This window comes from Pseudomonas sp. PI1 (genome assembly GCF_000812405.1).
Classification (GTDB): domain Bacteria; phylum Pseudomonadota; class Gammaproteobacteria; order Pseudomonadales; family Pseudomonadaceae; genus Pseudomonas; species Pseudomonas citronellolis.
Genome location: NZ_JWMC01000035.1, coordinates 1 through 54851, shown reverse-complemented (window position 1 = coordinate 54851; position 54851 = coordinate 1). Strand labels below are relative to the sequence as shown.

Annotated in this window: 53 protein-coding genes (1 of these 53 running past the window's edge); 25 read left to right on the top strand and 28 right to left on the bottom strand. The window is 70.1% G+C overall.

What is annotated here, in order from left to right:
- The 10 genes from RN02_RS12345 to RN02_RS12300 all read right to left on the bottom strand — a co-directional run.
- Positions 1-793 carry the 5' portion of an NAD(P)/FAD-dependent oxidoreductase gene (locus RN02_RS12345; protein ID WP_009621664.1) on the bottom strand. Its footprint begins 506 nt before the window's first position, so 793 of the gene's 1299 nt are visible here — the first part of the coding sequence; its start codon is at positions 791-793; its stop codon lies beyond the left edge, outside the window.
- Between the two features lie 130 nt (positions 794-923).
- Positions 924-1364 carry a GlcG/HbpS family heme-binding protein gene (locus RN02_RS12340; RefSeq protein ID WP_043314767.1) on the bottom strand — a complete coding sequence of 147 codons (441 nt, stop codon included), beginning with the start codon at positions 1362-1364 and terminating at the stop codon, positions 924-926.
- Positions 1365-1505: 141 nt separating this feature from the next.
- Positions 1506-2312: a 4-hydroxy-2-oxoheptanedioate aldolase gene (hpaI, locus tag RN02_RS12335; RefSeq protein WP_043314766.1), complete on the bottom strand. Its 807-nt coding sequence runs from the start codon at positions 2310-2312 to the stop codon at positions 1506-1508.
- A gap of 132 nt (positions 2313-2444) precedes the next feature.
- Positions 2445-3248 (bottom strand): 2-oxo-hept-4-ene-1,7-dioate hydratase, encoded by an 804-nt coding sequence (gene hpaH, locus RN02_RS12330; RefSeq protein ID WP_043314765.1) that lies wholly within the window; start codon positions 3246-3248, stop codon positions 2445-2447.
- A 12-nt stretch (positions 3249-3260) separates the two neighbouring features.
- Positions 3261-4580 carry an MFS transporter gene (locus RN02_RS12325; RefSeq protein ID WP_043314764.1) on the bottom strand — a complete coding sequence of 440 codons (1320 nt, stop codon included), beginning with the start codon at positions 4578-4580 and terminating at the stop codon, positions 3261-3263.
- Positions 4581-4623: 43 nt separating this feature from the next.
- Positions 4624-5016: a 5-carboxymethyl-2-hydroxymuconate Delta-isomerase gene (locus tag RN02_RS12320; RefSeq protein WP_043270789.1), complete on the bottom strand. Its 393-nt coding sequence runs from the start codon at positions 5014-5016 to the stop codon at positions 4624-4626.
- Between the two features lie 10 nt (positions 5017-5026).
- Positions 5027-5950, bottom strand: a complete 924-nt coding sequence (gene hpaD / locus RN02_RS12315; protein WP_043314763.1) for a 3,4-dihydroxyphenylacetate 2,3-dioxygenase — start codon at positions 5948-5950, stop codon at positions 5027-5029.
- Between the two features lie 112 nt (positions 5951-6062).
- Entirely contained in the window at positions 6063-7523 is a 1461-nt protein-coding gene (gene hpaE, locus RN02_RS12310) for a 5-carboxymethyl-2-hydroxymuconate semialdehyde dehydrogenase (RefSeq protein WP_009621678.1), read from the bottom strand.
- Between the two features lie 19 nt (positions 7524-7542).
- Positions 7543-8313 carry a fumarylacetoacetate hydrolase family protein gene (locus RN02_RS12305; protein ID WP_043314762.1) on the bottom strand — a complete coding sequence of 257 codons (771 nt, stop codon included), beginning with the start codon at positions 8311-8313 and terminating at the stop codon, positions 7543-7545.
- 1 nt (position 8314) lies between these two features.
- Positions 8315-8980, bottom strand: a complete 666-nt coding sequence (locus tag RN02_RS12300; RefSeq protein ID WP_043314761.1) for a fumarylacetoacetate hydrolase family protein — start codon at positions 8978-8980, stop codon at positions 8315-8317.
- A 275-nt stretch (positions 8981-9255) separates the two neighbouring features.
- Between RN02_RS12300 and hpaR the strand changes: the two genes are divergently transcribed.
- From hpaR to RN02_RS12285, 3 genes are all read left to right on the top strand, one after another.
- Complete coding sequence (hpaR, locus tag RN02_RS12295) at positions 9256-9678, top strand: homoprotocatechuate degradation operon regulator HpaR (protein ID WP_043270783.1); 423 nt, start codon at positions 9256-9258, stop codon at positions 9676-9678.
- 36 nt (positions 9679-9714) lie between these two features.
- Positions 9715-10629 (top strand): 4-hydroxyphenylacetate catabolism regulatory protein HpaA, encoded by a 915-nt coding sequence (gene hpaA, locus RN02_RS12290; RefSeq protein ID WP_009621686.1) that lies wholly within the window; start codon positions 9715-9717, stop codon positions 10627-10629.
- Between the two features lie 401 nt (positions 10630-11030).
- Positions 11031-12236: a Bcr/CflA family multidrug efflux MFS transporter gene (locus tag RN02_RS12285; RefSeq protein WP_043314760.1), complete on the top strand. Its 1206-nt coding sequence runs from the start codon at positions 11031-11033 to the stop codon at positions 12234-12236.
- 1 nt (position 12237) lies between these two features.
- Here RN02_RS12285 and RN02_RS12280 read toward each other — a convergent pair whose 3' ends face one another.
- Positions 12238-13467: an MFS transporter gene (locus RN02_RS12280; protein ID WP_043314759.1), complete on the bottom strand. Its 1230-nt coding sequence runs from the start codon at positions 13465-13467 to the stop codon at positions 12238-12240.
- A 301-nt stretch (positions 13468-13768) separates the two neighbouring features.
- Here RN02_RS12280 and RN02_RS12275 point away from each other — a divergent pair, with 301 nt between their 5' ends.
- Positions 13769-14938, top strand: coding sequence for a p-hydroxyphenylacetate 3-hydroxylase oxygenase component (locus RN02_RS12275; protein ID WP_009621689.1), 1170 nt, complete (start codon positions 13769-13771; stop codon positions 14936-14938).
- A 165-nt stretch (positions 14939-15103) separates the two neighbouring features.
- A complete protein-coding gene (locus RN02_RS12270; RefSeq protein ID WP_043314758.1) occupies positions 15104-16039 on the top strand; it encodes a p-hydroxyphenylacetate 3-hydroxylase reductase component in 936 nt (311 codons plus the stop codon).
- Between the two features lie 6 nt (positions 16040-16045).
- On the opposite strand, the gene RN02_RS12265 is transcribed toward RN02_RS12270, so the two are convergent.
- The 3 genes from RN02_RS12265 to RN02_RS12255 all read right to left on the bottom strand — a co-directional run bounded on the left by RN02_RS12265 (position 16046) and on the right by RN02_RS12255 (position 18303).
- Entirely contained in the window at positions 16046-16756 is a 711-nt protein-coding gene (locus tag RN02_RS12265) for an rRNA pseudouridine synthase (RefSeq protein WP_043314756.1), read from the bottom strand.
- A 52-nt stretch (positions 16757-16808) separates the two neighbouring features.
- A complete protein-coding gene (locus RN02_RS12260; RefSeq protein WP_009621695.1) occupies positions 16809-17906 on the bottom strand; it encodes an AI-2E family transporter in 1098 nt (365 codons plus the stop codon).
- A gap of 205 nt (positions 17907-18111) precedes the next feature.
- Entirely contained in the window at positions 18112-18303 is a 192-nt protein-coding gene (locus RN02_RS12255) for a hypothetical protein (RefSeq protein ID WP_009621696.1), read from the bottom strand.
- A gap of 157 nt (positions 18304-18460) precedes the next feature.
- On the opposite strand from RN02_RS12255, the gene RN02_RS12250 reads away from it, so the two are divergent.
- Complete coding sequence (locus RN02_RS12250; protein WP_043314755.1) at positions 18461-20230, top strand: ABC transporter transmembrane domain-containing protein; 1770 nt, start codon at positions 18461-18463, stop codon at positions 20228-20230.
- A 30-nt stretch (positions 20231-20260) separates the two neighbouring features.
- Positions 20261-21097 carry a CvfB family protein gene (locus tag RN02_RS12245; RefSeq protein ID WP_009621700.1) on the top strand — a complete coding sequence of 279 codons (837 nt, stop codon included), beginning with the start codon at positions 20261-20263 and terminating at the stop codon, positions 21095-21097.
- Positions 21098-21181: 84 nt separating this feature from the next.
- On the opposite strand, the gene RN02_RS12240 is transcribed toward RN02_RS12245, so the two are convergent.
- Positions 21182-21736, bottom strand: a complete 555-nt coding sequence (locus RN02_RS12240) for a hypothetical protein (RefSeq protein WP_009621708.1) — start codon at positions 21734-21736, stop codon at positions 21182-21184.
- A 214-nt stretch (positions 21737-21950) separates the two neighbouring features.
- Between RN02_RS12240 and def the strand changes: the two genes are divergently transcribed.
- Entirely contained in the window at positions 21951-22490 is a 540-nt protein-coding gene (def, locus tag RN02_RS12235) for a peptide deformylase (RefSeq protein ID WP_043314754.1), read from the top strand.
- Between the two features lie 374 nt (positions 22491-22864).
- On the opposite strand, the gene RN02_RS34460 is transcribed toward def, so the two are convergent.
- From RN02_RS34460 to RN02_RS12225, 3 genes are all read right to left on the bottom strand, one after another.
- Positions 22865-22996 carry a hypothetical protein gene (locus RN02_RS34460; protein ID WP_009621712.1) on the bottom strand — a complete coding sequence of 44 codons (132 nt, stop codon included), beginning with the start codon at positions 22994-22996 and terminating at the stop codon, positions 22865-22867.
- 105 nt (positions 22997-23101) lie between these two features.
- Positions 23102-23293, bottom strand: coding sequence for a hypothetical protein (locus RN02_RS12230; RefSeq protein ID WP_043270763.1), 192 nt, complete (start codon positions 23291-23293; stop codon positions 23102-23104).
- Positions 23290-23748: a hypothetical protein gene (locus tag RN02_RS12225; protein WP_043314753.1), complete on the bottom strand. Its 459-nt coding sequence runs from the start codon at positions 23746-23748 to the stop codon at positions 23290-23292. The genes RN02_RS12230 and RN02_RS12225 overlap by 4 nt, the downstream gene beginning before the upstream one ends.
- A gap of 194 nt (positions 23749-23942) precedes the next feature.
- Between RN02_RS12225 and RN02_RS12220 the strand changes: the two genes are divergently transcribed.
- Positions 23943-24851 carry a YihY/virulence factor BrkB family protein gene (locus RN02_RS12220; protein ID WP_009621718.1) on the top strand — a complete coding sequence of 303 codons (909 nt, stop codon included), beginning with the start codon at positions 23943-23945 and terminating at the stop codon, positions 24849-24851.
- 3 nt (positions 24852-24854) lie between these two features.
- Here the strand turns inward: RN02_RS12220 and RN02_RS12215 are convergent, their stop codons facing one another.
- Both RN02_RS12215 and RN02_RS12210 read right to left on the bottom strand, forming a co-directional pair.
- The gene (locus RN02_RS12215; RefSeq protein WP_009621720.1) at positions 24855-25349 is read right to left on the bottom strand and encodes a hypothetical protein; all 495 of its coding nucleotides are present in this window, start codon (positions 25347-25349) and stop codon (positions 24855-24857) included.
- A 1097-nt stretch (positions 25350-26446) separates the two neighbouring features.
- Complete coding sequence (locus RN02_RS12210) at positions 26447-27571, bottom strand: PilT/PilU family type 4a pilus ATPase (RefSeq protein WP_009621730.1); 1125 nt, start codon at positions 27569-27571, stop codon at positions 26447-26449.
- 594 nt (positions 27572-28165) lie between these two features.
- On the opposite strand from RN02_RS12210, the gene RN02_RS12205 reads away from it, so the two are divergent.
- The 5 genes from RN02_RS12205 to RN02_RS33730 all read left to right on the top strand — a co-directional run bounded on the left by RN02_RS12205 (position 28166) and on the right by RN02_RS33730 (position 36172).
- The gene (locus RN02_RS12205) at positions 28166-30808 is read left to right on the top strand and encodes a LuxR C-terminal-related transcriptional regulator (protein WP_160326819.1); all 2643 of its coding nucleotides are present in this window, start codon (positions 28166-28168) and stop codon (positions 30806-30808) included.
- A 381-nt stretch (positions 30809-31189) separates the two neighbouring features.
- Positions 31190-32134, top strand: coding sequence for a SphA family protein (locus RN02_RS12200; protein ID WP_043270753.1), 945 nt, complete (start codon positions 31190-31192; stop codon positions 32132-32134).
- Positions 32135-32145: 11 nt separating this feature from the next.
- Complete coding sequence (locus RN02_RS12195) at positions 32146-33732, top strand: hydantoinase/oxoprolinase N-terminal domain-containing protein (protein WP_043314751.1); 1587 nt, start codon at positions 32146-32148, stop codon at positions 33730-33732.
- A gap of 23 nt (positions 33733-33755) precedes the next feature.
- Complete coding sequence (locus RN02_RS12190; protein ID WP_043314750.1) at positions 33756-34868, top strand: DUF917 domain-containing protein; 1113 nt, start codon at positions 33756-33758, stop codon at positions 34866-34868.
- Positions 34865-36172, top strand: coding sequence for a hypothetical protein (locus RN02_RS33730; protein WP_043314749.1), 1308 nt, complete (start codon positions 34865-34867; stop codon positions 36170-36172). The genes RN02_RS12190 and RN02_RS33730 overlap by 4 nt, the downstream gene beginning before the upstream one ends.
- A gap of 21 nt (positions 36173-36193) precedes the next feature.
- Here the strand turns inward: RN02_RS33730 and RN02_RS12180 are convergent, their stop codons facing one another.
- Together RN02_RS12180 and RN02_RS12175 are read right to left on the bottom strand one after the other, a co-directional pair.
- Positions 36194-36475: a peptidylprolyl isomerase gene (locus RN02_RS12180; RefSeq protein ID WP_009621739.1), complete on the bottom strand. Its 282-nt coding sequence runs from the start codon at positions 36473-36475 to the stop codon at positions 36194-36196.
- Positions 36476-36916: 441 nt separating this feature from the next.
- Positions 36917-37504: an NAD(P)H-dependent oxidoreductase gene (locus RN02_RS12175; RefSeq protein ID WP_043314748.1), complete on the bottom strand. Its 588-nt coding sequence runs from the start codon at positions 37502-37504 to the stop codon at positions 36917-36919.
- Positions 37505-37742: 238 nt separating this feature from the next.
- Here RN02_RS12175 and RN02_RS12170 point away from each other — a divergent pair, with 238 nt between their 5' ends.
- Positions 37743-38588, top strand: coding sequence for a CAP domain-containing protein (locus tag RN02_RS12170; protein WP_043314747.1), 846 nt, complete (start codon positions 37743-37745; stop codon positions 38586-38588).
- Positions 38589-38595: 7 nt separating this feature from the next.
- On the opposite strand, the gene RN02_RS12165 is transcribed toward RN02_RS12170, so the two are convergent.
- The 5 genes from RN02_RS12165 to RN02_RS12145 all read right to left on the bottom strand — a co-directional run bounded on the left by RN02_RS12165 (position 38596) and on the right by RN02_RS12145 (position 44742).
- On the bottom strand, positions 38596-39366 hold the full coding sequence (locus RN02_RS12165) for an IclR family transcriptional regulator (RefSeq protein WP_043314746.1): 771 nt from the start codon (positions 39364-39366) through the stop codon (positions 38596-38598).
- Between the two features lie 76 nt (positions 39367-39442).
- The gene (locus RN02_RS12160; RefSeq protein WP_043314791.1) at positions 39443-40909 is read right to left on the bottom strand and encodes an amidase; all 1467 of its coding nucleotides are present in this window, start codon (positions 40907-40909) and stop codon (positions 39443-39445) included.
- A gap of 9 nt (positions 40910-40918) precedes the next feature.
- Positions 40919-42241: a citrate-proton symporter gene (locus RN02_RS12155; RefSeq protein WP_043314745.1), complete on the bottom strand. Its 1323-nt coding sequence runs from the start codon at positions 42239-42241 to the stop codon at positions 40919-40921.
- A 43-nt stretch (positions 42242-42284) separates the two neighbouring features.
- Positions 42285-43451 carry a M20 aminoacylase family protein gene (locus RN02_RS12150; RefSeq protein WP_043314744.1) on the bottom strand — a complete coding sequence of 389 codons (1167 nt, stop codon included), beginning with the start codon at positions 43449-43451 and terminating at the stop codon, positions 42285-42287.
- Positions 43452-43599: 148 nt separating this feature from the next.
- Positions 43600-44742 (bottom strand): porin, encoded by a 1143-nt coding sequence (locus RN02_RS12145; protein WP_082033773.1) that lies wholly within the window; start codon positions 44740-44742, stop codon positions 43600-43602.
- Positions 44743-44988: 246 nt separating this feature from the next.
- Between RN02_RS12145 and mdcA the strand changes: the two genes are divergently transcribed.
- The 9 genes from mdcA to madM are packed head-to-tail and all read left to right on the top strand — an operon-like array spanning position 44989 to position 52332.
- A complete protein-coding gene (mdcA, locus tag RN02_RS12140) occupies positions 44989-46650 on the top strand; it encodes a malonate decarboxylase subunit alpha (RefSeq protein WP_043314743.1) in 1662 nt (553 codons plus the stop codon).
- On the top strand, positions 46650-47525 hold the full coding sequence (locus RN02_RS12135) for a triphosphoribosyl-dephospho-CoA synthase (RefSeq protein WP_043314742.1): 876 nt from the start codon (positions 46650-46652) through the stop codon (positions 47523-47525). Before mdcA ends, RN02_RS12135 begins: the two co-directional genes overlap by 1 nt.
- 2 nt (positions 47526-47527) lie before the next feature.
- Positions 47528-47827, top strand: coding sequence for a malonate decarboxylase subunit delta (locus RN02_RS12130; protein WP_043314741.1), 300 nt, complete (start codon positions 47528-47530; stop codon positions 47825-47827).
- Positions 47820-48683 carry a biotin-independent malonate decarboxylase subunit beta gene (locus tag RN02_RS12125; protein WP_043314740.1) on the top strand — a complete coding sequence of 288 codons (864 nt, stop codon included), beginning with the start codon at positions 47820-47822 and terminating at the stop codon, positions 48681-48683. Before RN02_RS12130 ends, RN02_RS12125 begins: the two co-directional genes overlap by 8 nt.
- The gene (gene mdcE / locus RN02_RS12120; RefSeq protein WP_043314739.1) at positions 48680-49486 is read left to right on the top strand and encodes a biotin-independent malonate decarboxylase subunit gamma; all 807 of its coding nucleotides are present in this window, start codon (positions 48680-48682) and stop codon (positions 49484-49486) included. The genes RN02_RS12125 and mdcE overlap by 4 nt, the downstream gene beginning before the upstream one ends.
- Positions 49487-49503: 17 nt before the next feature.
- Positions 49504-50172, top strand: a complete 669-nt coding sequence (locus RN02_RS12115) for a malonate decarboxylase holo-ACP synthase (RefSeq protein ID WP_043314738.1) — start codon at positions 49504-49506, stop codon at positions 50170-50172.
- Positions 50169-51101 (top strand): malonate decarboxylase subunit epsilon, encoded by a 933-nt coding sequence (gene mdcH / locus RN02_RS12110; RefSeq protein ID WP_043314737.1) that lies wholly within the window; start codon positions 50169-50171, stop codon positions 51099-51101. The genes RN02_RS12115 and mdcH overlap by 4 nt, the downstream gene beginning before the upstream one ends.
- 48 nt (positions 51102-51149) lie before the next feature.
- Positions 51150-51566 carry a malonate transporter subunit MadL gene (gene madL, locus RN02_RS12105; protein WP_043314736.1) on the top strand — a complete coding sequence of 139 codons (417 nt, stop codon included), beginning with the start codon at positions 51150-51152 and terminating at the stop codon, positions 51564-51566.
- Between the two features lies 1 nt (position 51567).
- A complete protein-coding gene (gene madM, locus RN02_RS12100; RefSeq protein ID WP_043314735.1) occupies positions 51568-52332 on the top strand; it encodes a malonate transporter subunit MadM in 765 nt (254 codons plus the stop codon).
- Between the two features lie 35 nt (positions 52333-52367).
- On the opposite strand, the gene RN02_RS12095 is transcribed toward madM, so the two are convergent.
- Positions 52368-53339 (bottom strand): LysR family transcriptional regulator, encoded by a 972-nt coding sequence (locus RN02_RS12095; RefSeq protein WP_052267717.1) that lies wholly within the window; start codon positions 53337-53339, stop codon positions 52368-52370.
- A 535-nt stretch (positions 53340-53874) separates the two neighbouring features.
- Between RN02_RS12095 and RN02_RS12090 the strand changes: the two genes are divergently transcribed.
- On the top strand, positions 53875-54851 hold a 977-nt coding region (locus RN02_RS12090), incomplete at its 3' end, for a carbohydrate porin (RefSeq protein ID WP_043314734.1).

Below are 54851 nucleotides of genomic sequence, written 5' to 3'. Positions count from 1 at the left end.
GCGGCTCGGTCATCATCTGGAAGGCGTAGGTGTTGATGGTGCTCTTGTGCAGCTCCGGCTCCAGCTTGTTGAGGAAGCTGTCGCAGGCCCAGAGCAGCTTGCCGGCCTTCACCGAGCCCTTGGCGGTGCGCACGGTGATGCGCTCGCCGTAGGTCACGTCCAGCGCCGGGCTGTATTCGAAGATCTTCACCCCGTGGCTGGCCAGGGCCTTGGCCTCGCCGAGCAGCAGGTTGAGCGAGTGCACGTGGCCGCCGCCCATGTGCAGCAGGGCGCTGGAGTAGGCGTCGGAGCCGATGATCTGGCGCACCTCGGAGCCGTCCAGGTAGCGGATCTCATGGGTGGAGTTCAGCGACTTGAACTCCTTCTCCCAGGCCCGCAGGGTCTTCGCCTGGCGGGCGTTGAAGCCCATGTAGCCGTAGCCGTGGCAGAAGTCGGCGTCGATGCCGTACTTCTGGATGCGGCCCTTGATGATGTCGGCGCCCAGGTCGCTGATCTCGAAGATCTGCCGCAGGCCGTCCTCGCCGACGTCCTTCCTGATCTTCTCCAGGTCGTGGCCGATGCCGGCCATGATCTGCCCGCCGTTGCGCCCGGTGCCGCCGAAGCCGAGGTAGCGCGCCTCCAGCACGACGATGTTGGCGATGCCCTTCTCGGCCAGCTCCAGGGCGGTGTTGATGCCGGAGAAGCCGCCGCCGATCACGACGACGTCGGCCTCCAGGTCCGCCTCCAGGGAGGGGAAGGACAGGTCGTATTTCTTGGTCGCGGTGTAGTAGGTGGGGGTCTCGATGTTGATCATGACTGCAGCCTGGAACCGAGGGAAAAGGGCGCGGCCGCTGCCGCGCGGATGGCCCTATTAGGGGCCGCGGCGCCCATTCCTGTCTTGACCCTGGCTGCCCGGCCACTTGTCCGGGACTGACAGCGGCGGCTCAGCCGGCCAGCAGTTGCTCCACGCGCTCGACGGCGGCGCGGGCGCAGAGCATGTCCTGCGCCTCGGAGGCGCCGGAGACGCCGACCGCGCCTATGACCACCTCGCCCAGGCGCAGCGGCTCGCCGCCGCCGAACAGCACCAGCCCGGTCTGCAGCGGCAGGCCCTGGCGCACGGTGGGCGCGCTCTGTTCCAGGTAGGCCTGCCAGTCGCCGGTGGGTTTGTCGAAGGCGGCGGCGGTGCCGGCTTTCTTCAGGGCGATTTCGCGGCACGGCTGCGCGGCGCCATCCATGTGCGCGGTGAGCACCGGCAGGCCGCTGGCGTCGACCAGCGCGATGCTGAGCCGCAGGCCCAGTTCCTCGGCGCGCGCGAGCGCGGCCTGCAGCGCCTGCTGGGCGAGGTTCAGGGTGAGGTGTGCCTGCTGGCGGACGAGTGCGGTCATCGAGGGGACTCCGAGTGGGAAGGTGGCGGGGCGGATCATGACCGAAAGGGGGCGGGGCTTTGCAAGGGCCAGGAAAATCCTTGCCTGGGCGCCGCCCGCCAGCCGCGCCTTCCCGCGCGGGCCTGGCGGGCGGCGGGGGCTTCAGTACACCGAGGGGGCGGACGGGGCCTGGGGCTGGGCGCCGCCCTTGAACTTGCCGGCCAGCTCGCGCAGCGAGCGCATCAGCAGGCTGGTGTCCACGCCCACGGCGACGAACTTCGCGCCCAGCTCCAGGTAGCGCCGCGCCAGCTTCTCGTCGGCGCTGAGGATGCCGGCGGCCTTGCCGGCGCGCTGGATGCGGGCGATGGCGTCTTCGATGGCGGCCTGCACTTCCGGGTGCCCGGGGTTGCCGCGCTGGCCCATGGCCGCGCTGAGGTCGGCCGGGCCGATGAACACGCCGTCGACGCCGTCCACCGCGGCGATGGCGTCGAGGTTGGCCAGGCCTTCGAGGTTTTCCACCTGCACCAGCAGGCACATCTGCGCGTCGGCTTCGTCGAGGTAGCCGGGGATGCTGTTCCAGCGCGAGGCGCGGGCCAGGGCGCTGCCCACGCCGCGCACGCCGAACGGCGGGTAGCGCATGGCGCGCACCAGCTCACGGGCCTGCTCGGCGGAATCCACCATGGGCACCAGCAGCGTCTGCGCGCCTATGTCGAGCAGTTGCTTGATCAGCGCCGTCTCGCCGACCACCGGGCGGATGATCGGCTGCGCCGGGTAGGGCGCCACCGCCTGCAGCTGGCCGAGCAGGCTGCGCAGATCGTTGGGCGCGTGCTCGCCGTCGATCAGCAGCCAGTCGAAGCCGGCGTTGGCCGCCAGCTCGGCGCAGTAGGGATCGGCCAGGCCGAGCCAGAGGCCGATCTGGGCTTCGCCGGATTGCAGGCGTTGTTTGAAGGTATTGAAGGGGGGGGGCATGGGAGGTCCTTGGTGGAAGGCTGAAGCTGGAAGCTAGAAGCTAGAAGCTAGAAGCTAGAAGCTAGAAGCTAGAAGCTAGAAGCCGGAGCCGCTCTGACTTCCAGCTTCCAGCTTCCAACTTCCAGCTCAAACTCATCCAAACCGGCAAGAGATGCTGCCGAGCTGATCGTAATCGACGTGGAAGGTATCGCCGGGCGCCGCCGCCACCGGGCGGGTGAAGGAGCCGCCGAGGATCACCTGGCCGGGTTCCAGGGTGACGTCGTAGGGGGCCAGCTTGTTGGCCAGCCAGGCCACGCCCTTGGCCGGGTGGTTGAGCACCGCGGCGGAAACGCCGGATTCCTCGATCACGCCGTTGCGGTAGAGGATCGCCGGCACGCGGCGCAGGTCGATCTCGGTCGGGCGCACCGCGCGGCCGCCCATGACCACGCCGGCGTTGGCGGCGTTGTCGGAGATGGTGTCGAAGACCTTGCGCGTGACCTTGGTCTGCGGGTCCACCTGCTGGATGCGCGCGTCGATGATCTCCAGCGCCGGGATCACCCACTCGGTGGCCTCCAGCACGTCGAACAGGGTGACGTTCGGGCCCTTCAGCGGCTTGCCGAGGATGAACGCCAGCTCCACTTCCACCCGCGGCACGATGAAGCGCTCGAAGGGGATGTCGCTGCCTTCGTCGAAGAACATGTCGTCGAGCAGGGCGCCGTAGTCCGGCTCGGTGATGTTCGACGAGACCTGCATGGCGCGGGAGGTCAGGCCGATCTTGTGGCCTTTCAGCACGCGGCCATCGGCGATCTTTTTCTGCACCCAGGCGCGCTGGATGGCGTAGGCGTCCTCGATGGCGATGTCCGGGTAGTCGAGGGAGAACTGCCGCACCTGCTGGCGCGAACGCTCGGCGGCGTCGAGGCGGGCGGCGGCTTCCTGGATGAGGCTGGAGTCGAGCATGGCGATATCTCTTTAGCGGGGGTTGACCACGGCGGCCGGGGTGCGCAGGACCAGGGCGGCGCCGAGGGCGATGAGGATGGCCAGCAGGTACAGGGCCAGGCTGGAGCTGTGGGTGGTGTCGCGCATCCAGCCGATGAAGTAGGGCGCGGCGAAGGCGGCGATGCTGCCGAAGGAGCTGATCAGGGCGATGCCGGCGGCCTGGGCGCGGTCGGCGAGGAAGGCCGGCGGCAGTTGCCAGAACATCGGCAGCGCGGCGCTGGCGCCCATGCCGGCGAGCACCAGCCCGGCCAGCACCAGCCAGGCGCTGCTCGGCGCGAGGCCGGTCAGGGCCAGGCCGGCGGCGGCCAGCAGCAGCGGCACGGCGAGGTGCCAGCGGCGTTCGCGGCGGCGGTCGGAGGAGCGCCCCAGGGCGATCATGAACACGCAGCCGGCGAGGTACGGCAGGGCGCTGAGCAGGCCGATGCGGCCGTCGGAGCCGATGCCGGCGCCGTGGATCAGGCTGGGCATCCAGAACGCCAGGGTGTTCACCGCCAGCATCACCGCGAAGTAGATGGCCACCAGCAGCCAGACCTGGCGATCGTGGAAGATGCCGGCGAGGGAGGTGATCTGCTTGCGTCGTTCCTCGCCCTGCATCTCCGCGCGCAGGCCGGCCTTCTGCTCGTCGCTGAGCCAGGCAACGCGTTCGAAGCTCTCCGGCAGGCGGCGCCAGACCAGCAGGCCGAGCAGCACCACCGGCAGGCCCTCGGCGAGGAACATCCACTGCCAGCCGCGCAGCCCGAGGAAGTCGTGGAAGCCCTCGAGGATGCCGCCGGACAGCGGCCCGCCGATCACCCCGGCCATGGGCACGGCGATGGCGAACAGCGCGGTGACGCCGGCGCGGCGGCGCGCCGGGAACCAGCGGTTGATGTACACCAGTATGCCGGGGAAGAAGCCGGCCTCGGCCACCCCCAGCAGCAGGCGCAGGCTGTAGAAGCCGGCCGCGCTCTGCACCAGCAGCATGGCGGTGGACAGCAGGCCCCAGGTGACCATCAGGAAGGCGATCCAGCGGCGCGGGCCGACGCGCTCCAGCATCAGGTTGCTGGGTACGCCGAACAGCGCGTAGGCGACGAAGAACAGCCCGGCGCCCAGGCCGTAGACGGTGTCGCTGAAGTGCAGGTCGGCGCTCATCTGCAGCTTGGCGAAGCCGATGTTGATGCGGTCCAGGTGGGCGAAGACGTAGCAGATCAGCAGCAGCGGCATCAGGCGCCAGACCACGCGGGCGTGGGTGGCGTCGCTGCCTGCTGGCAGGGCGGCGGAGGGCTGTGCGGCGGAGGGCAGGGTGGCGGTGCTCATGGTCTTGTCTTTGTTCTGCGAGTGGCCGGGGGCGCGGCGGGCTTCAGCCCGCCTGGCCGTTGAGGAAGGCGTGGACGTTGTTCTGCTTGTAGTTGAGCTCGGCGTTCAGCTCGCTCATCTCGAAGGACAACGCCAGCAGCCGGCGCGCCTGGAGGTCGGCGAAGTGCGCCTTGATCACCTCGAACAGCGCGTCGGCGACCTGCCTGCGGGTGGCCAGGTCGCGCCCGGCGCCCACCTTCAGGCTCATGTGGACGAAGGCGTAGTCGTGCGCGCCGTCGGCCATGCGCCAGGTGTCCAGGCGCACGGCGCGGCTGCGGATGCCGCCGAGCGGGAACACCCCGCTCGCGCCGAGGCAGGCGTGGACCTTCTCGAAGAGGCCGGGCAGGTCGGCCTCGGCTTCGATGTTGTGCGTGTACTCGGCGATGAAGTGCGGCATGGCGGGCTCCTCAGAGGCGGCTGGCGGACGGGTTGCCGGCGGGGTTGGAGGCCTGGGCGGCGGGGATCGCCGAACCGTCCTGCGGGGTGATCGGGAACAGGGCGTTGATCTGCCCGGTGCCGGAGGAGCCGAAGTAGGGCGTGACCACCTCGGCCTTGCCGTCGTAGTCCGACCAGCCCAGGGCGCCGAGGAGCATGGCGGTGTCGTGCATGAAGCCTTCGCCGTGGCCCTTGGCCGCGTACTCCGGGAGCATGCCGCAGAAGGCCTGCCAGTCGCCGCGCTGCCACATCCGCACCACCTCGTGGTCGAGGGTTTCCAGGAACGGGCTCCAGACCTTGTCGGCGAATTCCGGGGCCTGGCCGTTCTGGGCGAAGCGGTGGGTCAGCGAGCCGCTGGCGAGGAAGGCCACGGTGCCGTCGTAGTGCTCTTCCACTGCCTTGCGCATGGCCCAGCCCAGGCGCGCGCTGTCGTTGAGGTAGTGCACGGTGCACAGCGCCGAGACCGAGACCACCTTGAAATGCCGGTCGGCGTTCATGTAGCGCATCGGCACCAGGGTGCCGTACTCCGGGCCGAGGGTGGTGGCGTCGTGGGCCAGCACGTCCACGCCCATGGCGTTGCAGCCCTCGGCGAGGATGCGGCCCAGCTCGGGGTTGCCGGGGAACTCGTACTCCATGTTGGCGATGAAGTGCGGCAGCTCGTTGCTGGTGTATAGCCCCTGGAAGTGCGGCGCGCAGTTGATGTGGTAGCCGGCGTTGACCAGCCAGTGGGTGTCGAACACCACGATGGTGTCCACCCCCAGCTCACGGCAGCGGCGGCCGATCTCCTCGTGGCCGTCGATCGCCGCCTGGCGGCAACCCTGGCGCGGGCCGGGCAGTTCGGAGAGGTACAGCGAGGGAACGTGGGTGATCTTGGCAGCCAGAGCGAGTTTGCCCATGGTGATTCTCCTGGTGCGGGGCGCCTGCGCTGGGGCGCCCGGATTCTTGTGATTGTGGCTGCACGCCGGCGATGCAGGCGGCCTGGGCGGCCGCTCTCATCGGGCCGCCTTTTTACACGCCCCAGCGGGGGATGTGGTGGCTGCCCATGGAAATGCACACGTTCTTGATCTCGGCGAAGACCTCGAAGCTGTACTCGCCGCCCTCGCGGCCGGTGCCCGAGCCCTTCACCCCGCCGAACGGCTGGCGCAGGTCGCGCACGTTCTGGCTGTTGATGAATACCATGCCGGCCTCGATGCCGCGCGCCAGGCGGTGGGCCTTGCCGATGTCCTGGGTCCAGATGTAGGAGGCCAGGCCGTATTCGGTGTCGTTGGCCAGGCGCAGGGCCTCGGCCTCGTCCTTGAACTTCAGCAGGCAGACCACCGGGCCGAAGATTTCTTCCTGGGCGATGCGCATGCGGTTGTCCACGTCGGCGAACACCGTGGGCTGCACGAACTGCCCGCGGGCCAGGTGCGCCGGCAGGTTGGCCGGGCGTTCCAGACCGCCGGCGACCAGGCGCGCGCCTTCTTCCATGCCGATGCGGATGTAGCCGGTAACCTTGTCGTAGTGCTGCTGGGTGATCATCGAGCCGACCTGGGTCTTCGCATCCTGCGGGTCGCCGACGATCAGACGCTTGGCGCGGGCGGCGAATTCCTCGACGAAGCGCTCGTACACGCTCTCCTGGATGAAGATACGGCTGCCGGCGGTGCAGCGCTCGCCGTTCAGCGAGAAGATGGTGAAGAGCGCGGCGTCCAGGGCGCGGTCGAGGTCGGCGTCGTCGAAGATCAGCACCGGCGACTTGCCGCCCAGCTCCATGGAGTATTTCTTCAGGCCGGCGGTCTGCATGATCTTGCGCCCGGTGGCGGTGCCGCCGGTGAAGGAGATGGCGCGCACGTCGGGGTGGCGCACCAGGGCGTCGCCGGCAGTGGCGCCGTAGCCCTGTACCACGTTGAGCACGCCCGGCGGGATGCCGGCTTCCAGGGCCAGGCGGCCCAGCTCGTTGGCGGTCAAGGGCGACAGTTCGCTCATCTTCAGCACCGCGGTGTTGCCCAGGGCCAGGCAGGGCGCGGTCTTCCAGGTGGCGGTCATGAACGGCACGTTCCACGGCGAGACCAGGCCGCACACCCCCACCGGCTGGTACAGGGTGTAGTTGAGCATCTGGTCGTCCACCGGGTAGCTGTGGCCGTCCATGCGCGTGCAGACCTCGGCGAAGAACTCGAAGTTGTGCGAGGCGCGCGGGATCAGCACGTTGCGCGTCTGGTGGATCGGCAGGCCGGTGTCGAGGGTTTCCAGCTCGGCGAGGTTGGGCACGTTCGCATCGATCAGCTCGCCCAGCTTGCGCATCAGCTTGGCGCGTTCCCTGGCCGGGGTGTTGGCCCATTTCGGGAAGGCTTCCTTGGCCGCGGCCACGGCCATGGCGATTTCTTCGGCGCCGCCGCTGGCGACTTCGGCTATCACTTCGGTGGTGGCCGGGTTGATGGTCTGGAAGACCTCTTTGCTCTCGACCTCGCGGCCGTTGATCCAGTGCTTGATCATGCTTGTATCTCTGTCTCGGTTAGGTGCGGGCGCGGTTCGCGAAGAACTCGGCCTCGCTGACGATGCGGTTGACCAGGCGGCCGACGCCTTCCACTTCCACCACCACTTCATCGCCCGGCACCACGTCGGCCAGGCCTTCCGGCGTGCCGGTGGCGATCATGTCGCCCGGCTCCAGGGTCATGAAGCTGGAGAAGTATTCGATCAGGTAGGGGATGTCGAAGATCATGTCCGCGGTGGTGCCTTCTTGCTTCAGCTCGCCGTTGACCCAGGTGCGCAGCTTCAGCTTCGACGGGTCGGCCACGTCGGCGGCGTCGACTATCCAGGGGCCGACCGGGGTGGTGGCGTCGCGGTTCTTCACCCGCAGGTTGGGGCGGTAGTAGTTCTCCAGGTAGTCGCGGATGGCGTAGTCGTTGCACACGGTGTAGCCGGCCAGGTAGGCGAGGGCGTCCTCGCGCCTGACGTTGCGCGCCGGCTTGCCGATCACCGCCACCAGCTCGCACTCGTAGTGCATGTAGGCGACGTTGTCCGGGCGCCAGGTGACCTGGTTGTGGCCGGTGTAGGTGCCTTTGGACTTGATGAACGCCAGCGGCTCGGTGGGCGCCTTGAAGGCCAGTTCGGCGGCGTGGTCGGCATAGTTCAGGCCGAGGGCGAACATGCTCCCTTCGGCCGGCGGCAGCCACTGCACCTCGTGCTCGCCGAGCAGGCGGCCATCGGCCAGGCGCACGGCGTTGTCGGCTTCCACGGTCACTGCGTGGACTTCGCCCCGGTAGCGGATGCGTGCGTGTTTCATCTCAGGCTTCCTCCGCCACGACGTGATTGACCAGGCGGCCGAGACCTTCGATCTCCACCACCACCTCGTCGCCCGGCTGCACGTCGACGCGGCCCTCGGGGGTGCCGGTGATGAGCACGTCGCCGGCGTGCAGGGTCATGAACTCGCTGATCTCGGCGATCAGCCTGGGAATGCTGCGCACCAGGTTGGCGGTGCTGTTCTGCTGGCGCACTTCGCCGTTGACCAGCAGGCGCAGCGGCAGGGCGTGCGGGTCGGCGATCTCGTCGCGGCCGACCACTTCGCTGCCCAGCGGGCAGAAGCCGTCGCGGCACTTGGCCTTGACCGCCGGGCGGTAGTAGCTGTCTTCCGGCAGGCTGAATTCATTGACGATGACGTAGCCGGCCACGTAGGCCATGGCTTCGTCCTCGCTGACGCGGCTAGCGTCGCGGCCGAGCACCACGCCCAGGGCCGGGCCCGGCTGCAGGCGCTCGACGCCGGCGGGGAAGACCACCGCCTGGCCGTCGCCGTTGCGGGTGTTCGGCGTCTTGATGAACAGCACCGGCTTGACCGGCGGCTTCTGGTAGGGCGGCTGCTGGAATTCCTCCAGCCGGCTGTGCAACAGGCCCTGGTAGTTCAGCGCGACGCCGAACAGGGTGCCCGTTGCGGCTTCGCTGATAGCGCGACGCATGGCTTCGTTCTCCTGCTTCACCCGGGCCGTGGATACCCAGGTATCGTTAACATCTTAGCGTTATAGTTAATATGTTAACTATGGTCAAGCCTCGTCCATCGGGGCCTGGTTTCGCTACGGGCATTGGAGCAGGCGTGCCGGCGTGGGGATTGTCCGGCGCTGCCATGGCCTTGACCGACGCTGCCAGGGCGCCGCGCGGGTCGTCGCAGGGTTTGCCTATGCAGGGGCTATGCTGGTTAAAATCTTTCCTATTTTCAGTCGAGTAGCCCATCTACATGTCCACGCCGCGTCCGTCCCTGACCCTCACCCTGCTGCAGGCCCGCGAGGCCGCCATGGCCTTCTTCCGCCCCTCGCTCAACCAGCACGACCTGACCGAGCAGCAATGGCGCATCGTGCGCATCCTCCGCCAGCAGGGCGAGATGGAGATCTACCAGTTGGCGCAGCAGGCCTGCATCCTCAAGCCGAGCATGACCGGCGTGCTGGCGCGCATGGAGCGCGACGGCCTGGTGCGCCGCTGGAAGTCCGAGCACGACCAGCGCCGCGTGCTGGTGTGCCTGAGCGAGAAGGGCCAGCAGTGCTTCGTGGCCATGAGCGGCGACATGGAGAACAACTACCGGCGTATCCTCGAACAGTTCGGCGAGGACAAGCTGCAGCAATTGCTGGGGCTGCTGGATGAGTTGAAGAAGATCAAGCCCTGATTCCGCGCTCCTGCCGGCATACAGGTAGGTAACGCCATGGCCCGCGCACCCATCCCCAATATCGACATCGGCCAGGTCTACGACCTGCGCTACAGCGATTCCGAGGTGCACTACGAGGAACTGGGCAAGCTGGCCGACTTCTTCGGCCGCAACATGCCGGTGCACCGCCACGACCGCTTCTTCCAGGTGCACTACGTCAAAAGTGGCTCGGTGCGCGTCTACCTCGACGAGCAGCTCTACCACCGCCAGGGCCCGCTGTTCTTCCTCACCCCGCCGACCATCCCCCACGCCTTCGTCACCGAGAACGACGCCGACGGCCACGTGCTGACCGTGCGCCAGCAACTGCTCTGGCCGCTGCTGGCGCCGGAGCAGGGCCTGGCCGCCGGGCCGGACATCGGCCCGGTGTGCGTGGCCTTCGACCAACTGGACGAGACCTTCGCCGGCGAGGTGGCGCGGGTGGACGGCCTGTTCGAGCTGCTGCGCGAGGAGTTCCGCGGCGAACGCCCCGGCCGCGAGCTGGCCCTGGCCGACCTGGTGCGGCTGATCTTCGTCAGCCTGCTGCGCCTGTCGGCCCGTTCGCTCAAGGCGCAGCCCATGCGCCGCGAGGACCTGCGCCTGTTCCAGCGCTTCAACCAGCTGATCGAGCAGCACTACCCCGAGCACTGGCCGCTGACGGCCTACGCCGAGCGCATCGGCGTGACCGAGGCGCGGCTGAACGACATCTGCCGGCGCGTCGCCGGGCTGCCGTCCAAGCGCCTGGTCCACGAACGGCTGATGCAGGAGGCACGGCGCCTGCTGCTGTTCAGCGGCAGCTCGGTGAACGAGATCTGCTACCAGTTGGGGTTCAAGGACCCGGCCTACTTCAGCCGCTTCTTCGCCCGCAATGCCGGGATGGCGCCGGGGGAGTACCGGCAGCGCAGGGCGGGTGACAAGGAAGAAGCCTGGCGGTAGGTGGGTGCTGCTGGCTTTTCGTAGGAGCGAGCTTGCTCGCGAACGGGGTTCGTCGGTGACTATGGGGGCTGGGTTTGAGAGCGCCCTCTCCCTAACCCTCTCCCTGAAGGGAGAGGGGACCGTTGGGCAGAGTTGGATGTCATGGTGTTAGCCGGCAACCTCGGCGATATCAGGCTGAAACCATCACTTATCTCGGCACGGACTGCCCCCTCTCCCTTCAGGGAGAGGGCTGGGGAGAGGGTTACGGACTTCTATCCCGCTCCGTTGCTGAACCTGGCACCGCTGTTCGCGAGCAAGCTCGCTCCTACGAAAAGCATCCCGTTGCCCCGACAGAAACCCGTGGCTTCCGGTCTTTTGGTTAACTTGTTAACTTTATGCTCCGCCCCCACCCGGACCCGCCCATGCCCACCCCTGCCCACCCCCAGCGCCTGATCCTGCCCCTGGCCGCGCTGGTCGCCTTCGCGCCCCTGTCCATCGACACCTACCTCCCCAGCCTGCCGCTGATCGCCAGTGACCTGGCCGCCAGCGCCGCCGAGGTACAGTTGACCATCAGCCTGTTCCTCGCCGGCCTGTGCCTGGGCATGCTGTTCTACGGGCCGCTGTCGGACCGCTTCGGCCGTCGGCGCCTGCTGCTGGGCGGCATCTGTCTTTATCTGCTGGCCACCCTCGGCTGCCTGTTCGCCGGCACGGCCTCGGCGCTGATCGCCTGGCGTTTCTTCCAGGCCCTGGGCGGGGCAGCGGCCTCGGTGCTGGCGCGGGCCATAGTGCGCGACCTGTTCCCCCTGCAGCAGTCGGCGCGGGTGCTTTCGCTGATGCACCTGGTGACCATGCTCGCCACCCTGGTGGCGCCGCTGCTGGGCAGCCTGCTGGCCCAGGCCGCCGGCTGGCGCGCGGTGTTCGCCGTGCTCTTCGCCTTTGCCGCGCTGTGCCTGTTCACGGTGCTGTGGCGGATTCCCGAGAGCCTGCCGGCGGCGCAGCGCGGGCAGTCGGTGGCGCAGGTGTTCCACGCCTACGGGCGCATCCTCCTGCAGCCCAGGGCGCTGGGCTACATGCTGTGCATGGGCCTTTCGTTCGGCGGCATGTTCGCCTTCATCACCGCCTCGCCCTTCGTCTACATCGAGCATTTCGGCGTGTCCTCGCAGGCCTATGCCTGGCTGTTCAGCCTGAACATCGCCGGCATCATCCTGGCCACCAGCCTCAATGCGCGCCTGGTGGGGCGGTTCGGGCCGCAGCGGATGCTCGCCTGCGGCGCTGCCGTGGCTGCGCTGGCGGGGCTGCTGCTGTTGGTCTGCGGCTTCACCGGCTGGGGCGGGTTGCCGGCGCTGGTGCTGGGCGTGCTGCTCTACGTCAGCGTCACCGGCCTGCTCGGCGCCAACTGCGTGGCCAGCCTGCTGGCGCTGTTCCCGCGCGAGGCCGGGGCCGCCGCCGGGCTGGCGGTGACCGGGCAGTTCGCCCTGGGCACGGCGTGCAGCGCGCTGGTCGGCGCGCTTTCCGATGGCGGCCCATGGCCGATGTGCCTGGTGGTCGGCGGCGCCGGCATCGGCTGCCTGCTGGCCTTCCTCCTGGCCCGCCGGCACGCCCCGCAACCCCTGGCGGAAGCGGCCTGAGCTAGGCCGGCTGCTGCTCCCTTCGCGCCGTACGGCGCAGGCCCTGCCAGGCGCAGTAGGCCAGCAGCAGGGCGCCGGCCGCGGCCATCGCCCAGGGCCCGCCGTAGCGCGCCGCCAGCAGCCCGGCGAGCAGGCCGCCGATGGCGTCGAAGCCGAAGCGGGTGGCGGTGTAGATCGACACCACGCGGCCGCGCAGCGCTTCCGGCGCGCTGCTCTGGATGACGATGTTGGTGCCGACGTTGTTCACCGTGACGCCGAAACCCAGCACCGCCATGGCCGCCAGCGACAGCGGCAGATTGCGGCTGAGGGCGAACGCCAGCAGCGCGCCGGCGCTGGCCAGGGCGGAGAGCAGGATGATCCGCGGCAGCCGCGCCGGGTCCTGGTGCTGCGCCAGGAACAGGCTCGACAGCAGCGAACCGAAGCCGGCGGCGCCCCACAGCCAGCCGAGGGTGCGCGCATCGCCGGCGAAGACGTCGCGGGCGAACACCGGCAGCAGCGCCGCGTAGCTGGAGGCGGTGAGGTTGACCAGCAACACGCCGAGCATCAGCCGGCGCACGCTCGGGGTGCGCAGGGCGTAGTCCAGGCCCTCGCGGAACACGCTGCCCATGCTGCCGCTGGCGCGCACCCCCGGCGCCAGGCGCACCCGCAGCAGGCCGGCCACCAGCGCCAGGTAGGACAAGGCGTTGAGGGCGAAGCACAGGCTCTCGCTGGTCAGCCCCAGCAGCAGCCCGGCCAGCGGCGGGCCGACGAAGCGCGAGCAGGTGAACAGCGAGGCGTTCAGCGCCAGGGCGTTGGGCAGGTCAGCACGGTCGTCGACGAAGCGGCTGAGCAGCGACTGCCGCAGCGGCGTGTCGAAGGCGCTGAGCACGCCGAGCAGCGCCGACATGCCGACGATCAGCGCCGGGGTGATCAGCCCGCTGGCGGTCAGCCCGGCCAGGGCCGCGGCCTGCAGGGCCATCAGGCTCTGGCTGGCGAGCAGCAGGCGGCGCTTGTCGTGGCGGTCGATCCAGGCCCCGGCCAGGGGGCCGATGAACAGCTGCGGCAGCAGCGCCACGCAACTGGTGATGCCCAGCAGCGCCGCCGAGCCGGTCAGCCGGTAGACCAGCCAGGCCAGCGCCACCTGCTGGACCCAGGTGCCGAGGGTGGAGACCGCATGGCCGGCGAAGTACAGGCGGAAGTTGCGGTGGCGCAGCGCGCGCAGGCTGTTCGGCCAGGAACGGGAAGCGGACATCGGCGGCTCGCTCGGGCGGAGGGCGGATGAGGGAAGGGCGTCATGATAACGGAAAAATTCCGTCAGAACGTTCAGATGTTAACGAAATCCGCGCGGCGCCTGGCCCGGCGCCGGTTTCGCCGCTTCCAGGGGCCGGGAAATCCCATGAAAAGTGCAATCGAGTCCGCGGAAGTTGCATTCAAGGCCCCGCCGGGCGGCTCCCATAATCGGCCCTGCCACTCTCGCCACGAGAGCCCTGCCGCCCGTCGCCAAGCACTTCGCGACGGCGGCGCGCCTCCAATAACAATCAAGGGCCGCCAAGATGAAAAAGCCAAACCCCCTGCTCGAAGACCTGAAATCCGTCCTGCCCGCCATTGCCGCCAACGCCGCCAAGGCCGAACAGGCGCGCACCGCGCCCGCCGAGAACATCGCCCTGCTCAAGGGCATCGGCATGCACCGCGCCTTCCAGCCCAAATGCTACGGCGGCATGGAAATCTCCCTGCCCGAGTTCGCCGACTGCGTGGTCGCCCTGGCCGGCGCCTGCGCCAGCACCGCCTGGGCCTTCAGCCTGCTGTGCACCCACAGCCACCAGCTGGCGATGTTCTCCAAGCAACTGCAGGACGAGGTCTGGGGCGAGAACCCCGATGCCACCGCCAGCAGCAGCATCGCGCCGTTCGGGCGCATCCAGGAGGTCGAGGGCGGCATCCTGTTCAACGGCGAGATGGGCTGGAGCAGCGGCAGCGACCACGCCGAATGGGCCATCCTCGGCTGCCGCCGGCAGAACGCCGAGGGCGAGCAGGTGTACTGCTTCGCCGTGCTGCCGCGCAGCGACTACGAGATCCGCGACGACTGGTACGCCGCCGGCATGAAGGGCAGCGGCACCAAGACCCTGGTGGTGAAGGACGCTTTCGTGCCCAACCACCGCATCCAGGCGGCCAAGGACATGATGGAAGGCCGCTCCGCCGGCTTCGGCCTGTACCCCTACAGCAAGATCTTCTACACCCCGTACCGCCCGTACTTCGCCAGCGGCTTCGCCTCCATCGGCCTGGGCATCGCCGAGCGCATGCTGGAAGCCTTCAAGGAGAAGACGCGCAACCGCGTGCGCGCCTACACCGGCGCCAGCGTCGGCACCGCCACCCCGGCGCTGATGCGCCTGGCCGAGTCCACCCACCAGGTGGCCGCCGCCCGCGCCTTCCTCGAGAAGACCTGGCAGGACCACGCCGAGCACGGCGAGCGCCACGAATACCCCAGCCGCGAGACCCTGGCCTTCTGGCGCACCAACCAGGCCTACGCGGTGAAGATGTGCATCCAGGCCGTGGACCGCCTGTTCGAGGCCGCCGGCGGCACCGCCTGGTTCGAGAGCAACGAGATGCAGCGGCTGTTCCGCGACTCGCACATGACCGGCGCCCACGCCTACACCGACTACGACGTCTGCGCGCAGATCCTCGGCCGCGAGCTGATGGGCCTGGAGCCGGACCCGAGCATGGTCTGAGCCACCACGCCCAGCCTGCTCTTCGTAGGAGCGAGCTTGCTCGCGAACCGACCCCGCTGCGGAATCCGTTCGCGAGCAAGAACCAGGCGTCCCCCTCGCTCCTGCAAGGTATCGCAACGACTTTCTTCAATCCCGCCGGCCCCGCGCCGGCGCGGAGGAACCGCCATGAACCAGAACGATGAAGCGGGCCTGGACCCGCGTGCCTTCCGCCGTGCCCTGGGCAACTTCGCCACCGGCGTCACCGTGATGACCGCGGCCGCCGACGGCGAGCGCGTCGGCATGACCGCCAACAGCTTCAACTCGGTATCCCTCGACCCGCCGCTGGTGCTCTGGAGCATCGACAAGCGCGCCACCAGCCTGGCGGTGTTCGACAAGGCCAGCCACTACGCGGTGAACGTGCTGGCCGCCGACCAGATCGACCTGTCCAACCAGTTCGCCCGGCCCAGCGCCGACAAGTTCGCCGGCGTGGCCTGCGAGCAGGGCGCCGGCGGCGCGCCGCTGCTGCCGGACTGCGCGGCGCGCTTCCAGTGCGAGCTGCAGCAGAAGCTCGACGGCGGCGACCACTGGATCCTCATCGGCCGCGTGCTGGCCTTCGACGACCTGGGCCGCGCGCCGCTGCTCTACCACCAGGGCGTGTACTCCAGCGTGCTGCCGCACCCGCGCCTGCGCGAGGCCCAGGCCGGGGTGCCGCGCACCGCCTTCCAGGGCCGCCTGAACCACAACCTCTACTACCTGATGACCCAGGCGCTGCGCTGCTACCAGGCCGACTACCAGCCGCGGCAGCTGGCCAGCGGCCTGCGCACCAGCGAGGCGCGCATGCTGATGGTGATGGAGAAGGACGCCGCCCTGGACACCACGGCGCTGCAGCAATTGGTGGCGATGCCGCTGCGGGAGATCGAGGAGGCCCGCGCCAACCTCGAACGCAAGGGCCTGCTGCAGGTGGGCGAGGGCGGCTGCGCGCTGACCGCCGCTGGCATCGACCAGGCCGAGACGCTGTGGAGCATCGCCGAGGAACAGCAGGCCAAGGTCTTCTCGCGCTTCAGCAGCGAGCAGGTAGAGACCTTCAAGACGGTGCTGCGGGGCCTGGCCCAGCCGCTGTAGAAGCTGTCAGAAGCGCTCGCCGGGCAGCAGGTAGCGCCACTGCCCCGGTTCCATCTTGCCCATGGACACGCCGCCCAGGCGCAGGCGGCGGATGCCCACGACCTTCAGGCCGACCTGGCGGCACATGTCGGCGATCTGCCCGGGGCGGAAGCCCTTGCCGGCGAAGCGCAGGCGCGTCTCGTTCTGCCAGCTGACCTTCAGCGCCGGCAGCGGCCGGCCCTGGTACAGCAGGCCGTGGCGCAGGCGCGCCAGGCCGGCGTCGTCGAGGCTGCCGGCGACTTCCACCAGGTACTCGTGCTCGATGGTCGCCGCGTCGTCCTGCAGGCGGTGCAGCACGCCGTAGTTCTGGGTGAATACCAGCAGCCCGCTGGCCTGGTCGTCCAGCGGCGTGGTGCTCTGCTGGCGGGCGAAGTGCTTGCTCAGCGGGCGTTGCCCGGCGCTGTCGGCTTCCCAGCGATTGGCCGCCACCAGCAGGCCCAGGGCCTGCTCGGCGGAGTGGCCGGCCGGCTTGTACAGCAGCAGGGTGGCCGGCGGGATCGGCGCCGGGATGGCCCCGGGCAGCAGCTCGACGCGCTGCTCGGCGACGCGGAAATGCGGCTCGTCGACGGGTTGGCCATCCACCGTGACCCAGCCTCCCTCGATGTACAGCTCGGCCTCGCGGCGGGAGCAGGGCAGCAGTTCGGCGAGGCGCTTGGACAGGCGGGTGGTTTCGGTCATGGCAGGGAGTCGGCGGCGGGAAAGACCGCCATTGTACTCCCCGGCCGGGCGTTCAGGGCGAGACGTCCTCGGCTTCCGGCGGCCGGGCGCCCTCGCGCACCCAGGTCATGAACAGCTGGAAGCCCAGGGCCAGCACCACCGGGCCGATGAACAGGCCGATGATGCCGCCGGTGAGCATCCCGCCCAGGGCGCCGAGGAGGATCACCGGCATCGGCACGGCGACGCCGCGGCCGAGCATCAGCGGCTTGAGCACGTTGTCGGAAAGCCCGGCCAGCACCGTCCAGACGGTGAACACCACTGCGCTGACGGTGCCGTAGTCGCCGCTCCAGAACACGTAGACGATGGCCGGCAGCGAGATCACCGCCACCGGCAACTGGACGATGCCCAGCAGCAGCACGCCGAGGGACAGCAGGCCGGCGGCGGGGATGCCCATGACGATGAAGCCCAGGCCCAGCAGCAGGGTCTGGATGAAGGCCACGCCGACCACGCCCTGGGCCACCGCGCGGATGGTCGCGGTGCTCAGCCGCGCCAGTTCCGGGCCGCGCTCGGGGCCGGAGATGCGCACCGCGATGTCCTCGGCGGTGCGCGCGCCCAGCGGGCCGTAGGCCATGATCACGCAGGCCACCAGGAAGGCGCCGAGGAACTGCAGCAGCTCCATGCCCACGCCGGCGGCCTTGGCCAGCACCGTGCGGGCCACGCCCTGCAGGTGCGGCGCGGCCTGCTGGGCGGCGCCGAGGAAGTCCTCGGCCAGCCGCTGCCAGGCGTTGTAGATGTAGGGCCCCACCAGCGGCCAGCCCGCCACCGCCTCGGGCGGCGCCGGGATGCGCAGCCCGCCGGCCTGGAAGCGGTGCGCAAGGTCGGCCACCGAGTCGGCGATGGAGAAGCCGATCAGCACCACCGGCACCAGCAGCAGGGCCAGGCCCACCAGCGCCAGCAGCGTCGCCGCCAGGGCCGGCCGCTGGCCCAGGGCGCGCTGCAACATGCCCTGCAGCGGGTAGAGGGTGACGGCGAGGATCAGCGCCCAGAGCATCAGGTCGAGAAAGGGGTGGAAAATGCGGAAGCAGAACACCGCCAGGAACAGGATGAGCCCGGCGCGTATCAACACGTCCAGCAGGTTGCGCGACAGCACCCGGTCCGCCGATGGCAGCATGGCATCTCTCCTTGGAAAGCCTCGTGGGGTTCCTCAGAGCATTGGCCGTGCGCGGCGGAATGCAAGTCGGGCGGGGGAAATCGCCGGATGTCGAGCGAAAGTAGGAGTAGCGGGGGAGGGTGCGCAGGGCTCTTGCTCGCGAACGCCCGGGCCGGAAACGGCGGGGTCCGCGAGCAAGCTCGCGCCTACGGGAGGAGCGGGGGGATTACTTCTTGCCGAGGCTGATGTGGCGGCTGGCGGCGCCGTTGGGCTGGCCGGTCACGCCCTTGGCGACTTGCTGAATCTCGCCGCCGGACTTGAGGAAGGCGGCCACCTGGGCTTCCAGGGCCTCGCGGCTGGTCACGGCCGCAGCGGGTTTCGGGGCGGACTTCTGGCGGGAGATGGTTTTGCTGGACATGCTTGCCATTACCTGTTCATTCGCGAAATGGCCGCCCATTGTACAGGAAATGACCGTCCTTCGGGGTGAAAATCGACCGAAGGGCCATTGCAGCGCCATCGCCGGGCCCGCGGTGGGGTGTTAACCTCGGTCGATTCCCGGTCGCTGCGAGCCCTCCATGCCTCTGCTGTCGTCCCGCCAGCGCAATGCCCTGCGCCTGGCCCGGGCCTTCCTCGGCCCCTACCGCTGGCGCGCCCTTGGCGCCCTGCTGGCGCTGCTGTTCACCGCGGCCATCACCCTGTCCCTGGGGCAGGGCATCCGCCTGCTGGTGGACCAGGGCTTCGTCACCCAGTCCGAGCACCTGCTCAACCGCTCCATCGGCATCTTCTTCCTGCTGGTGCTGGGCCTGGCGCTGGGCACCTTCGTGCGCTTCTACCTGGTGTCGTGGATCGGCGAGCGCTTCGTCGCCGACATCCGCCAGCGCGTCTTCGACCACCTGATCGAGCTGCACCCGGGCTTCTACGAGAGCAACCGCGCGCTGGAAATCCAGTCGCGGCTGACCGCCGACACCACGCTGCTGCAGACGGTGATCGGCTCCTCGCTGTCCATGGCCCTGCGCAACGCCCTGACCCTGGCCGGCGGGGTGATCCTGATGTTCGTCACCAACGCCAAGCTGACCAGCATAGTGGTGGCCTCGCTGCCGCTGGTGATCGCGCCCATCCTCCTGTTCGGCCGCCGCGTGCGCGAGCTGTCGCGGCAGAGCCAGGACCGCGTGGCCGACGTCGGCAGCTACGTCGGCGAGACCCTCGGGCAGATCAAGACGGTGCAGGCCTACAACCACCAGGCCCAGGACCGCGCGCGCTTCGGCCGCACGGTGGAAGCCGCCTTCGGCACCGCGCGCAAGCGCATCCTGCAGCGGTCCTGGCTGGTCAGCGTGGTCATCCTGCTGGTGCTGGGCGCGGTGGGGGTGATGCTGTGGGTCGGCGGCATGGACGTGATCGCCGGGCGCATCAGCCCCGGCGAGCTGGCGGCCTTCGTGTTCTACAGCCTGATCGTCGGCATGGCCTTCGGCACCCTCAGCGAGGTGCTGGGCGAGCTGCAACGCGCCGCCGGGGCGGCCGAGCGCATCGCCGAGCTGCTGCGCGCGCGCAACCAGATAGTCGCGCCGCAGGAAGGGCTGCTGCGCTTGCCCGAACGGGTGGAGGGGCGTATCGAGCTGCGCGGTCTGCGCTTCGCCTACCCGTCGCGCCCGGAGCACTGGGCCATCGACGGTATCGACCTGGACGTGCGCCCCGGCGAGACCCTGGCGCTGGTCGGCCCTTCCGGCGCCGGCAAGTCCACCCTGTTCGACCTGCTGCTGCGCTTCTTCGACCCGCAGCAGGGCGAGATCCGCATCGACGGCACGCCCATCACCCGCCTCGACCCGGCCGACCTGCGCCGCTGCTTCGCCCTGGTGTCGCAGAACCCGGCGCTGTTCTACGGCACGGTGGACGACAACCTGCGCTACGGCCGCCCCGACGCCAGCGACGAAGCGCTGCGCGCCGCGGCCCGCGCGGCCCATGCCGACGACTTCATCCAGCGCCTGCCCGAGGGCTACCGCACCCACCTGGGCGAGGGTGGCGTGGGGCTGTCCGGCGGCCAGCGCCAGCGCCTGGCGATCGCCCGCGCGCTGCTGGTGGACGCGCCCATCCTGCTGCTCGACGAAGCCACCAGCGCGCTGGACGCCGAGAGCGAACACCTGATCCAGCAGGCCCTGCCGCAGCTGATGAGCGGGCGCACCACCCTGGTCATCGCCCACCGCCTGGCCACGGTGCTGAACGCCGACCGCATCGCCGTGATCGACCAGGGCCGCCTGCTGGCCCTGGGCACCCACGCCGAGCTGGTGGCCGGCAACCCACTGTACGCACGCCTGGCGGAATTGCAGTTCGGCCAGGCGCAGAGCGTGTAGAATGCGCGCCTTTTCCCCGGAGTCCCGCACATGGCAGCCATCGGCCGTTTCAATTCCCTGCAGGTGGTCAAGCACACCGAGATCGGCCTGTTCCTCGACGGCGGCCCCCACGGCGAAATCCTCCTGCCCAAGCGCTACATCCCCAAGGACGAGCCCACCGAGCCGGGCGAGTGGCTGAACGTCTTCATCTACCTCGACAGCGAAGACCGCATCATCGCCACCACCCTGAAGCCCAAGGTGCAGGTCGGCGGCTTCGCCAGCCTGAAGGTGGTGGAAGTCAGCCGCGTCGGCCTGTTCCTCGACTGGGGCCTGCCCAAGGACCTGCTGCTGCCGCACTCGGAAGAGAAGCGCCCGCTGCAGGTCGGCGACTACTGCGTGGTGTACTGCTACATCGACGAGCGCACCCGCCGCATCACCGCCACCGCGCGCCTGGACCGCTATCTGGACGACACCGCGGCGCACTACCAGGCGGGCCAGGAAGTGGACCTGCTGGTGGTGGAGCGCACCGACCTCGGCTTCAAGGCCATCATCGACGGCAGGCACTGGGGGCTCATCCACAAGAACGAACTGTTCAAGTTCGTCCGCAGCGGCATGCGCGAGAAGGGCTACATCAAGGAAGTGCGCGCCGACGGCAAGATCAGCCTGAGCCTGCAGCCGGTCGGCCAGGCCGCCCGCGACGACCTCGGCGAGCGCATCCTTGCTGCCCTGCGCGAGGCCGGCGGCAGCCTGGCGCTGTCCGACAAGAGCCCGCCGGAGGCGATCAGCCGCGAGTTCGGCGTGAGCAAGGGCAATTTCAAGAAAGCCATCGGCGGGCTGTTCAAGCAGGGCCTGATCACCATCCTCGACGACCGCATCGAGCTGCGCTGATTCCACCGGGCCGCAACTGCCCCCGGCAGCCCCGCGGCCGCCCTCGGCGCGATCATCCAGCGGCAGGTCCGGCCGCCGCGGTCGCTACATCATGCGTTTGAAGCGGTGCCAGGCCTGTTCCCAGGCCAGCACCCAGCGCGGCATGGGCGCGCCGAAACCGGCCACTTCCAGGCGCGGGTGGTGGCCGACGACCATGTCCAGCAGCGGCTCCTGGTCGGCCCGCACGTCGACGAAGAACACATGCCGGCCGGCCTGCAGCGAAGGCGCGAAGCGCCGCACGTCGCCGCTGGGCCGTTGCAGGCCGAAGAAGCTGCCTTCCCACAGGCTGAAGCCCAGCAGCACGGCCGCCAGGAACAGCACCGGAATCCAGCCGGCGGCGCTTTCGCTCCAGCCGGCGAAGTAGCCCAGCGCCAGCACCAGGACCGCCAGGGCGACGCCGATGCCCAGCCCGTACTTGCCGCCGCGCACCAGGTCCTTGCGCATCACGTCCGGCACTTCGTGCAGGTGGCGCTGGTCGAGCTGCGCGTCCTGCTCGCTGAGCACGTGCATCTGCTCCTCGGCGATGCCGTTGGCCTTCAGCTCGCTCTCGACGTTCTCCAGCTCGTCCAGGTCGTTGCTGATGTAGTAGTGCCTGTTCATGGAGCACCTCCAGGTCAGTCCCCCGGCTCCCCCTCGGCGAACGCTCCGGCATTCGCGGCAGTTCCACGCGGATCGCCACGTGTCACTCTTTGAATTTTACCTCCCTGGACGCTCCCGGCCCCCCGGGGCGACGGGCGTAGCGGGCCTTGCCAGGCGCCGGGCAAGGGGCGAGGATGCCAGCTCACGCACAACCGCCAGCCAGGGGCCCAGGGGCATGATCCGCGAGATTCTCAAAATGGGCGACGAACGCTTGCTGCGCGTCGCCCCGCCGGTGCCGGCGCAGATGATCGGCAGCGCCGAACTGCAACGACTGATCGACGACATGTTCGACACCATGCACCACGCCGGCGGCGTAGGCCTGGCCGCGCCGCAGATAGGCGTGGACCTGCAACTGGTGATCTTCGGTTTCGAGCGCAGCGAGCGATATCCGGATGCGCCGGCGGTGCCGCCGACCATCCTGCTCAATCCGCTGATCACGCCCTTGGGCGAGGAAATGGAGGAGGGCTGGGAGGGCTGCCTGTCGGTGCCCGGCCTGCGCGGCGCGGTGAATCGTTACAAGCGCATCCGCTACCAGGGGTTGGACCCGCAGGGGCAACCCATCGACCGCACGGTGGAAGGCTTCCATGCCAGGGTGGTGCAGCATGAGTGCGACCACCTGATCGGCCGGCTGTATCCGTCGCGGATCACGGATTTCGGCAAGTTCGGTTTTACCGAGGTGCTGTTCCCGGGGTTGGATCCGAAGGCGGATGATTGAGGGGCCGCCTCCTGGGCATTGGCGTGGCCGGTGAATCCAATCGCGGACAAGGTCCGCTCCTACGCCCGTGCTCCCTGGAATTGTAGGAGCGGGCCCTGCCCGCGATTCGCGCGCAGGGCGCGCTCCTACAGGGGCGTGGCGCGGCTGGGGCAGCGTAGGAGCGGATCTCATCCGCGATCCGCGCCGATACCTCCGGCTATCGCGGACAAGGTCCGCTCCTACCGCATGAGCGAGCACGGCTTTTCGTAGGATGGCGTTGAGCGAAGCGATACCCATCGGCGCAACCGCATGGGTTTCACACGCTCAACCCATCCACCGACCCCTTGAATAATTCGCGGACAACCGCCCCCAAGCGGCCGTCCGCAGCTGCACTCTCAGGACGTTTGCCCGTGACTGCCGAGCAGCGCATTGCCGGATTTCTTCTGCTTCTTCGCCATGCGTTTCTCGTGGGCCGTCTTCAGGGGCTTCTTCTTGCCTTCCTTGTGGGCGTTCAGACCTTTGCTCATGACCGTAACCTCGTGGACTGGGAAGGACTGGCATCCCTGCGGTCGGCGCTCCATCGGCCCGCGGGCGCGGGCCGGTGCCTCTTCAGCATAGACCCGCCGGGCGCTTCAGGCTTGGCCGCTGAGCCGCTCCAGCTCGCGGCGGACCATGGCCGCGTACTGCGGCGGGCCCAGGCGGTAGAGTTCGCCGGCCACCCAGGCCAGCCAGCGCCCGCCCAGGGCCTGGCGCTCGGCCAGTAGCCGGCGGGCCTCGGCTTCGGCCCGGGCGGCGTGTTCGCGGTGATAGTCGGCGCGGCTCATCCCTGGCACTGGAGTTTCTGCGGATCGATCTCGATGCTCGCCAGTGGCTTGCCGTCGCTGCCATCGTAGTCGTGGGCGACGCGGATGCCGTGCTCGCGGATGCGCTGCAACAGCGCCGGCTGCTGGCAGGTGGCGCGCTCCAGGCGGGTGCGCTGCTCGCCCTTGAACTTGTCCAGGGCATCGGCCTGCATGCCCTCGGCCTTCATGCTGGAAATGCCGTAGCGGTAGTGCAGCACCTTGCTGTCGGTGTCCAGGCGCACGTTCTCAAGGCGCGTCACCTGGTCCACCTGCAGCGGCAGTTGCTTGCTCTGCTGCTCGAAGAAGGCGGCCGACTCCTTGAGGAAAGTGGCTTCGTCCTCCGCCCGGGCCTGGGGTTGCAGGCTGGCGAAGGCCGCGCCGGCGAGCAGCAGGGTGGCGCCGAGGCGGCGGGCGGGGCGGAGCATCGGGATGGGCATGCGGGGTTCCTCCGGCTGTGGTTGCGCTGAAGTGTATAGGCCATTTCCCACACCTGCCCGCCGCCTGCGCAACTTCCCCTGGCCGCGACGAGTGGCTAGGCTTGCCCGCAAGGACCGAACTTGAGCCGCGCCGGCGGGTCAACCGTCGACACGGGGCCGCGCCGCGGCCGGACTGCGGAGGAAGGAAACCAGGCATGCGATTCATGGATTTTCGGGGCCTGCGCCTGGGCCCCTGGCAACTGCTGAAACTGACCGTCAAGGAATTCCTCGACGACGAGATGCCCACCTACGCGGCGGCGCTGGCCTACCAGGGGCTGTTCTCGCTGTTCCCGTTCCTGCTGTTCCTCATCGCCCTGCTGGGCTTCCTGCACCTGCCGGAATTCTTCGACTGGCTGCGCGAGCAGGCCGCCTACGTGCTGCCGGGCCAGGCCCTGGAGCAGGTCAACCCGATCATCGACCAGCTGCAGCAGCGCCAGGGCGGGCTGCTTTCGGTGGGGATCGTGGTCGCGCTCTGGTCGTCCTCGGCGGCGGTGCGCTCGCTGATGAACGCGCTCAACGCCGCCTACGACGTGCGCGAGGCGCGCCCGGTGTGGAAGCGCGTGCCGCTGTCGCTGCTCTACACCCTGGGCCTGGCGGTGATGCTGATGCTGGTGACCGCGCTGATGATCCTCGGGCCGCAGGTGATGGGCTGGATCGCCGAGCGCATCGGCCTGCAGGATTACGTGGTGGTGCTCTGGTCGCTGCTGCGCTGGCCGGTGATGGTCCTGCTGATGATGATGGCGGTGGCGGTGATCTACTACGCCACCCCCAACGTCAAGCAGAAGTTCCGCTTCATCACCCCCGGCTCGGTGCTGGCGGTGGTGGCCTGGGTGGCGGCGTCCCTGGCCTTCGGCTTCTACGTGAAGAACTTCGCCGACTACAACGCCATGTACGGCAGCGTCGGCGCCATCATCGTGCTGCTGCTGTACTTCTACATCTCCGCCGCGGTGCTGCTGCTGGGCGCCGAGCTCAATGCGGTGATCGAACACCACCTGCCCCACGGCAAGAACCCCGGCGAGCGCACCTTCGAACAGGCCGAGACGCGCAGCCCCGAGGAGGGCTGAGGCTCACTGCGCCGGCTGCTGGCTGAGCAACTGGTCGACGATCTGCCCGGCGCGCTCGAAGTTCGGGTAGCCGCTCTTGGCCACGTCCAGCTCGGCATAGGCCTTGCGGTATTCCTCGGCCTTCAGCGCGTCGGCCTCCTGGCCGAGCATGGGCTGGTTGTAGACGCGGTAGAGCAGGGCGATGGCGTAGGGCTGGCCGGCCTTGGCGGCGCGCTCCAGCAGGGGCAGGGCCTGGTCCGCCGGGGCCTGCTGGCGAATCTTCAGCAGCGCCTCGTAGAAGGCCACCTCGCCGCGCTGGTCGGCCTCGCGGGCGCGTTCGAGCAGGTCGTTGGCGCGGGCGTAGTTGCCCGGGTCGGCCGAGGCGATCAGCAGCTTCGCCTCGAGCATGTCGTTGCGGTACAGCAGGTGCTGCTGCTCGGCGTCATGGCTGGCGCAGCCGGCCAGGCACAGCGGCAGGCCGATGACGGCGAGGCGGGAGAACGGGTGGCGCATGCCCATGAAGGTCCCTCGATGGCGAACGGGCGCGGAGCCGACGATTTTGCCGTCTCCGCGTGGGCAAGCATAGACGGCCGGCGTGCCGTTCAGGAACCGGGCGCGCGCTCTCGTGCCGAGGTGCCCTTCGTAGGATGGGTTGAGCGAAGCGATACCCATCGGGCCATGGTGATGGGTATCGCAAGCTCAACCCATCCTACGTGACTCGCTGCTGGACAGGGAGCCGCCGTCAAAGCCGCGCCAGGTTCAACCACAGAGTTGCTGGCAAGAAAGGTGAGGCGGCGGATAACCGCGAACGGTTATACGCCCTACGCCCATGGTGGGCTTGGCGTAGGGCGCATAACGCCTCCGGCGTTATCCGCCGTTTGACCTGGGCCATGCTCCCGCTCGGTGACGAGCACGGAGCCGCCCTCGAAGCCACGCCAGGTTCAATCACGGAGTTGCCGGCAAGAAAGGTGAGGCGGCGGATAACCGCGAACGGTTATTCGCCCTACGTCCATGGTGGGCTTGGCGTAGGGCGCATAACGCCTACGGCGTTATCCGCCGTTTGACCTGGGCCATGCCCCCGCTCGCTGCCGAGCACGGAGCCGCTGTCGAAGCCGCGCCAGGTTCAACCACGGAGTTGCCGGCAAGAAAGGTGAAGCGGCGTATAACCGCGAACGGTTATACGCCCTACGTCCATGGCGGGCTTGGCGTAGGGCGCATAACGCCTACGGCGTTATCCGCCGTTTGACCTGGGCCATGCCCCCGCTCGCTGCCAAGCACGGAGCCGCCCTCGAAGCCGCACCAGGTTCAACCACGGAGTTGCTGGCAAGAAAGGTGAAGCGGCGGATAACCGCGAACGGTTATTCGCCCTACGTCCATGGTGGGCTTGGCGTAGGGCGCATAACGCCTCCGGCGTTATCCGCCGTTTGACCTGGGCCATGCCCCCGCTCGCTGCCAAGCACGGAGCCGCCCTCGAAGCCGCGCCAGGTTCAACCACAGAGTTGCTGGCAAGAAAGGTGAAGCGGCGGATAACCGCGAACGGTTATACGCCCTACGCCCATGGCGGGCTTGGCGTAGGGCGGATCTCATCCGCGATTGCGCATGCAGCGGGGCAGGGCTCAGATACCGAAGGCACTCCCGCCGTCGTCGCCATCGAAGCCGCGCTCCAGCTTGATCTTCAGGCTCAGGTCGGTGCGCGAGTCGGCGAACTTCAGGGCGTCGGCGACGCTGATGCGGCCGGCTTCCAGCAACTGGTACAGGCTCTGGTCGAAACTCTGCATGCCCTGCTCCAGGGCGCGTTCGATGGCGCCGCGCAGTTCCGGCAGTTCGTCGCGCTGGATCAGCCCGCGGATGTGCGGCGTGCCCAGCACCAGTTCCACCGCCGCCACGCGGCGCTGGGTGGTGCCCGGCACCAGGCGCTGGCCGACCAGCGCCAGGAGGTTCTGCGACAGGTCGGCCAGCACCTGCGGGCGGGCCTCGTCGGGGAAGAAGCGGGCGATGCGCTCGATGGCGTGGCGGGCGCTGGTGCCGTGCAGGGTGGCCATGCACAGGTGGCCGGTCTCGGCGTAGTGCAGGGCGTGCTGCATGGTCGCGGCGTCGCGGATTTCGCCGAGCATGATCACGTCCGGCGCCTCGCGCAGCACGTTGCGCAGGGCGTCCTCGAAGCTGTGGGTGTCCAGGCCGACTTCGCGCTGGTCGATGATCGAGCGCTGGTGGCTGTGGAGGAACTCGATGGGGTCCTCGATGCAGACGATGTGCCCCGAGCGGTGGCGGTTGCGGAAGTCGAGCATCGCCGCCAGGGTGGTGGACTTGCCGGCGCCGGCCGCGCCCACCACCAGGATCAGGCCGCGGTCCTGCACCGCCAGCTTCTCCAGGATCGACGGCAGGCCGAGGCTGGCGGCGTCGGGGATGACCTGCCTGATCAGCCGCACCACCATGGCCACCTCGCCGCGCTGCAGGTAGACGTTGACGCGGAAGCGTCCGCTGCCGGGCACCGCCACCGCCAGGTTCATCTCCAGGTCGCGCTCGAAGTCGGCGATCTGCTGCTGCGACATCAACTGGTAGGCCAACTGCTTGACCTCGCCGCTGCGCAGGCGGCGCTCGCCGGCCGGGCGGCTGACGCCCTCGACCTTGATGTGCGGCGCCGCGCCGACGCTGAAGAACATGTCGGAACCAGCGTGCTGCGCCAGCTGGTGCAGCAGGCTGAAGACGTCGGGCAGGGCGCTGTCGCTGGCATCGCTCATGGGGAATCCTCGCAAGGGCGGGCGCCCGGGGTGGGACGGGCGCATGTTCTCAGCCTAGCCGGCCTGGCGGACGGTGGCCTGTTGGGTGGCGCGCAGCCTAGCGTGCCGGCGGCGCCGATTTCTTGACCTGGGTCGTCCCGGCGATGTCGATGGGGCTGCGCCAGATTGGTCGATTTCCTACGCAATACAAAGCCAAATCCTTCGTTGCTTGCGGACGTGGATGGCTGACTTGCGCGGGCATTTCTCAATGCTTCGTCTTGGTGCTGCCAATGACCGTCGCCATCCCCCATTTGCGGTTAGGCACTCCCCCGTTTTTACCGCTGTCCGTAGCCGGCAGCTTCCCATACTGCCGTGCCGGAAGGCGGCAGGAAGGCCGCCAGGTTCGTGCAGACACGCGACAGGGCTCGATCCCCCGGCGGCCGGCCGGGTCCACCTGTGCGTAGCGCATCCTGGTCCGGGTCTGGATGCGAAAGATACGCAATACCCACTCGACCAACGGAGACAACCCTTTTCCGGCCGCCCGCACCACCGCCGGCGATCCGCGCCATGCCCGGGGCGCCGGCGCCACCTGGAGAACGTATGGGAACTGCAAGCATGAGTACGTTGGCCGATGGCCGTTTCGCCCCGATCGTCGACATCAGTGATTCACTCCTCCGCCAGCGCCTGTTCGACGCGCTGCTCGGCGCCGCCCCGAGGGACGCCCGCCTGGTGCTGGTCTGTGCCCCGGCGGGCTTCGGCAAGACGACCCTGCTGGCGCAGGTCGAGCGGCTGCTGGCCGAGCGGGGCGAGTACACCTTCTGGGTGAACTGCGGCGAGAGCGACTGCCGGCCGGAACTGTTCCTCGAAAGCCTGCTGCAGTGCCTGCACCAGGGCGGGCTGGGCCCGGCGCCGGATGCCGGCCTCGGCGCGCTGCTCGGCCTGCTCGAAGCCTGCCCGCGCAATTGCAACCTGTTCGTCGACCAGTTGGACCTGGCCCTGGACCTCGAAGTCGAGCGGCTGCTGGAGGACCTGGCCCGGCGCCTGCCTTCGGGGTGCCGCCTGCTGCTGGGCAGCCGGCGGCAACCGGCGCTGCCGCTCACGCAACTGCAACTGGCCGGGCTGCTGCGCGTCGTCGAGGCCGACAACCTGCGGTTCACCGAAGAGGAGACGCAGCAACTGCTCGGCGCGCAGCTGGGCGAGACGCGCGCCCGCTACTGGGCGAACTACACCGAGGGCTGGCCCTTCGCCCTGCAACTGCTGCGCCTGCGCTGCAACGGCAACCTCGACGGCCAGGCGCCGCCGGAGACCGACCCGTACGCCTCGCTGGGCGGCATCTTCGATTACCTCGCCGAGGAGGTGTTCGCCAGCCTGCCTGTGGAGCTGAGCGGGTTCCTGCTCGACTGCAGCATCCTGGACAGCGTGGACGTGCCTAGCGCCAATGCCCTGCGCGGGCGCGACGACGCCGAGCGCTGGCTGCGCGAGGCCGCGCGCCTGGCGCCCATCGTGGTGCCCGAGCAACCGCTGCGGGTGCGCCTGCATCCGCTGCTGCGCGAATTCCTCCTCGGCCGCCTGGAAAGCCGCGAGCCGGACCGCTTCGCCCTGCTGCAGGGGCGCGCGGCCGACTTCCATGCCCAGCGCCAGCAGGTGTTCCGCGCCGTCGAGCACGCCTCGCAAGGGGGGCTCTACTACCAGGCCGTGTCGATCATCCTGGAAGCCGGCGCGGTGCGCCTGCTGGTCAGCGAGGGGGCGGCGCGCACGCGGGCGCTGCTCGAACTGTTGCCGCTGACCCTGGTGCGCCGCGAGCCGCGTCTGCGCCTGATGCTCATCTGCCTGCACATGCTCAGCGGCGAGACGCTGCAGGACAGCCTCGACCTGTCGCGGCTGGAGGCCGCCTACGGCGGCGTGACCTCATCGGCGGAAGACGCGGAGACGCGCACCGACCTGCTCTACGTGCGCGCGATGATGCTCATCGGCTGCGTGCAGCGGGCCGGCGACGGCGCCTCCCGCGAGGTGGTGGTGCGGGCCGTGGCCGATGCCCGCGCGCGCTTCTTCGAGGACCCGCGCTACCTGTGCCTGGTGCTGCCGAGCGAAATCATGCTGCTGCTGCGCTACGGCAACATCGACGAGGCGCGCCTGCGCCTGGAGGAGTTCATCGAGGTCAACCGCAGCGAGGGCTTCCGCGAGAACCAGCCCTGGTCGCTGGTCTACCGGGCCCTGAGCGACAGCGCCCAGGCGCGCTTCGACGAGGTGCTGCAGACGGTGACCTTCCTGCTGGCCAAGGACGGGCCGCTGGCCTCGCCACAGGCGCGGGTGCTCTTCCATCTGGTGCATGCGCTGCTCGGCCATGTCCACTACGTGCGTGGCGAGCTGGAGCAGGCGCGGCAGGCGTTCGCGCACTGCGCCTCGCGCCTGGGCAACGCCATGGCCGAGGCCTGGGAGCGCGGCCTGATCGGCGCGGCGCGGGCGGCCTACTTCCTCGGCGATAGCGCCCAGGCCATGGCCAGCCTGGAGGCGGCCTGGGCCGGGCGGGCCCTGGAGTACCCGCTGCGCCGCGCGGTGGCCGCGACCCTCGTGGAGCTGCGCCTGCGCCAGGGCGAGGTGGAGGCCGGCCTGGAACTGGCGCTGGAGATCAACCTGGCGAAGCTCTGGCAGGAGATCCTGGACGGGCGCCCGCTGTTCTGGGCCGAGCTGGTCGCCATCGCCCAGGCCCACTACTGGCTGCAGGCCGCCCAGGGGCAGATGGCGGCGGCGCTGCTGACGGCGGAGGCCTTCGAGCGCCTGGCCCGCGAGCGGCGCAACCGCTCCTGCGTCGGCCGCGCCCTGGCGCTCAAGGCCCACGCGCTGCTGGCCGGCGAACTGCCCGGCCAGCCCACGGCGGTGCTCGACGAGGCGCTGGAATTGCTCGGCCAGGGCGGCGCGGTGCAGAGCTTCATCGAGGCGGGCGCCGAGGTGATCACCCACCTGCGCGAGATGTCGAGGCGCCAGGGCCACGCCCAGGCGCAGTTGATCGCGCGCTGCATCGAACTCTGGGAAAGGCACTTCCGCGCGCGCCTGGATGCCCAGGCCCTGTTCACCCGGCGCGAACTGGATGCGCTGATGGGCCTGGCCGGCGGCCGCACCACCAAGGTCATCGCCCGCGAACTGGGGATTTCCCCGGAGACGGTCAAGCAGCACCTGAAATCGGTCTACGCCAAGCTGGGCGTGCACCGGCGCCGGGAGGCGCTGGCCGTGGCGCGGCGCCGGGCCATCCTGCCCTGAGCCAGGGCGCCGTTCCGGCCTGCCGGAACGGAAACCGGGGGGCGGCCTCGATTCTTCGCCGGGGGATCGGCTGCTTCCCCCAGGTTTCTCCGTGGGCTGCGTCCGCATATCCCGCGCGGCCGAACGCCAGGACGCCATCCAGGCCACTCCCGCCAGCGCCTTAGCGACGGGGGGCAGCGCTCCCCCGATTTACCCGCCACCTTCCCTCATCCCGGGACGGCTCGCGCCGTCCGAGTCTTCGCATACTGCGCCCGGCAGGCAGCGGCGGCACTGCGCCGCGCGGCCAGCCCATGACAACAACAATCCGCGGCCCACGAGGCCGCAGGCTTCGCCAGGCCGTGAGCCGCGACGGCTCAGCCGGCAGGGCGCAGGAGGCGTGCAATGAATCTTCGAAGAACGACCGCGGTACTCCTCGGCCAGGCGGCGCTGCCCCTGGCCTGCGCATTCGCCGCCGAGGGGGCCAGCTACGGCGGGCCGGTGGGCGGCACCGACCTGGGGGCGGCGCTGCTGCCGGCCACCTCCGGTCTGTACGGCGGGCTGGTGCTCGGCTACGCCAGCGGCGACCGCTTCCATGGCAACGACGGCGGGCGCGACCCGGCGCTGGAAGGCCGCATGGCGTCCCAGGTGGCTGCCCTGGGCCTGCTCTACGTCTACCCCGGGCAGGTCTTCGGCGGCACCCTGGCCTCCAGCCTGCAGGGCAGCGTCAACGGCGGGCGCATGGAGCTGAACGGCGAGGCCCAGCACTACCAGGGCTTCGGCGACCTCTACGCGGACCTGCTGATGTGGAGCCGCTACCTGGGCGACGCCGCCCCCGGCCAGCGGCCCACCGGGGCGACGCTCAAGCTGGCGTACTCGATGGTGTTCCCCAGCGGCCGCTACAACACCTCGGACCTCTACACCTCCGGGCGCAACGTCTACTTCTTCGTGCCCAACGCCGCGCTCACCTACCTCGGCGGGCCGAACGCCCTGGGCGAGGGCCTGGAGCTGAGCCTGCACGCCTTCGTCAACGTCGCCTCCCGGAACCGCGCCACCGACTACGAAAGCGGCACCGTGGCCAACCTCAACTTCGCCGTCGGCCAGCGCATTGGCCGCTGGCAGCTGGGCCTGGCCGGCTACCACGCGCGCCAGCTCGACGACGACCGCCAGCACGGCGCGCGCGTCGAGCCGGACGGCCGGCGCTACCGCGCCACCGCGCTGGGGCCGGTGCTGGCCTACGACCTGCCGCGCGCCGCCGGCTCGCTGAAGTTCAAGGCGCTGGCGCCGCTGAGCACGCGTAATTCGCTGGCGGCCAATACCGCCTACGTCGTCTGGTCACGTTCGCTTTGAGGAGAGAGCCCATGGTCCGCAAGGACACCCCTGCGCTGCGCATCGGCATCGATGTCGGCGGCACCAATACCGACGCCGTGCTGATGCGCGGCCGCGAAGTGCTCTGCGCCCTGAAGCGCCCCACCACCGCGGCGGTCGGCGACGGCGTGGCGGCGGCGGTCGACGAACTGCTGCGCGAGGCGGCGGTGGAACCGGCGGCGGTGGCCGCGGTGATGCTGGGCACCACCCAGCTGCTCAACGCCTTCCTCGAACGCCGGCACCTGGCGCGGGTCGCGGTGGTACGCCTGGCCCTGCCGCGCGGCGACGGCGTGCCGCCGCTGCAGGGCTGGCCGGCGGAGCTGTGCGAGGCGATCGATGGGCAGGTCTTCCTGGCCGACGGCGGCGCGCTGTTCAACGGCCGCACCTACAGCGCGCTGGATGTGCGCCAGCTCGAACGGATCGGCGCATCGATCCGCCAGCGGGGCGCCGAGGCGCTGGTGCTGTCCACCACCTTCGCCCCGCTGCGCCCGGACATCGAGCAGGAAGCGGCGGCGGTGCTGCTGAAGGTCCTGGGTGACGCGGTGCACCTGACGCTGTCCTCGGATGTCGGCGGCATCGGCCTGCTGGAACGGGAGAACGCGGCCATCGTCAACGCCAGCCTGCAGCCGCTGGCGCAGCGGGTGGTCGGCGACCTGATGCGGGCCTTCCGCCGCCTGCAACTGAACGCGCCGCTGTTCATCAGCCAGAACGACGGCACCCTGATCACCCCATCGATGGCCACGCGCTTCCCGATCCTCACCTGCGCCGCGGGGCCGACCAACAGCCTGCGCGGCGCGGCCTTCCTCACCGGTGTGGAGGACGCCCTGGTGCTGGACATCGGCGGCACCACCAGCGATATCGGCGCGCTGGTCCAGGGCTTCCCACGGCAGACCGCCGGCCCCCTGGAGCTGGGCGGAGTGCGTTGCAACCTGCGCATGCCCGACACCCTGTCCGTCGCCCTCGGCGGCGGCACCCTGGTGCGCCTGGAAGGTGGCCGGCCGGTGCTCGGCCCCGAGTCCCTGGGCCTGCGCTTGCGCCAGCGGGCCAGGGTATTCGGCGGCGACGCGCTGTGCGCGACCGACATCGCCGTGGCCGCCCACGGCCTGCAGGGCATCGGCGACCCGCGGCGCCTCGCCGATCTCGAACCGGCCCAGGTGGAGCAGGCCATGGCCGCCATCCGCGGGACACTGGAGCACGCCCTGGAACGCATGCGCACCAGCAGCGCGCCCTTGCCGGTGGTGCTGGTGGGTGGCGGCAGCATCCTCCTGCCCATGCACCTGCAGGGCGCCGCGCAGGTGCTGCGCCCGGCCCGCGCGGAGGTGGCCAACGCCATCGGCGCGGCCATCGCCCAGGTCAGCGGGCGTGTCGACCGCTTGTTCCAGATGCACCCGGGCAACCGCGAAAGCGTGCTGCGCCAGGCCCGCCAGGAGGCCATCGATGCCGCCGTGGAGGCTGGCGCCGAGCCCGCCAGCGTCGGCGTCGTGGAACTGAACGAGCTGCCCATGACGCACCTGCGCGCCGGCGCCACCCGCGTGCAGGTCCGCGCCGTCGGCGACCTGGCCCTGGCCGCCACCCATTGACCCCTCCCGAAGAGGACCCGAGCATGCCTTGCTTCGATACCATTTCCAGCCAGGACCTGGCGCGCGGCGCCGTGCTGCTGGGCACCGGCGGCGGGGGCGACCCCCATGTCGGCGAGCTGTTCCTGCGTCGCCAACTGCAGCGTGGCCTGCAGCCGCGCCTGCTGCCACTGGCCGAGCTCGCCGACGAGGCCTTCGTGGTCAGCGTCGCCGGGATAGGCGCGCCCACCGTGCTGGTCGAACACCTGCTCAGCGAGGCCGCCCTGCAGCACCTGCTGCAGCAGGCCGAGGCGTTCTACGCACGGCCGATAGACGCGCTGATCTGCGCCGAGGTCGGCGGCGCCAATGCCATGCTGCCGCTGGCCGCCGCGGCCCTGAGCGGCCTGCCGCTGGTGGATGCCGACGGCATCGGCCGGGCCTTCCCGCACATCGACATGACCACCTTCGGCATCCACGGCTGCAGCGCTTCGCCGGCCCTGTTCAGCGACGACCTGGGCAACCTGGCGCGCCTGAGCGCGGTCGACAACCCGAGCCTGGAACTCATGGTCCGGGCCCTGGCCGCGAGCCTGGGCGGCAGCCTGTACGGCGTGCTCTATCCGCTGAGCGGGGCCCAGGCGAAGCGCTTCGCGGTAGCGGGCAGCATCACCCAGGCCCTGCGCATCGGCCGCCACATCCGCGAGGCGCGCGCCGGCAGCGCCGACCCGGTGGCCGGGCTGGTGCGCTTCCTCGACGGCCTGGAGCCGGGGCGCCGCGCCCGCGAGCTGTTCGACGGCAAGGTCGCCGACGTGCGCCACGAGACCCGCGACGGCTTCCACTGGGGCCAGGTGTTGCTGGAGCCGGCCAGCGGCAGCGGCGAAGCGGTGGTCATCGACATCCAGAACGAGTTCCTCCGCGCCCGCCAGGGCGAGCGCGTGCTGGCGGTGGTGCCCGACCTGCTGTGCCTGCTCGACAGCGAGAGCGCCGAGCCGCTGACCGCCGAGAACCTGCGCTACGGCATGCGCGTGCGCCTGCTGGCCTACGCCGCGCCGCCGTGCCTGCTCAGCGAGGCGGCGCTGGCGGTGGTGGGCCCGGCGCGCTTCGGCCTGGACTCGCCGTGGCGCTCCTTCCTGGCCGATGACCAGGGGAGGGCGCCGGCATGAACGACCTACCTGGCGCGCAGCCCGACGGCGACCCTGCCACCTGCGCCCTGCCACACGGCGAAGGCCTGGGCGCCTGGCGACTCGGCCTGATCCTGATGGGCGCGCTGATCGCCCTGCCGTGCTTCGTCACCGGCGCCGAACTGGCCCACGCCCTGGGCCGGCAGCAGGCGCTGCTGGCCTGCCTGGGCGGCGGCGCGGTGCTCCTGCTGCTGGCGCTGCCCGCCGCCTACGCCGGGGCGCGCTCGCGGCTGAGCACCTACATGCTGATCCTCGACGCCTTCGGCGCCGTGGGCGGGCGCTGCGTCAACCTGGTGCTGTCGCTGGCGCTGCTGGGCTGGTTCGGCGTGGTCGCCGGCCTGTTCGGCCAGGCCATGGCGGCGGCCGCGCCGGCCGTCCTGGCAGGGGTGCCGGCGCAGGGCTGGAGCCTGGCCGGCTGCCTGCTGATGCTGCTCACCAACCTGGTCGGCTTCCGCGCCCTGGACCGGCTGTCGCAACTGGCCACGCCGCTGAAGCTGGGCCTGGTGCTGTGGGCCTGCTGGGTGGCGCTGAAAGGCCACGGCATGCCGCCCGCGGGCGGTGGCGCCGGGGATTACTCGGTGCTGCAGGGCATGTCGCTGGTGGTGGGCGGCGTGGTCATCGGCTGCATCCTGCTGCCGGACATCTGCCGCCACGCCCTGTCGCCCGGCCGCGCGCTGGCGGCGGTGTTCTGCGCCTTCGGCCTGGGCTTCCCGCTGGTGCTGGCGCTGGCCGGGCTGCCCAGCCTGGCCACCGGGGAGCGGCAACTGGTGGCGATCATGCTCGCCCTCGGCCTGGGCCTGCCGGCGATGCTGATCATCCTGCTCTCGGCCTGGTCGACCAACGCCTACAACCTCTACGCGGCGACCCTGGTGTGCGCCAGCGTGGCGCCGCAGGTGCAGCGCCGGCGCCTGGCGCTGTTCACCGGGCTGGTCGGCGCGACATTGGGGCTGGCCGGCCTGGGCGACGCCCTGCAGCATTACCTGGCGCTGCTGGCCGTGGCCCTGCCGCCGGTGGGCGGGGTCTACCTGTGCAACTACTACCTGAATCTGCGGGGCGCCGTGCGCAGCCCTCGCCGCTGGCGGCCGGAAGCCTTCGGCGCCTGGGCCTGCGGGGTAGGGGCGGCGGCATTGCAGGTGCTCTGGCCGTTCACCCTGACCTGGGTGCCGGCGCTGGATTCGCTGCTGCTGGCGGCTGGCTGCTATCTGCTGCTGCGCGCCATCGCCGCGCGCCGCGGAGTGCGGAAGCCGGGCGTGGCCCGGCAAGGCAGCCGGGCGCTGTTGCCCTGAGGCGCGCCCGGTTGGGAGGGATCAGTCTTCGCGGCTGGTGACTTCCACCAGGTGGTAGCCGAACTGGGTCTTCACCGGGCCCTGGACCTGGTTCAGCGGCGCGCTGAACACCACCTGGTCGAACTCGCGGACCATCTGGCCCGGGCGGAAGGAACCCAGGTCGCCGCCGCTGCGGCCGGACGGGCAGGTGGAATGCTCGCGGGCCAGGGCGGCGAAGTCGGCGCCACCTTCGATGGCGGCCTTGAGTTCATTGCACTTGGCTTCGCTGGAAACCAGGATGTGACGGGCGGAAGCGCGGGCCATGGTGATGCTCCTGAAAGGCAGAGGGGAGGGAGGCAGAGACTAGCGCATTTGCCGGTACGGTGCGGAGGGTTTCCGTCGGGGCGATACGCCGGGGCCATGGCCAGACGGCGGATAACGCCAGGCCCGACCATAACGTAGGGCGAATAACCGTTCGCGGTTATCCGCCGATACACCCAGGTTGCCACCAACGCCGAGGTCGGCCCCGGAGTCGTCGGGAATCAAGGCCAGACGGCGGATAACGCCGTAGGCGTTATGCGCCCTACGCCAGACCCGACCATAACGTAGGGCGAATAACCGTTCGCGGTTATCCGCCGATACACCGAGGTCGCAACCAACGCCAAGGTCGGCCCCGGAGGCGCCGGGGACCAAGGCCAGGCGGCGGATAACGCCGTAGGCGTTATGCGCCCTACGGGAAATGGCGCGGGTGAGGCAGACCGTGCCTCAACGCTTGCCGAACACCTCGTCCAGATGCTTGCGATAACGCTCCACATCCGCCTCGATGTTCGGCCGCTTCATCACATCCACACAGAGGAAGGTCGGCAGCGCCTGCATGCCGAGGAACTGGTTGGCCTTGTGGAAGGGGAAGTAGACCGCATCCACGCCCTTGCCCTCGAAGAAGTCGCTGGGGTCGTCGAAGGCCTGCTGCGGGGCGTTCCAGGTCAGCGAGAGCATGTAGCGCTTGCCGTGGATCAGGCCGCCGCTGCCGTACTTCTGCGAGGCGTCGGAGCGGGTGCGGCCGTCGTTGGCGTAGAGGCTGCCGTGGCCGGCGGTGAACACCTCGTCGACGTACTTCTTCACGGTCCAGGGCGCGCCCATCCACCAGCCGGGCATCTGGTAGATCACCACGTCGGCCCAGAGGAATTTCTGCACCTCTTCGTCGATGTCGTAGCCGCCGTCGATGAAGGTTTGCTTCACGTCGAAGCCGGCGTGGTCGAGGTGGGCCAGGGCCGCTTCGTGCAGGGTGGCGTTGTATTGGCCGTTGGAATGGGCGAACTGCTTGCCGCCGTTGAGCAGGAGGATGTTTTGCATGGAAAGGCTCCGAAAGCTGTAAGTGACCGGCAGGATAGCCAGCCCGCGGAAGCGGAAAAACCGGCCGCGCGGCAATTGATTTGTGTTTCTAACTCACGAATCGGCGCCGGGAATTGCTCCAGGTTATGCAATCGGCAGATAGCCCGGCGCGCACGGGTGACTTCGACCCCACGCCAGGGGGCAGCGAAATCCCGCCGGATCGCGCATCATGTCCGGCAGTCCACCAAGGGAGCCTTTCATGCGCGTCTTGCCGTCCGTTCTGCGATGCCTCCTGCCGTCCCTGGCGCTGCTGGCCGGCGCCAGCCATGCCGTGGCGGCCGAGCCGCTGCTCGAAGCCATCAACCTCTACCGCAGCCAGCCGCAGGCCTGCGCCGGCCGGGCCAGCGAGGCGCTGCCGCCGCTGGGGCAGGATTCGCGGCTGGTGCTGGCGCCGGGGGTTTCCGACTGGCAGTCGGCGCTCAAGGCCACCGGCTACCCCATGAGCAGCGCGCGCATGCTCAGCCTCAGCGGGCCGAAGGACGAGCAGGCGGCCATGGCGGCGCTGCAGGAGAGTTTCTGCCAGGTGCTGCTCGACCCGCAGTTCATCGAGGTCGGCGTCAGCCGCCAGGGCAACGACTGGCGCGTGGTGCTGGCGCGGCCGCTGTTGCAGGGCAAGCTGGGCGACTGGCAGGCCGAGGGGCAGAAGCTGTTGCAGGCGGTCAATGCCGCGCGGGGCCAGGCGCGCCAGTGTGGCGGGCAGGGCTTCGCCAAGGCCGCGCCGCTGGGTTGGAACGCGGTGCTGGGCAGCGTGGCCGAGGAGCACAGCCGCTCCATGGCCAACGGCAACTACTTCTCCCACCTGGACCGCGACGGCCGCACCCCCGGCGACCGCGCCGAGCTGGGCGGCTACAGCGCCGGTTCCGTGGGCGAGAACATCGCCGCCGGGCAGGGCACCGCGAACGCCGTGGTGCAGGCCTGGCTGGCCAGCCCCGGGCACTGCGCCAACCTGATGAGCCCGCAGTACCGCGAGCTGGGCGCGGCCTACGCGGTGGACCCGAAGAGCGACGCCGGCATCTACTGGACGGCGATGTTCGGCGCGCCCTGAGCGCGCCTCAGGCGAGGCTGCGCTGCAACTGCTCGATGGTGTCGCCGAGGCTGCCCAGGTACTGGCGGCGCACCTGCTCGACGCTGCCCTGGTCCTGCGGCCAGTGCAGCGCGACGCTGCCCAGCAGGCGTTCGCCGGCGCGCACCGGCAGGGCGATGGCGCGGATCAGGAAGGGCAGGCGCACCGAGTATTCCCAGTGGCCCTCGGTGCGTTCGCCGAAGCCGCGGTGGTGCGCGCGCTCGTGCAGCTGCAGCAGTTCCTCGCCCCGCAGCGCGTGGCGTTCGGCCAGGCTGCGCACGTGCTGCTCGTCCAGCGCCGCCAGGCAGGCCTGGCCCATGGCCGAGTGGAACAGGCTGGCCTTGAGCCCGACGATCATGCGGTTGCTCGGGTAGCGCTTGCGCAGGCGCTCGGGCACCGAGCTTTCCATCACCCGCAGGTCGGCGCCGTCGAAGAACGACAGGTCGGCCACCAGCCCGGTGCGCTCGCTCAGCGCCTTGAGCAGCGGCGCGGCTTCCTCCACCAGGCGCCGGCTCTGGCGCTCGCTGGCGTCGCCGAACAGCCGCCGCGAGCTCAGGCGGTAGCGCCGGTCGCACAGGCCGCGGTACAGCCAGCCCTGCTCCTGCAGGGTGTGCAGCAGGCGCGAGACGGTGGCCTTGGGCAGGGCGGTGAGGTAGTGCAGTTCCTCCAGCCCCAGGGAGCCGTGCTCGCCGAGCAGTTCGACGATCGCCAGGGCGCGCTCCACCGAGCGCACCGTGCTGCCTTCCTCTTTCCCCTGCATCGCCGTTCCCCATGTACCCAATACCGTGGGTAATGGGGAGGCAGGATGCGTGCCATGCCCGAGCGGGCCCCGCGCCTCAGCGTTCATCGAGCAGCGCCGGCGGCCGCCGGGCGACCCAGCGCGTCCGTTGTTCATGGGCGTGGGCCAGTTGCAGCACGGCCAGGTCCGCCTGCGCCGGGCCGAGGATCTGCACGCCCATGGGCAGCCCGGCGGGGTTGAAGCCCACCGGCACGTTCATCGCCGGTAGCCCGGCGAGGGTGGCGCCGATCACCACTTCCATCCAGCGGTGGTAGGTGTCCATCGGGCGGCCGGCGATGGCATCCGGCCATGCCAGTTGTGCATCGAAAGGGAACACCTGGGCACTGGGCAGGAGCAGGTAGTCGTAACGCTCGAACAGCTTCTGCAGGGCGCGGTACCAGTCGCTGCGGTCCAGCGAGGCCTGGTAGACGTCGGCGGCGCCCAGGCCCAGGCCCGACTCCACTTCCCAGATCGCCTCCGGCTTGAGCTGCCGGCGCAGCGCCGGCTCGGCGTAGGCCTGGGCCAGGCTGCCGGCCACCAGCCACTGGCGGTGCACCAGCCAGCAGCGCCACAGGCGCGCCATGTCGTAGTCCGGGCGGCATGGCTCGACCTCGGCGCCCAGGGCGCGGAAGTCCGCCAGGCCCGCCTCGCACAGCGCGAGCAGGCCCGGCTCGGTGGCCAGGTAGCCGTCGAAGTCGCCCAGCCAGCCGATGCGCGCGCCGCGGAAGTCGCGCTCCAGCGGCCCGGCGAGGTCGTCGCTGCCACGCAGCGAAAGCGGCGCGCCGGGCGCGTGGCCGGCCTGGGTGCGCAGCAGCGCGGCGACGTCGGCCACGCTGCGGCCCATGGGCCCTTCGCTGGCCAGTTGCTGGACGAACAGTTCATTGGACGGGCCGAAGGGCACGCGGCCCTGGGACGGGCGCAGGCCGTAGATGTTGTTGAACGCCGCCGGGTTGCGCAGCGAGCCCATCATGTCGCTGCCGTCGGCCACCGGCAGCATGCGCAGGGCCAGGGCCACCGCGGCGCCGCCGCTGCTGCCGCCGGCCGTCAGGCGCGGCTCGTAGGCGTTGCCGGTGATGCCGAACACGGCGTTGTAGGTGTGCGAGCCCAGGCCGAACTCGGGCACGTTGCTGCGCCCGACGAAGATCGCCCCGGCCTTGCGCGCGCGCTCCACCACGTAGGCGTCGTGCCCGGTCACCTGCCTGGCGAACAGCGGCGAGCCCATGCTGGTGACCAGCCCGGCGCAGGCCGCCAGGTCCTTCGGCGCCTGGGGCATGCCGTGCAGCCAGCCGAGCCAGCGGCCCTGGGCGAGCAGGCGGTCGTGCTCGTCGGCCTCGCGCAGCAGTTCGTCTTCAGGGCGCAGCGAAACCAGCGCGTTGACCCGCGGGTTGTAGCGTTCGATCTGTTCCAGGTAGGCCTGCATCACCTCGCGGCAACTGAGCTGGCGGTTGCGGATCGCCTCCGACAGCGGCAGCGCGTCGAGGGCGACGATGTCCTGTTGCAGCGGGGTGGCGTAGGGCGCGGTCATGGCGGTCATTCACAGGCTCCGGGCAGTGGCGGAAAGGGTAGCGCGGGCGCGGCGCCGGGCCAGGGCCTCGGGCGCGCCTTCGCGGAGGAAGGCCAGGGCGAACAGGCCGATCAGCGAGGCCGCCAGCACGTACCAGGCCGGCGCCACCGGGGTGCCGCCGACCTTTGTCAGCCAGGCGACGATGAACGGGGCGAAGCCGCCGAACAGCATCACCGCCACGTTGTAGGCCAGGGCCAGGCCGGTGGAGCGCACGCGGGTGGGGAACTGCTCGGCCACGGCGGTGGGCGCCGGGCCGTAGCTGATGCCGATCAGGCTGCACAGCACCAGCTGCATCACCAGCAGGTTGCCGATGCTCGGCGCGCCGGCCACCCAGGCGAACAGCGGGTAGACCAGCAGGGTGAAGCCGAGCATGCCGGCGAACAGCACCGGGCGCCGGCCGTAGCGGTCGGAGAGGGCGCCGGCGACGGGGATGATCACGGTCATCAGCGCCACCGCCAGCATCTGCACCATGAACACCTGGTCCAGCGGCAGGCCGAGTTGGGTGTGGGCGAAGGTCGGCATGTTCACCAGCACCACGTAGAAGGCCACGGTGCCGTTGATGGTCGAGCCCATGGTCACCAGCACCGCGCGGCGGTGCTCGCGCAGCACCTGGCGCAGGCCCACGGGTTTTTCCTGGCTGCTGGCGCGGACGAAGTCCTCGGTCTCTTCCATGTGCCGGCGCATCCACAGGCCCACCGGGCCGATCAGCAGGCCGAGCAGGAAGGGCACGCGCCAGCCCCAGGCGTCCAGCGCCTCGGGCGACAGGTTGTGGGTGACCAGCGCGCCCATGCCGGCGCCGGCGAACACCGCCAGGCACTGGCCGAACAACTGCCAGGCGCCGTACAGGCCGCGGCGGTTGGCCGGCGCCGACTCCACCAGGAAGGCCGTTGCGCTGGCGTATTCGCCGCCGGTGGCGAAGCCCTGCAGCATGCGCGCGACGACGATCAGCGCCGGCGCGCCGACGCCGATGGCGGCGTAGTCCGGGGCGAAGGCGATCAGCGCGATGGCCAGGGTCATCAGCGCGATGATCAGCTGCATGGCCGCCTTGCGGCCCTTGCGGTCGGCGTACATGCCCAGCAGCACGCCGCCCACCGGGCGCATGAAGAAGCCCACGCCGAAGGTGGCCAGGGCCATCAGCAGCGAGGCGTAGGCGCTTTCGGCGGGGAAGAACAGCCGGGCGATCAGGCTGGAGAGGAAGCCATAGACGATGAAGTCGTACCACTCGAGGGCGTTGCCGATCACGGCGGCCGCCACCTGGTGGTTGCGCGACACGGCGCGGGAGGAGGTCTGCATCACGGGGTGCTCCAGAAAGGGGGAGGGCAGCTCGATAAGGCGCTCAGGGGCGCAGCCAGCGCTCGGCCAGCGCCGCCCAGTAGGCGGCGCCGCGCACCAGGATGGCGTCGTTGAAGTCGTAGGCCGGGTTGTGCACCATCGCCCCGGCGCCGTTGCCGATGAACAGGTAGCTGCCGGGGCAGCGCTGGAGCATCCAGCCGAAGTCCTCGCTGCCCATCACCGTGGGTGCCTCGCGCACTTCGTCGGCGCCCACCAGTTCGAGGCCGACCTCGCGGGCGAAGGCGGTTTCCGCCGCCGTGTTGACCAGCACCGGGTAGGCCGGGCGGTGCTCGACCTGCGCCGTGCAGCCGTAGCTTTGCGCCTGGCTGTGGATGATCGCCTTGACGCGCTCCAGCACCTGTTCGCGCACCTTGGCGTCGAGCGCGCGCAGGCTCAGGCGCAGCAATGCCTGCTGCGGGATGACGTTGGCCGCCTCGCCGGCCTGCAGCGCGCCCACGGTGACCACCGCGGCTTGCTGCGGGTCGACGTTGCGCCCCACCACGGTCTGCAATGCCATCACCACGCTCGCCGCCGCCACCAGCGGGTCGACGCTCAGGTGCGGCATCGAGCCGTGGCCGCCGACGCCTTCGATGCGCACTTCCAGCAGGTCCTGGGAGGCCATCATCGGCCCGCTGCGGAAGCACAGGTGGCCGGCTTCCAGCCCCGGCATGTTGTGCATGCCGAACAGCGCGTCGCAGGGGAAGCGCTGCAGCAGGTCGTCCTCCAGCATGGCCAGGGCGCCGCCCTGGCCTTCCTCGGCGGGCTGGAAGATCAGCGTCAGGCTGCCCTGGAAGTTGCGCGTGGCGGCCAGGTAGCGCGCCGCGCCGAGCAGCATCGTGGTATGGCCGTCGTGGCCGCAGGCGTGCATGCGCCCGCTGTGGCAACTGCTGTAGGGCAGGCCGGTGGCCTCCTCGATGGGCAGCGCGTCCATGTCGGCGCGCAGGCCCAGGCGCCGCGGCGAGTCGCCGTTGCGCAACACGCCGACCACGCCGGTGCGGCCGACGCCGCGGTGCACCTCGTAGCCCCACTGGCCGAGCAGGTCGGCCACCAGGTCAGCGGTGCGGCGTTCTTCGAAGCCCAGTTCGGGGTGGGCGTGGATGTCCTGGCGCAGGGCCTTGAGTTCGTCGGCGCTGTCGTTCAGCCAGGCGAGGATGTGAGCGTGGAGGGGCATGTGGGGCTCTCCCGGGGTAGCCGGACTGGAGTCCGGTCTTGTTGGCGGTTGCCGGCGGCGGGGCCGCCGGCTCGGATGGCTACCAGCAAAGCGCGGGCGCCGTGAGGGGGCAATGCGCGTTGGTTCCACCCTGTGGAACCGCGCGCGCTCAGAAGTGGTAGTAGATGCCGATGGCCACGCTGGACGGGTCGTCGCCGGCCTGCTCCACGGGGATGCCGGCATAGCTCACGGCGGCCTGGCGCTGGTTGTCGATCAGCGCCACGCGGCCATACAGCGCCAGGTTCGGGCGCAGGAAGTGGTCGTAGCCGAGCATCACCCCGGTGGCGTCCTGCTCGCCGCTGTCGACGTTGCGCCGGGTGGCCACCAGCCGCGCCAGGTCGCGCTCGCCCACCGGCAGCATGAAGCCGAGGGTCCAGGCGGTCATGCTCGGGGTGCCGTGGTAGTCCACGTCCTGGCGCTGCCAGGTGAGGTTGGAGGAGAAGGGGCCGAAGTCGTAGAAGGCCGAGGCGCTCTTGAACACGTTGTGCGTCTGCCGGCTGCGCCCGCCGTCGTCCCACGGGTCGCTCAGGTAGTCGTTGTAGGAGCCGAGCAGGATCAGCCGGCTGTCGCGGTACTGCAGGCTCACGCCCTTGCCGCGCACCGTGCGCCCGGAACTGGCGGCGTCGTCGAAGCCGAAGCTCATGGCGCTGCCGAGGCTGAAGCCGTGGTAGCTCGGCGTGGTGTAGGCGAGGGTGTGCTTGGGCCGCACGTCCAGGTAGTAGGCGCCCTTGCCGCGCGGCGGCAGGGTGAGGAAGGTGTAGGGCGAGCCGTACACGGCGAGGAAGGGGTCGGCGTAGGTCGGCGTGCTCATGTTGTAGGTCTTGCCGAACTCCAGCTTGCCGTAGTGGCGCGTGCGCAGCGCCACCAGCGCCAGGCGCAGCGCGCCGACCTGCTTCCAGTGCTGCTCCAGGGCCTGGCCGTTGAGGTTGAAGCCTTCCTCGACGTCGGCCTCCAGCACGGTGTCCTCGTCCAGCGCCTTGCGCAGGTACAGGCCCAGCTTGTTGGTCCAGGCGCCGCCGCCTTCCAGGCGCCAGCCGGAGTGGTGGTCGGAGTCGTGGTAGTCGCTGAAGACGTCGAGGGTCCCGTAGACCCTGGCCTTGTCGTCGAAACCCTTGTCGATGTTGTAGTAGCCGAAGCCCGAGGCGATGCGGCCGATGCCGGGGAAGCCCTCGGCCTGGGCCGCGAAGGGGGCGGCCAGCAGGGCGGCGAGGAGGAACGGGGAAGGTTTGCGGTGGTGAGCTTGGGTGTGCACGGCGCGGATTCCTGGTTGTGGTTGTTGTAGGCAGGTACCGGGGCGGCTGCGGGGCCGCCGTCGCCTTTCCAGCAGAATCCGGACGGGGCCGGCGCGGCAATGCACAGCGGTTCCATGGCGCGGAACCGCTGGCAGGCTGGGTCAAACGTTACGCTCAGGTTAACGATCGTGCGCCGCGCTTGATTGATGCAGCGGGCGGCGGGTCCCTAAGGTGCGTCCACGACAGCAGCGTTCGTGGAGGTTCCGATGATCCAGACATCCCCCCCGCCCCAGTGGTCGCGGCGGCGCGCCGAGAAAGCACGACGCCTCGAACGGGTGCGCCACCTGGCCGACGGCGCGGTGCTGCCGCGCGAGCACCTGGTGCGCGCCCTGGAGGCGCTGATCGCCCCGGGCGACCGTGTGGTGCTGGAGGGCAATAACCAGAAGCAGGCCGACTTCCTCTCGCGCAGCCTGGCCCGGGTGGACCCGGGCAAGGTCCACGACCTGCACATGATCATGCCCAGCGTCGGCCGCCCCGAGCACCTGGACCTGTTCGAGCTGGGCATCGCGCGCAAGCTCGACTTCTCCTTCTCCGGCCCGCAGAGCCTGCGCATCGGCCAGTTGCTGGAGGACGGGCTGCTGGAGATCGGCGCCATCCACACCTACATCGAGCTGTACTCGCGCCTGGTGGTGGACCTGATCCCCAACGTCGCCCTGGTGGCCGGCTTCATCGCCGACCGCGAAGGCAACCTCTACACCGGCCCCAGCACCGAGGACACCCCGGCGCTGGTGGAGCCCACCGCCTTCAGCGACGGCATCGTCATCGCCCAGGTCAACCGCATCGTCGACGATCCGCGCGACCTGCCGCGGGTGGACATCCCGGCCAGCTGGATCGACTTCGTGGTGGAGGCCGACCGGCCGTTCTACATCGAGCCGCTGTTCACCCGCGACCCGCGCCACATCAAGCCGGTGCACGTGCTGATGGCGATGATGGCGATCCGCGGCATCTACGAGCGGCACAACGTGCAGTCGCTGAACCACGGCATCGGCTTCAACACCGCGGCCATCGAGCTGATCCTGCCGACCTACGGCGAGTCCCTGGGGCTGAAGGGCAGGATCTGCCGGCACTGGACGCTCAACCCGCACCCGACGCTGATCCCGGCCATCGAGAGTGGCTGGGTGGAAAGCGTGCACTGCTTCGGCACCGAGCTGGGCATGGAGCGCTACATCGCCCAGCGCCCGGACGTGTTCTTCACCGGCCGCGACGGCTCGCTGCGCTCCAACCGCATGTTCTGCCAGTTGGCCGGGCAGTACGCGGTGGACCTGTTCATCGGTGCCACCCTGCAGGTGGACGGCGACGGCCATTCCTCCACCGTCACCCGCGGCCGCCTGGCCGGCTTCGGCGGCGCCCCGAACATGGGCCACGACCCGCGCGGCCGGCGGCATTCCACTCCGGCCTGGCTGGACATGCGGCCCGAGCCCGAAGCCCTGCTGGAACGCGGCAAGAAGCTGGTGGTGCAGATGGTCGAGACCTTCCAGGACGGCGGCAAACCCACCTTCGTCGAGCAGCTGGACGCGGTGGACGTGGCGCGCAAGGCGAACATGCCACTGGCGCCGGTGATGATCTACGGCGACGACGTCACCCACGTGCTCACCGAGGAAGGCATCGCCTACCTGTACAAGGCGCGCTCGCTGGAGGAGCGCCGGGCGATGATCGCCGCGGTGGCCGGCATCAGCCCCATCGGCCTGCGCCACGACCCGCAGGACACCGAGCGCATGCGCCGCGAAGGGCTGATCGCGCTGCCCGAGGACCTGGGCATCCGCCGCGCCGACGCCAGCCGCGAACTGCTTGCGGCCAAGAGCATCGCCGAACTGGTCGACTGGTCCGGGGGCCTGTACGAGCCGCCGGCGCGCTTCAGGAGCTGGTGATGGCCCAGGCATACGAACTCGAACCCCGCGCCGGCCTGGGCGAGCGCCTGGCCGACCTGGCGGTGGACGCGCTGATCGACGAAGCCGAGCTGTCGCCCAAGCCGGCGCTGGTGGACCGTCGCGGCAGCGGCGCCCACAGCGACCTGCACCTGGGCCTGATGCAGGCCTCGGCGCTGAGCCTGTGGCCGTGCTTCCAGGCCATGGCCGAGGCCGCGCAAGCCCATGGCGAAATCGGCCTGCCGCTGCGCGAAACCCTCGGTCGCCTCGGCCGCGAAGGCGAGGCGGATATGCTGCGCACCACGGCGGGGGTGAATACCCATCGCGGCGCCATCTGGGCCCTGGGCCTGCTGAGCGCCGCCGCCGCGCTCGACACTTCACGGCTGGCGGCCGAAGCGGTGGCCGCCCGCGCCGGGCGCATCGCCGTGCTCGTCGACCGCGCGCAACCGCAACTGCCCAGCCATGGCGCCAGGGTGCGCCAGCGCTACGGCGTCGGCGGCGCCCGCGAGGAAGCGCAACTGGGCTTCCCCCGCGTGGTGCTGCATGGCCTGCCGCAACTAAGGCTGAGCCGCGCGGCCGGCGCCGGCGAGCAGAACGCCCGGCTCGACGCGCTGCTGGCGATCATGGCCGTGCTCGACGATACCTGCGTGCTGCACCGCGCCGGCAGCGCCGGCCTGCAAGCCATGCAGGGCGGCGCGCGGGCGGTGCTCGATGCCGGCGGCAGCGCCAGCCTGGCCGGGCGTCGCCAACTGCGCGAGCTGGACCGCGCGCTATTGGCGCTCAACGCATCCCCCGGCGGCGCCGCCGACCTGCTCGCCGCCTGTCTCTTTCTGGATCGCCTGCCCGCCGCGCTCGGCGGGTGGGCCGGGAGCCTCTGACCATGGAAACCCTGTCCTTCGAATACCCCGCCACTTCGTCGGTGCGCGGCCGCGCCCTGGTGGGCTGCGTCGGTTCCGGCGACCTGGAGGTGCTGCTGCAACCGGCCGCGGCCGGCGCCCTGAAGATCGAGGTGGTGACCTCGGTGAACGGCAGCGCGCCGCGCTGGCAGCAACTCTTCGAGCGGCTGTTCGCCGCCGTGCCGGCGCCGGCCGCGCAAATCTGCATCCACGATTTCGGCGCCACCCCCGGCGTGGTGCGCCTGCGCCTGGAACAGGCACTGGAGGAGGCCGGCCATGAGTGACGTCGCCCAACTGCTGGCCCTGCGCAGCTTCACCGAACTCTCCGCCCGCCAGCGCGCCCGCGAACTGCTGGACGCCGGCACTTTCCGCGAACTCATCGACCCCTTCGCCCGCGTGCAGTCGCCCTGGCTGGAAGGGCAGGGCATCGTGCCCCAGGCCGACGACGGCGTGGTCATCGCCCGCGGCACCCTGGACGGCCAGCCGGCGGTGGTGGCCGCCATCGAAGGCGCCTTCCAGGGCGGCAGCATGGGCGAGGTCAGCGGCGCGAAGATCGCCGGCGCCCTGGAACTGGCCGCCGAGGACAACCGCAAGGGCATTCCCACCCGCGCGCTGCTGTTGCTGGAAACCGGCGGCGTGCGCTTGCAGGAAGCCAACCTGGGGCTGGCGGCCATCGCCGAAATCCAGGCGGCCATCGTCGACCTGCAGCAGTACCAGCCGGTGGTGGCGCTGGTCGCAGGCCCGGTCGGCTGCTTTGGCGGCATGTCCATCGCCGCCGGGCTGTGCAGCTACGTGCTGGTTACCCGCGAGGCGCGCCTGGGGCTCAACGGCCCGCAGGTGATCGAGCAGGAAGCCGGCATCGAGGAATACGACTCCCGCGACCGTCCGTTCATCTGGAGCCTCACCGGCGGCGAGCAACGCACCGCCAGCGGCCTGGCCGATGCCTGCCTGGCCGATGACCTGGGGACCCTGCATCAGGCGGTGCGCGACTACTTCGCCAAGGGCCTGCCGGCGCACCCGCGCAGCCGCCGCGCGCGGGACTTCCTGGCGCGCCTGGAAAGCCTCGATACGAGCGAGCAGATCGACGCCGCCGGCGTGCGCCGCCTCTACGCCGGCCTGAACCAAGGAGACGCGCAATGAGCCAAGCACCTTCTTCCCGCGGCCTGGCCTGGTTCCAGGCGCTGGCCGGCGAACAGCCCGCGCGGGCGCAGGACGGCGCCTCGCTGCGGGTGGCCGACGCCGAGCTGGACGGCCAGCCGCTGCGCTACCTGGCGGTGATTGCCGATGCGCAGAATCCCTTCCCCCGCGCCCGCAACGGCGAGGTCGGCCTGCTCGAAGGCTGGCGCCTGGCAGCGGCGGTGGACGAGGCCATCGAGGCCGACCGCGATGCGCCGCGCAAGCGCGCCCTGGTGGCGATAGTCGATGTGCCCAGCCAGGCCTACGGCCGCCGCGAGGAAGCCCTGGGCATCCACCAGGCGCTGGCGGCGGCGGTGGACGCCTATGCCCGCGCCCGGCTCGCCGGCCACCCGGTGATCGGCCTGCTGGTGGGCAAGGCCATGTCCGGCGCCTTCCTCGCCCACGGCTACCAGGCCAACCGCCTGATCGCCCTGCGCGACGCCGGAGTGATGGTCCACGCCATGGGCAAGGCCGCCGCCGCGCGCATCACCCTGCGCAGCGTCGAGGAACTGGAACGCCTGGCCGCCACGGTGCCGCCGATGGCCTACGACATCGACAGCTACGCCTCGCTCGGCCTGCTGTGGGACAGCCTGGAAGTGCCGTCCATAGACGCGCCCGGCGAAGCGGACGTGGCCCAGGTGCAAGCCAGCCTGCGCCGCGCCCTGGACGATATCGCCGGTGCCCCGCGCGACCTTCGCGGCCGCCTCGGCGCAGCCAACCGCGCGGCCTCCAGCCGCGTGCGCGAACTGCTGCGCGAGCAGTGGTGAGAACTCAGGAGCGGGCCATGGCCATCGTCGACAGCTCACAGCGGGGCTCGCGCCGGGACTGGCCCGCTCCTGACCTTTTCCGCGCCCACGACCTGCTCTGGGGCATGGGCGCCGAACACTTGCCGGAGGATGCTCCGGCCTGGGCGGGCGAAGTGCTGGCAGCCGGTTGGCCGGTTGTCGTGCGCCGCGCGCCGGCACGGGATGGCTGGGTGGCCGTCGGCCTGCGCGGGCGGAGCCGCGAGCAGCGCTGGGCGGGTTGGCTGCTGGTAGCCGCGGTGCAGCGTTGCTCCATGCCCGAAGCGTTGCGCCAGGTCGCGCCGCAACGCGAGCTGCCCACCTGGCAGGCCCTGCGCCAAGTGCGCGAAGTGCTGGACGCCAGCGGCCTGGCCTGGGGCATCACCGGCGGCGCCGGCTTCGAACTGGCCACCGGCGTGCCGGTGCTGCACGACGCCAGCGACCTCGACCTGCTGCTGCGCACTCCGCAGCCGTTTTCCCGCGATGCGGCCCGCGCGCTGCTCGCCGAACTGAACCAGGCCGCCTGCCGCATCGACCTGCAACTGCAGACCCCCGCCGGTGGCCTGGCCCTGGCCGAATGGGCCGGGGAGGGCGCCCGCGTCATGGTCAAGGGCGACCAGGCGCCGGTTCTGCTGGCCGATCCCTGGGCGCGTGCCGAGGTGGCCGCATGAGCAGCTTCTTCGCCTTCCCCGGCCAGGGCGCGCAGTATCCCGGCATGCTCTCGGCGCTGCCCGGCGAGCCGGAAGTGCGCACCTGCCTGGAAGAGGCGGCGGACGTGCTCGGCCAGTCCATGGCCAGCCTGGAAAGCGCCGAGGCCCTGGCCTCTACCCGCGCCGTGCAGCTGTGCCTGTTGATCGCCGGTGTCGCCGCGGCACGCCTGCTCGGCGCACGCGGGCATCGGCCGGCGATGGTGGCCGGGCTGTCCATCGGCGCCTATCCGGCCGCCGTGGTCGCGGGTGCCCTGGCCTATGCCGACGCCCTGCGCCTGGTCGCCCTGCGCGGCGAGCTGATGCAGCGGGCCTGGCCCAGCGGCTACGGCATGAGCGCCATCCTCGGCCTGGAGCAGGCGCAGCTGGAACCGCTGCTGGCCCAGGTGCACAGCGCCGAGCGCCCGGTCTACCTGGCCAATATCAACGCCGAACGGCAACTGGTGGTGGCCGGCAGCGACGAGGCCCTGCAAGCCATCGCCGAACTGGCCCGCGCCCAGGGCGCCAGCGCGGCGAAGCGCCTGGCTGTCAGCGTGCCCTCGCACTGCGAACTGCTGGCCGAACCCGCCGCGCGCCTGGCCGAAGCCTTCGCCGGCGTGCAACTGAAGCGCCCGCGGCTGCGCTACCTGAGCAGCAGCACGGCGCGCCTGGTCATGGAGCCGGCGGCCCTGGCCGCCGACCTGGCCGGGAACATGGCGCGCCGCGTGGAGTGGCGCGCCACCCTGCGCAGCGCCTACGAGCGCGGCGCCCGCCTGCACCTGGAGCTGCCGCCCGGGCGCATACTCAGCGGCCTGGCCAAGCCCTGCTTCGGCGCCGCCGCCATCGCCTTCGACGGTGCCCGCGCGGACACCCTGGACGCGCTGCTGCGCGAGGAGGAACGCCGCGACCCCTGAGCCGGTCCCAACACCCCCAACCCCAACGACCAACCGAGGACAACAACAATGATCATCTACGGTGTCGCTTTACTGTCTGCCTGCACGCTCGCCGGCGTGATCCTGGGCGATTTGCTGGGCGTGCTGCTCGGCGTGCAATCCAACGTCGGCGGCGTCGGCATCGCCATGCTGCTGCTGATCTTCGCCCGCCTGGCGATGCACAAGCGCGGCGGGCTGAGCAAGGAATGCGAGTTCGGCGTGGGCTTCTGGGGCGCCATGTACATTCCCGTGGTAGTCGCCATGGCCGCGCAGCAGAACGTGGTCACCGCCCTGCACGGCGGCCCGGTGGCGCTGCTCGCGGCGATCGGCTCGGTGCTGGTGTGCGGCGCGACCATCGCGCTGATCAGCCGTACCCACCGCGGCGAGCCGCTGCCGCGCGAGGACCGCGCCGAAGACCTGGGCGCCGCCCCGGTGGGAGGGCGCTGAGATGTGGCAGATCGTCGAGAACGCGCTCATCCATAACGGCCTGGTTACCGCCTTCGCGGTGGTGGGCGTGATCATGTGGGTGTCGGTGCTGATTTCCCGCCACCTGACCTTCGGCCGCGTCCACGGCTCGGCCATCGCCATCCTCATCGGCCTGGTGCTGGCCTGGGTCGGCGGCACCCTCAGCGGCGGGCAGAAGGGCCTGGCCGACCTCTCGCTGTTCTCCGGCATCGGCCTGATGGGCGGGGCCATGCTGCGCGACTTCGCCATCGTCGCCACGGCCTTCGAGGTGCAGGCCACCGAGGCGCGCAAGGCCGGGCTGATCGGCGCGGTGTCGCTGCTGCTGGGCACCATCCTGCCGTTCATCGTCGGGGTGATAGTGGCCTGGTCGTTCGGCTACCGCGACGCGGTGAGCATGACCACCATAGGCGCGGGCGCGGTCACCTACATCGTCGGCCCGGTCACCGGCGCGGCGCTGGGCGCCAGCTCCGACGTGATGGCGCTGTCCATCGCCACCGGGCTGATCAAGGCCATCCTGGTGATGGTCTTCACTCCGGTCTCGGCGCGCCTGCTGGGCCTGGACAACCCGCGCTCGGCGATGGTCTTCGGCGGCCTGGCCGGTACCGTCAGCGGCGTCACCGCCGGGCTCGCCGCCACCGACCGCCGGCTGGTGCCCTACGGCGCGCTGACCGCCACCTTCCACACCGGCCTGGGCTGTCTGCTCGGCCCGTCGCTGCTGTACTTCTGCGTGCGCGGCCTGGTGGGTTGAGCTAGTGGCCGGCTGAGAAAAGCGGGCGGGGCGCCTCAGGCCCCCGCCCGCGCCGCTTCCTGCTCGTGGCGCATGCTGTACATGCGGCATTCGGCGAGCAGCGCCAGCAGGTTCGGGTCGCGCTCCTTGGCGCGCAGGAACACCACGCCGATGCGCTGCTGCAGGCGGTAGCGCGCCTGCAGCGGAATCAGCTTCACGCGGTTCTCGTACACCGCCTCGATGCGCTTGGGCAGCAGCGCGTAGCCCACCCCGGAACTGACCATGCTGAGCAGGGTGAAGATGTCGTTCACCTGCATGGCGATGTGCGGCTCGAAGCCGGCCTGGCGGAACACCCGCACGCCGTCCTGGTGGGTGGCGAAGCCCTGGGCGAGGGTGACGAAGGGCGCGTCCTTCAGGCTGGCCAGGTCGATCTCGGCCTGCTCGGCATAGGGCGAATCCACCGGCACGGCGAGGAAGATGTCGTCGGAGAACAGCGGCAGCTGCTCGCAGTCGGGGTCGGCCACGCTCTCGTTGAGCGACACCAGGATGGCGTCCAGCTCCATGTTCTTCAACTGGTAGAACAGGTCGACGTTGGAGCCGAGGATGAGATCGATGTTCAGCTCGCTGCGCCGCAGCTTCAGGCCCATGATCAGTTGCGGCACGGTCTTCACCGTCAGCGAATAGAGCGCGCCGAGCTTGAAGCGCTCGGCGGAGAAGCCGGCGGCCTCGCGGGTCAGGCGCACCGTCTCGTTCACGTCCTGCACCAGCTTCTGCGCGCGTTCCTCCAGCACGAAGGCGCTTTCCAGCGGCGTCAGCGTGCGCCCCTCGTGCTTGAACAGCGGGCAGCGCAGGGCGCTTTCCAGGGAGTGGATGGCGCGGTGCACGCTGACGTTGCTGGTGCCCAGCTCGGCGGCGGCGCGGGCCAGGTTGCCGGTGCGCATGAAGGCCAGGAAGACTTCCAGTTTCTTCAGCGTCAGCTCTTCGTCGATGCGCGGCGTGGGCGCGCTGGCCGTGTCAGCGCGGGCCATGGGGGCCTCGGGCTGCGTGCGGAAGGGGCATGGGGATTCTCGCTTCGTCGATGGCCCGGCCAAGGTAGCGGAGCCGGGCGCGGGCTGCCAGCGCCGTGCCGGTGGTGGTTTGGGGAGGTGTTTGGACAGCGCTGTCTTTTGCTCGCGGGAGGCTGCATGTCGCCGCAGGGCCCCGCAGGCGCGAACCTGTGGGCCGCCATTACCCTGATTTTCGTGCGGTTATTGAGGAAAATATTTCGCCAGCGGGCTGGATTATTACGGGAAATGAAAAATAATATTGCCAGCCCTGCGTCTGGCCATTAGCCCGCGCGGGCAGTAACGTGCGCATCGCCTTTGACCGGGCGTTTTTTTTACCTGCAAAAGATAGCGCTGTCTCAAGGCTGCGCAGGTTTTCCGGGGCAGGGGGAATGGCCGCGCCAGAGCGCTGCGCCGGGCCCTGTTCTACAGTTTTCGTTTGGCCATGCGGCTCGCGCCCCGTTGGGGAGCGGGCCGGGTGGCGCTTTTTCGCTTCATGCTGCCAGGAGGAATAGCCCCCATGATCACCGCCCGCAATCTCGCCCCGGGGCTGGGGCTGCTCGCCCTGCTGGCCGGCGGCGCCCATGGCGACGAGGCTTTTTCCGCCGATTCGAAGTGGGGCCTGGGGGACTGGGGCGGCACCCGCAGCGAGCTGCTGGAGAAGGGCTACGACTTCAAGCTGGACTACGTCGGCGAGGCCGCGGGCAACCTGCACGGCGGCTACAACGACGACAAGACCGCGCGCTACACCGACCAGTGGGCGCTGGGCACCCACCTGGACCTGCAGAAGATCCTCGGCTGGCATGGCGCCGAGTTCCAGCTGACGGTGACCGAGCGCAGCGGCAACAACCTGTCCAACGACCGCATCAGCGACCCGCGCGCCGGCCAGCTCAGCTCGGTGCAGGAAGTCTGGGGCCGCGGCCAGACCTGGCGGCTGACGCAGATGTGGTACAAGCAGACCTTCCTCGACGACGCCCTGGACATCAAGGTCGGCCAGTTCGGCGAGGGCGAGGACTTCAACAGCTTCCCCTGTGATTTCCAGAACCTGGCCTTCTGCGGCTCGCAGGTGGGCAACTGGGTCGGCGGCATCTGGTACAACTGGCCGGTGGCGCAGTGGGCGCTGCGGGTGAAGTACAACTTGAGCCCGGAGTTCTTCGTGCAGGTCGGCGCCTACGAGCAGAACCCTTCGAACCTGGAGACCGGCAACGGCTTCAAGCTCAGCGGCAGCGGCACCAAGGGCGCGATCCTGCCGGTGGAGCTGGTGTGGTCGCCGAAGGTCGGCGGGCTGCCCGGCGAATACCGCCTGGGCTACTACTACAGCACCGCCAAGGCCGACGACGTCTACGAGGATGTCAACGGCCAGCCCCAGGCGCTGACCGGCAACGCCTTCAAGTCCCACGGCAGCAAGCACGGCTGGTGGGTGGTGGCGCAGCAGCAGGTCACCGCGCACGACGGCGACGCTTCGCGCGGCCTGAGCCTGTTCGCCAACTTCACCGT

Bases quoted from the DNA above. Each gene is read 5' to 3' on its own strand.
- RN02_RS12340 (WP_043314767.1), bottom strand. From the start codon at position 1,364: ATGACCGCACTCGTCCGCCAGCAGGCACACCTCACCCTGAACCTCGCC.
- hpaI (WP_043314766.1), bottom strand. From the start codon at position 2,312: ATGCCCCCCCCCTTCAATACCTTCAAACAACGCCTGCAATCCGGCGAA.
- hpaH (WP_043314765.1), bottom strand. From the start codon at position 3,248: ATGCTCGACTCCAGCCTCATCCAGGAAGCCGCCGCCCGCCTCGACGCC.
- RN02_RS12325 (WP_043314764.1), bottom strand. From the start codon at position 4,580: ATGAGCACCGCCACCCTGCCCTCCGCCGCACAGCCCTCCGCCGCCCTG.
- RN02_RS12320 (WP_043270789.1), bottom strand. From the start codon at position 5,016: ATGCCGCACTTCATCGCCGAGTACACGCACAACATCGAAGCCGAGGCC.
- hpaD (WP_043314763.1), bottom strand. From the start codon at position 5,950: ATGGGCAAACTCGCTCTGGCTGCCAAGATCACCCACGTTCCCTCGCTG.
- hpaE (WP_009621678.1), bottom strand. From the start codon at position 7,523: ATGATCAAGCACTGGATCAACGGCCGCGAGGTCGAGAGCAAAGAGGTC.
- RN02_RS12305 (WP_043314762.1), bottom strand. From the start codon at position 8,313: ATGAAACACGCACGCATCCGCTACCGGGGCGAAGTCCACGCAGTGACC.
- RN02_RS12300 (WP_043314761.1), bottom strand. From the start codon at position 8,980: ATGCGTCGCGCTATCAGCGAAGCCGCAACGGGCACCCTGTTCGGCGTC.
- hpaR (WP_043270783.1), top strand. From the start codon at position 9,256: ATGTCCACGCCGCGTCCGTCCCTGACCCTCACCCTGCTGCAGGCCCGC.
- hpaA (WP_009621686.1), top strand. From the start codon at position 9,715: ATGGCCCGCGCACCCATCCCCAATATCGACATCGGCCAGGTCTACGAC.
- RN02_RS12285 (WP_043314760.1), top strand. From the start codon at position 11,031: ATGCCCACCCCTGCCCACCCCCAGCGCCTGATCCTGCCCCTGGCCGCG.
- RN02_RS12280 (WP_043314759.1), bottom strand. From the start codon at position 13,467: ATGTCCGCTTCCCGTTCCTGGCCGAACAGCCTGCGCGCGCTGCGCCAC.
- RN02_RS12275 (WP_009621689.1), top strand. From the start codon at position 13,769: ATGAAAAAGCCAAACCCCCTGCTCGAAGACCTGAAATCCGTCCTGCCC.
- RN02_RS12270 (WP_043314758.1), top strand. From the start codon at position 15,104: ATGAACCAGAACGATGAAGCGGGCCTGGACCCGCGTGCCTTCCGCCGT.
- RN02_RS12265 (WP_043314756.1), bottom strand. From the start codon at position 16,756: ATGACCGAAACCACCCGCCTGTCCAAGCGCCTCGCCGAACTGCTGCCC.
- RN02_RS12260 (WP_009621695.1), bottom strand. From the start codon at position 17,906: ATGCTGCCATCGGCGGACCGGGTGCTGTCGCGCAACCTGCTGGACGTG.
- RN02_RS12255 (WP_009621696.1), bottom strand. From the start codon at position 18,303: ATGTCCAGCAAAACCATCTCCCGCCAGAAGTCCGCCCCGAAACCCGCT.
- RN02_RS12250 (WP_043314755.1), top strand. From the start codon at position 18,461: ATGCCTCTGCTGTCGTCCCGCCAGCGCAATGCCCTGCGCCTGGCCCGG.
- RN02_RS12245 (WP_009621700.1), top strand. From the start codon at position 20,261: ATGGCAGCCATCGGCCGTTTCAATTCCCTGCAGGTGGTCAAGCACACC.
- RN02_RS12240 (WP_009621708.1), bottom strand. From the start codon at position 21,736: ATGAACAGGCACTACTACATCAGCAACGACCTGGACGAGCTGGAGAAC.
- def (WP_043314754.1), top strand. From the start codon at position 21,951: ATGATCCGCGAGATTCTCAAAATGGGCGACGAACGCTTGCTGCGCGTC.
- RN02_RS34460 (WP_009621712.1), bottom strand. From the start codon at position 22,996: ATGAGCAAAGGTCTGAACGCCCACAAGGAAGGCAAGAAGAAGCCCCTG.
- RN02_RS12230 (WP_043270763.1), bottom strand. From the start codon at position 23,293: ATGAGCCGCGCCGACTATCACCGCGAACACGCCGCCCGGGCCGAAGCC.
- RN02_RS12225 (WP_043314753.1), bottom strand. From the start codon at position 23,748: ATGCCCATCCCGATGCTCCGCCCCGCCCGCCGCCTCGGCGCCACCCTG.
- RN02_RS12220 (WP_009621718.1), top strand. From the start codon at position 23,943: ATGCGATTCATGGATTTTCGGGGCCTGCGCCTGGGCCCCTGGCAACTG.
- RN02_RS12215 (WP_009621720.1), bottom strand. From the start codon at position 25,349: ATGGGCATGCGCCACCCGTTCTCCCGCCTCGCCGTCATCGGCCTGCCG.
- RN02_RS12210 (WP_009621730.1), bottom strand. From the start codon at position 27,571: ATGAGCGATGCCAGCGACAGCGCCCTGCCCGACGTCTTCAGCCTGCTG.
- RN02_RS12205 (WP_160326819.1), top strand. From the start codon at position 28,166: ATGAGTACGTTGGCCGATGGCCGTTTCGCCCCGATCGTCGACATCAGT.
- RN02_RS12200 (WP_043270753.1), top strand. From the start codon at position 31,190: ATGAATCTTCGAAGAACGACCGCGGTACTCCTCGGCCAGGCGGCGCTG.
- RN02_RS12195 (WP_043314751.1), top strand. From the start codon at position 32,146: ATGGTCCGCAAGGACACCCCTGCGCTGCGCATCGGCATCGATGTCGGC.
- RN02_RS12190 (WP_043314750.1), top strand. From the start codon at position 33,756: ATGCCTTGCTTCGATACCATTTCCAGCCAGGACCTGGCGCGCGGCGCC.
- RN02_RS33730 (WP_043314749.1), top strand. From the start codon at position 34,865: ATGAACGACCTACCTGGCGCGCAGCCCGACGGCGACCCTGCCACCTGC.
- RN02_RS12180 (WP_009621739.1), bottom strand. From the start codon at position 36,475: ATGGCCCGCGCTTCCGCCCGTCACATCCTGGTTTCCAGCGAAGCCAAG.
- RN02_RS12175 (WP_043314748.1), bottom strand. From the start codon at position 37,504: ATGCAAAACATCCTCCTGCTCAACGGCGGCAAGCAGTTCGCCCATTCC.
- RN02_RS12170 (WP_043314747.1), top strand. From the start codon at position 37,743: ATGCGCGTCTTGCCGTCCGTTCTGCGATGCCTCCTGCCGTCCCTGGCG.
- RN02_RS12165 (WP_043314746.1), bottom strand. From the start codon at position 39,366: ATGCAGGGGAAAGAGGAAGGCAGCACGGTGCGCTCGGTGGAGCGCGCC.
- RN02_RS12160 (WP_043314791.1), bottom strand. From the start codon at position 40,909: ATGACCGCGCCCTACGCCACCCCGCTGCAACAGGACATCGTCGCCCTC.
- RN02_RS12155 (WP_043314745.1), bottom strand. From the start codon at position 42,241: ATGCAGACCTCCTCCCGCGCCGTGTCGCGCAACCACCAGGTGGCGGCC.
- RN02_RS12150 (WP_043314744.1), bottom strand. From the start codon at position 43,451: ATGCCCCTCCACGCTCACATCCTCGCCTGGCTGAACGACAGCGCCGAC.
- mdcA (WP_043314743.1), top strand. From the start codon at position 44,989: ATGATCCAGACATCCCCCCCGCCCCAGTGGTCGCGGCGGCGCGCCGAG.
- RN02_RS12135 (WP_043314742.1), top strand. From the start codon at position 46,650: ATGGCCCAGGCATACGAACTCGAACCCCGCGCCGGCCTGGGCGAGCGC.
- RN02_RS12130 (WP_043314741.1), top strand. From the start codon at position 47,528: ATGGAAACCCTGTCCTTCGAATACCCCGCCACTTCGTCGGTGCGCGGC.
- RN02_RS12125 (WP_043314740.1), top strand. From the start codon at position 47,820: ATGAGTGACGTCGCCCAACTGCTGGCCCTGCGCAGCTTCACCGAACTC.
- mdcE (WP_043314739.1), top strand. From the start codon at position 48,680: ATGAGCCAAGCACCTTCTTCCCGCGGCCTGGCCTGGTTCCAGGCGCTG.
- RN02_RS12115 (WP_043314738.1), top strand. From the start codon at position 49,504: ATGGCCATCGTCGACAGCTCACAGCGGGGCTCGCGCCGGGACTGGCCC.
- mdcH (WP_043314737.1), top strand. From the start codon at position 50,169: ATGAGCAGCTTCTTCGCCTTCCCCGGCCAGGGCGCGCAGTATCCCGGC.
- madL (WP_043314736.1), top strand. From the start codon at position 51,150: ATGATCATCTACGGTGTCGCTTTACTGTCTGCCTGCACGCTCGCCGGC.
- madM (WP_043314735.1), top strand. From the start codon at position 51,568: ATGTGGCAGATCGTCGAGAACGCGCTCATCCATAACGGCCTGGTTACC.
- RN02_RS12095 (WP_052267717.1), bottom strand. From the start codon at position 53,339: ATGGCCCGCGCTGACACGGCCAGCGCGCCCACGCCGCGCATCGACGAA.